Source organism: Paracoccus acridae (genome assembly GCF_014642735.1).
Taxonomy (GTDB): Bacteria; Pseudomonadota; Alphaproteobacteria; order Rhodobacterales; family Rhodobacteraceae; genus Paracoccus; species Paracoccus acridae.
In genome coordinates, this window is sequence record NZ_BMIV01000011.1 from 1 (window position 1) to 56,234 (window position 56,234).

General features: G+C 63.5%; 53 protein-coding genes, 1 pseudogene and 3 riboswitches (1 of these 57 running past the window's edge). Of the genes and pseudogenes, 12 read left to right on the forward strand and 42 right to left on the reverse strand.

Features of this window, described 5'->3' with window-relative positions:
- Positions 1–773: 773 nt before the first annotated feature.
- The 5 genes from IEX25_RS14380 to IEX25_RS14400 are packed head-to-tail and all read right to left on the reverse strand — an operon-like array spanning position 774 to position 6,282.
- On the reverse strand, positions 774–2,378 hold the full coding sequence (locus IEX25_RS14380) for an FGGY-family carbohydrate kinase (RefSeq protein WP_103174421.1): 1,605 nt from the start codon (positions 2,376–2,378) through the stop codon (positions 774–776).
- 12 nt (positions 2,379–2,390) lie between these two features.
- Positions 2,391–3,119, reverse strand: coding sequence for an SDR family oxidoreductase (locus tag IEX25_RS14385; RefSeq protein ID WP_103174422.1), 729 nt, complete (start codon positions 3,117–3,119; stop codon positions 2,391–2,393).
- A 13-nt stretch (positions 3,120–3,132) separates the two neighbouring features.
- The gene (locus IEX25_RS14390; RefSeq protein ID WP_188715843.1) at positions 3,133–4,380 is read right to left on the reverse strand and encodes a sugar ABC transporter permease; all 1,248 of its coding nucleotides are present in this window, start codon (positions 4,378–4,380) and stop codon (positions 3,133–3,135) included.
- A complete protein-coding gene (locus IEX25_RS14395) occupies positions 4,377–5,174 on the reverse strand; it encodes an ATP-binding cassette domain-containing protein (protein WP_188715845.1) in 798 nt (265 codons plus the stop codon). Before IEX25_RS14395 ends, IEX25_RS14390 begins: the two co-directional genes overlap by 4 nt.
- Positions 5,175–5,232: 58 nt before the next feature.
- A complete protein-coding gene (locus IEX25_RS14400) occupies positions 5,233–6,282 on the reverse strand; it encodes an ABC transporter substrate-binding protein (RefSeq protein ID WP_103174425.1) in 1,050 nt (349 codons plus the stop codon).
- Positions 6,283–6,523: 241 nt separating this feature from the next.
- Between IEX25_RS14400 and IEX25_RS14405 the strand changes: the two genes are divergently transcribed.
- Entirely contained in the window at positions 6,524–7,537 is a 1,014-nt protein-coding gene (locus IEX25_RS14405) for a LacI family DNA-binding transcriptional regulator (RefSeq protein ID WP_103174426.1), read from the forward strand.
- A 194-nt stretch (positions 7,538–7,731) separates the two neighbouring features.
- Here IEX25_RS14405 and IEX25_RS20435 read toward each other — a convergent pair whose 3' ends face one another.
- From IEX25_RS20435 to IEX25_RS14455, 10 genes are all read right to left on the reverse strand, one after another.
- A complete protein-coding gene (locus IEX25_RS20435) occupies positions 7,732–7,959 on the reverse strand; it encodes a transposase (protein ID WP_205049090.1) in 228 nt (75 codons plus the stop codon).
- Between the two features lie 59 nt (positions 7,960–8,018).
- A complete protein-coding gene (gene otnC, locus IEX25_RS14415; protein ID WP_103174427.1) occupies positions 8,019–8,666 on the reverse strand; it encodes a 3-oxo-tetronate 4-phosphate decarboxylase in 648 nt (215 codons plus the stop codon).
- Positions 8,663–9,901 carry a 3-oxo-tetronate kinase gene (gene otnK / locus IEX25_RS14420; protein WP_103174428.1) on the reverse strand — a complete coding sequence of 413 codons (1,239 nt, stop codon included), beginning with the start codon at positions 9,899–9,901 and terminating at the stop codon, positions 8,663–8,665. The genes otnC and otnK overlap by 4 nt, the downstream gene beginning before the upstream one ends.
- Position 9,902: 1 nt before the next feature.
- The gene (locus IEX25_RS14425; protein WP_103174429.1) at positions 9,903–11,285 is read right to left on the reverse strand and encodes an NAD(P)H-dependent oxidoreductase; all 1,383 of its coding nucleotides are present in this window, start codon (positions 11,283–11,285) and stop codon (positions 9,903–9,905) included.
- Between the two features lie 9 nt (positions 11,286–11,294).
- The gene (locus tag IEX25_RS14430; RefSeq protein ID WP_103174430.1) at positions 11,295–12,800 is read right to left on the reverse strand and encodes a tripartite tricarboxylate transporter permease; all 1,506 of its coding nucleotides are present in this window, start codon (positions 12,798–12,800) and stop codon (positions 11,295–11,297) included.
- Positions 12,801–12,813: 13 nt separating this feature from the next.
- A complete protein-coding gene (locus tag IEX25_RS14435) occupies positions 12,814–13,311 on the reverse strand; it encodes a tripartite tricarboxylate transporter TctB family protein (RefSeq protein WP_158248057.1) in 498 nt (165 codons plus the stop codon).
- A gap of 68 nt (positions 13,312–13,379) precedes the next feature.
- Complete coding sequence (locus tag IEX25_RS14440; RefSeq protein WP_103174432.1) at positions 13,380–14,372, reverse strand: tripartite tricarboxylate transporter substrate binding protein; 993 nt, start codon at positions 14,370–14,372, stop codon at positions 13,380–13,382.
- 54 nt (positions 14,373–14,426) lie between these two features.
- Complete coding sequence (locus IEX25_RS14445) at positions 14,427–15,488, reverse strand: 4-hydroxythreonine-4-phosphate dehydrogenase PdxA (protein WP_103174433.1); 1,062 nt, start codon at positions 15,486–15,488, stop codon at positions 14,427–14,429.
- A 111-nt stretch (positions 15,489–15,599) separates the two neighbouring features.
- Positions 15,600–17,318, reverse strand: a complete 1,719-nt coding sequence (locus IEX25_RS14450) for a dihydroxyacetone kinase family protein (RefSeq protein WP_103174434.1) — start codon at positions 17,316–17,318, stop codon at positions 15,600–15,602.
- Complete coding sequence (locus tag IEX25_RS14455; protein WP_103174435.1) at positions 17,315–18,253, reverse strand: sugar phosphate isomerase/epimerase family protein; 939 nt, start codon at positions 18,251–18,253, stop codon at positions 17,315–17,317. Before IEX25_RS14455 ends, IEX25_RS14450 begins: the two co-directional genes overlap by 4 nt.
- Positions 18,254–18,441: 188 nt before the next feature.
- Here IEX25_RS14455 and IEX25_RS14460 point away from each other — a divergent pair, with 188 nt between their 5' ends.
- Together IEX25_RS14460 and IEX25_RS14465 are read left to right on the forward strand one after the other, a co-directional pair.
- On the forward strand, positions 18,442–19,140 hold the full coding sequence (locus IEX25_RS14460; protein WP_103174436.1) for a GntR family transcriptional regulator: 699 nt from the start codon (positions 18,442–18,444) through the stop codon (positions 19,138–19,140).
- Positions 19,141–19,439: 299 nt separating this feature from the next.
- Positions 19,440–20,222, forward strand: coding sequence for a hydroxypyruvate isomerase family protein (locus IEX25_RS14465; RefSeq protein ID WP_103174437.1), 783 nt, complete (start codon positions 19,440–19,442; stop codon positions 20,220–20,222).
- A gap of 368 nt (positions 20,223–20,590) precedes the next feature.
- Here IEX25_RS14465 and IEX25_RS14470 read toward each other — a convergent pair whose 3' ends face one another.
- Positions 20,591–21,526: a GlxA family transcriptional regulator gene (locus IEX25_RS14470; RefSeq protein ID WP_103174438.1), complete on the reverse strand. Its 936-nt coding sequence runs from the start codon at positions 21,524–21,526 to the stop codon at positions 20,591–20,593.
- A gap of 101 nt (positions 21,527–21,627) precedes the next feature.
- On the opposite strand from IEX25_RS14470, the gene bcoG reads away from it, so the two are divergent.
- Genes bcoG through IEX25_RS14485 form a run of 3 tightly spaced genes read left to right on the forward strand, consistent with a single transcriptional unit; the run spans position 21,628 to position 24,999 of the window.
- Entirely contained in the window at positions 21,628–22,551 is a 924-nt protein-coding gene (gene bcoG, locus IEX25_RS14475; protein WP_103174439.1) for a 3-dehydrocarnitine:acetyl-CoA trimethylamine transferase BcoG, read from the forward strand.
- Positions 22,548–23,981 carry a carnitine 3-dehydrogenase gene (locus tag IEX25_RS14480; RefSeq protein WP_103174440.1) on the forward strand — a complete coding sequence of 478 codons (1,434 nt, stop codon included), beginning with the start codon at positions 22,548–22,550 and terminating at the stop codon, positions 23,979–23,981. Before bcoG ends, IEX25_RS14480 begins: the two co-directional genes overlap by 4 nt.
- A 49-nt stretch (positions 23,982–24,030) precedes the next feature.
- Positions 24,031–24,999 (forward strand): GlxA family transcriptional regulator, encoded by a 969-nt coding sequence (locus IEX25_RS14485; protein WP_103174443.1) that lies wholly within the window; start codon positions 24,031–24,033, stop codon positions 24,997–24,999.
- Here the strand turns inward: IEX25_RS14485 and choX are convergent.
- From choX to IEX25_RS14535, 10 genes and pseudogenes are all read right to left on the reverse strand, one after another.
- Positions 24,988–25,923 (reverse strand): choline ABC transporter substrate-binding protein, encoded by a 936-nt coding sequence (gene choX, locus IEX25_RS14490; protein ID WP_103174441.1) that lies wholly within the window; start codon positions 25,921–25,923, stop codon positions 24,988–24,990. The two genes, IEX25_RS14485 and choX, sit on opposite strands and share 12 nt — an antisense overlap.
- A 377-nt stretch (positions 25,924–26,300) precedes the next feature.
- A pseudogene (locus IEX25_RS14495) lies at positions 26,301–27,679 on the reverse strand (ISNCY family transposase).
- A 267-nt stretch (positions 27,680–27,946) separates the two neighbouring features.
- Positions 27,947–28,897: a threonine-phosphate decarboxylase gene (locus IEX25_RS14500; protein WP_103174279.1), complete on the reverse strand. Its 951-nt coding sequence runs from the start codon at positions 28,895–28,897 to the stop codon at positions 27,947–27,949.
- Entirely contained in the window at positions 28,897–29,856 is a 960-nt protein-coding gene (cbiB, locus tag IEX25_RS14505) for an adenosylcobinamide-phosphate synthase CbiB (protein ID WP_229665265.1), read from the reverse strand. Before cbiB ends, IEX25_RS14500 begins: the two co-directional genes overlap by 1 nt.
- Positions 29,846–30,619 (reverse strand): propanediol utilization protein, encoded by a 774-nt coding sequence (locus IEX25_RS14510; RefSeq protein ID WP_188715848.1) that lies wholly within the window; start codon positions 30,617–30,619, stop codon positions 29,846–29,848. The genes cbiB and IEX25_RS14510 overlap by 11 nt, the downstream gene beginning before the upstream one ends.
- Positions 30,616–31,191 (reverse strand): histidine phosphatase family protein, encoded by a 576-nt coding sequence (locus tag IEX25_RS14515; RefSeq protein ID WP_229665266.1) that lies wholly within the window; start codon positions 31,189–31,191, stop codon positions 30,616–30,618. The genes IEX25_RS14510 and IEX25_RS14515 overlap by 4 nt, the downstream gene beginning before the upstream one ends.
- Positions 31,192–31,226: 35 nt before the next feature.
- Positions 31,227–31,964, reverse strand: coding sequence for an adenosylcobinamide-GDP ribazoletransferase (locus tag IEX25_RS14520; protein WP_103174282.1), 738 nt, complete (start codon positions 31,962–31,964; stop codon positions 31,227–31,229).
- Entirely contained in the window at positions 31,961–32,968 is a 1,008-nt protein-coding gene (gene cobT / locus IEX25_RS14525; RefSeq protein ID WP_103174283.1) for a nicotinate-nucleotide--dimethylbenzimidazole phosphoribosyltransferase, read from the reverse strand. Before cobT ends, IEX25_RS14520 begins: the two co-directional genes overlap by 4 nt.
- A complete protein-coding gene (gene cobU, locus IEX25_RS14530) occupies positions 32,965–33,468 on the reverse strand; it encodes a bifunctional adenosylcobinamide kinase/adenosylcobinamide-phosphate guanylyltransferase (protein ID WP_103174311.1) in 504 nt (167 codons plus the stop codon). Before cobU ends, cobT begins: the two co-directional genes overlap by 4 nt.
- Before the next feature lie 42 nt (positions 33,469–33,510).
- The gene (locus tag IEX25_RS14535) at positions 33,511–33,654 is read right to left on the reverse strand and encodes a hypothetical protein (protein ID WP_229665268.1); all 144 of its coding nucleotides are present in this window, start codon (positions 33,652–33,654) and stop codon (positions 33,511–33,513) included.
- A 119-nt stretch (positions 33,655–33,773) separates the two neighbouring features.
- Positions 33,774–33,972: riboswitch (cobalamin riboswitch) on the reverse strand.
- Between the two features lie 124 nt (positions 33,973–34,096).
- Here IEX25_RS14535 and cobF point away from each other — a divergent pair.
- A complete protein-coding gene (gene cobF, locus IEX25_RS14540) occupies positions 34,097–34,864 on the forward strand; it encodes a precorrin-6A synthase (deacetylating) (protein WP_103174284.1) in 768 nt (255 codons plus the stop codon).
- On the opposite strand, the gene cobA is transcribed toward cobF, so the two are convergent.
- The 5 genes from cobA to cbiE are packed head-to-tail and all read right to left on the reverse strand — an operon-like array spanning position 34,822 to position 39,179.
- On the reverse strand, positions 34,822–35,568 hold the full coding sequence (gene cobA, locus IEX25_RS14545; RefSeq protein WP_103174285.1) for a uroporphyrinogen-III C-methyltransferase: 747 nt from the start codon (positions 35,566–35,568) through the stop codon (positions 34,822–34,824). The genes cobF and cobA overlap by 43 nt on opposite strands.
- Positions 35,565–36,872 carry a cobyrinic acid a,c-diamide synthase CobB gene (locus IEX25_RS14550; protein WP_103174286.1) on the reverse strand — a complete coding sequence of 436 codons (1,308 nt, stop codon included), beginning with the start codon at positions 36,870–36,872 and terminating at the stop codon, positions 35,565–35,567. Before IEX25_RS14550 ends, cobA begins: the two co-directional genes overlap by 4 nt.
- Complete coding sequence (gene cobM / locus IEX25_RS14555) at positions 36,869–37,642, reverse strand: precorrin-4 C(11)-methyltransferase (RefSeq protein ID WP_103174287.1); 774 nt, start codon at positions 37,640–37,642, stop codon at positions 36,869–36,871. Before cobM ends, IEX25_RS14550 begins: the two co-directional genes overlap by 4 nt.
- Complete coding sequence (locus IEX25_RS14560) at positions 37,639–38,001, reverse strand: cobalamin biosynthesis protein (RefSeq protein ID WP_229665270.1); 363 nt, start codon at positions 37,999–38,001, stop codon at positions 37,639–37,641. Before IEX25_RS14560 ends, cobM begins: the two co-directional genes overlap by 4 nt.
- 2 nt (positions 38,002–38,003) lie before the next feature.
- Positions 38,004–39,179 (reverse strand): precorrin-6y C5,15-methyltransferase (decarboxylating) subunit CbiE, encoded by a 1,176-nt coding sequence (cbiE, locus tag IEX25_RS14565; protein WP_103174312.1) that lies wholly within the window; start codon positions 39,177–39,179, stop codon positions 38,004–38,006.
- On the opposite strand from cbiE, the gene IEX25_RS14570 reads away from it, so the two are divergent.
- Positions 39,157–39,921 carry a cobalt-precorrin-6A reductase gene (locus IEX25_RS14570; protein ID WP_103174289.1) on the forward strand — a complete coding sequence of 255 codons (765 nt, stop codon included), beginning with the start codon at positions 39,157–39,159 and terminating at the stop codon, positions 39,919–39,921. The two genes, cbiE and IEX25_RS14570, sit on opposite strands and share 23 nt — an antisense overlap.
- On the opposite strand, the gene cobJ is transcribed toward IEX25_RS14570, so the two are convergent.
- The 7 genes from cobJ to IEX25_RS14605 are packed head-to-tail and all read right to left on the reverse strand — an operon-like array spanning position 39,900 to position 47,646.
- Complete coding sequence (cobJ, locus tag IEX25_RS14575; protein ID WP_103174290.1) at positions 39,900–40,634, reverse strand: precorrin-3B C(17)-methyltransferase; 735 nt, start codon at positions 40,632–40,634, stop codon at positions 39,900–39,902. The two genes, IEX25_RS14570 and cobJ, sit on opposite strands and share 22 nt — an antisense overlap.
- The gene (gene cobI, locus IEX25_RS14580) at positions 40,631–41,347 is read right to left on the reverse strand and encodes a precorrin-2 C(20)-methyltransferase (RefSeq protein ID WP_103174291.1); all 717 of its coding nucleotides are present in this window, start codon (positions 41,345–41,347) and stop codon (positions 40,631–40,633) included. Before cobI ends, cobJ begins: the two co-directional genes overlap by 4 nt.
- A gap of 2 nt (positions 41,348–41,349) precedes the next feature.
- The gene (locus IEX25_RS14585) at positions 41,350–41,979 is read right to left on the reverse strand and encodes a precorrin-8X methylmutase (RefSeq protein ID WP_103174292.1); all 630 of its coding nucleotides are present in this window, start codon (positions 41,977–41,979) and stop codon (positions 41,350–41,352) included.
- The gene (locus IEX25_RS14590; protein ID WP_188715850.1) at positions 41,969–43,072 is read right to left on the reverse strand and encodes a ferredoxin-like domain-containing protein; all 1,104 of its coding nucleotides are present in this window, start codon (positions 43,070–43,072) and stop codon (positions 41,969–41,971) included. Before IEX25_RS14590 ends, IEX25_RS14585 begins: the two co-directional genes overlap by 11 nt.
- On the reverse strand, positions 43,069–46,278 hold the full coding sequence (gene cobN, locus IEX25_RS14595) for a cobaltochelatase subunit CobN (protein WP_188715852.1): 3,210 nt from the start codon (positions 46,276–46,278) through the stop codon (positions 43,069–43,071). The genes IEX25_RS14590 and cobN overlap by 4 nt, the downstream gene beginning before the upstream one ends.
- Complete coding sequence (gene cobW, locus IEX25_RS14600) at positions 46,278–47,294, reverse strand: cobalamin biosynthesis protein CobW (RefSeq protein WP_188715854.1); 1,017 nt, start codon at positions 47,292–47,294, stop codon at positions 46,278–46,280. The genes cobN and cobW overlap by 1 nt, the downstream gene beginning before the upstream one ends.
- A gap of 1 nt (position 47,295) precedes the next feature.
- Positions 47,296–47,646 carry a DUF1636 domain-containing protein gene (locus IEX25_RS14605; protein WP_103174296.1) on the reverse strand — a complete coding sequence of 117 codons (351 nt, stop codon included), beginning with the start codon at positions 47,644–47,646 and terminating at the stop codon, positions 47,296–47,298.
- A gap of 125 nt (positions 47,647–47,771) precedes the next feature.
- Positions 47,772–47,981, reverse strand: a riboswitch (cobalamin riboswitch).
- Between the two features lie 37 nt (positions 47,982–48,018).
- On the opposite strand from IEX25_RS14605, the gene cobO reads away from it, so the two are divergent.
- From cobO to IEX25_RS14620, 3 genes are all read left to right on the forward strand, one after another.
- Positions 48,019–48,642: a cob(I)yrinic acid a,c-diamide adenosyltransferase gene (cobO, locus tag IEX25_RS14610; protein ID WP_188715856.1), complete on the forward strand. Its 624-nt coding sequence runs from the start codon at positions 48,019–48,021 to the stop codon at positions 48,640–48,642.
- 11 nt (positions 48,643–48,653) lie between these two features.
- Positions 48,654–50,087, forward strand: coding sequence for a cobyric acid synthase (locus IEX25_RS14615; protein WP_188715859.1), 1,434 nt, complete (start codon positions 48,654–48,656; stop codon positions 50,085–50,087).
- 105 nt (positions 50,088–50,192) lie between these two features.
- A riboswitch (cobalamin riboswitch) is annotated at positions 50,193–50,410 on the forward strand.
- Positions 50,411–50,440: 30 nt separating this feature from the next.
- Positions 50,441–51,118, forward strand: a complete 678-nt coding sequence (locus IEX25_RS14620; RefSeq protein ID WP_103174298.1) for an energy-coupling factor ABC transporter permease — start codon at positions 50,441–50,443, stop codon at positions 51,116–51,118.
- A 142-nt stretch (positions 51,119–51,260) separates the two neighbouring features.
- On the opposite strand, the gene IEX25_RS14625 is transcribed toward IEX25_RS14620, so the two are convergent.
- Together IEX25_RS14625 and IEX25_RS14630 are read right to left on the reverse strand one after the other, a co-directional pair.
- The gene (locus tag IEX25_RS14625; RefSeq protein ID WP_158248037.1) at positions 51,261–51,413 is read right to left on the reverse strand and encodes a hypothetical protein; all 153 of its coding nucleotides are present in this window, start codon (positions 51,411–51,413) and stop codon (positions 51,261–51,263) included.
- 669 nt (positions 51,414–52,082) lie between these two features.
- Positions 52,083–53,426 carry an esterase-like activity of phytase family protein gene (locus tag IEX25_RS14630; RefSeq protein WP_188715861.1) on the reverse strand — a complete coding sequence of 448 codons (1,344 nt, stop codon included), beginning with the start codon at positions 53,424–53,426 and terminating at the stop codon, positions 52,083–52,085.
- 648 nt (positions 53,427–54,074) lie between these two features.
- Between IEX25_RS14630 and IEX25_RS20330 the strand changes: the two genes are divergently transcribed.
- Entirely contained in the window at positions 54,075–54,206 is a 132-nt protein-coding gene (locus IEX25_RS20330; RefSeq protein WP_268236155.1) for a hypothetical protein, read from the forward strand.
- Between the two features lie 304 nt (positions 54,207–54,510).
- On the opposite strand, the gene IEX25_RS14635 is transcribed toward IEX25_RS20330, so the two are convergent.
- Positions 54,511–55,602, reverse strand: coding sequence for a collagen-binding domain-containing protein (locus IEX25_RS14635; RefSeq protein ID WP_188715863.1), 1,092 nt, complete (start codon positions 55,600–55,602; stop codon positions 54,511–54,513).
- 278 nt (positions 55,603–55,880) lie between these two features.
- Positions 55,881–56,234, reverse strand: partial view of an MJ1477/TM1410 family putative glycoside hydrolase gene (locus IEX25_RS14640; RefSeq protein ID WP_188715864.1) — the final stretch only. It continues 1,152 nt past the right edge of the window; the window shows 354 of its 1,506 coding nt (coding positions 1,153–1,506); the start codon falls outside the window, past its right edge; its stop codon occupies positions 55,881–55,883.

A 56,234-nucleotide genomic window follows, 5' to 3' on the forward strand; every position in this document is an offset into this window, starting at 1 on the left:
CGCCGAACGAAGCAGAGGAGGCCTTCTACGCAAGCTTGAACGCAGCCGAAAAAGCAGCCTAATCATTGAACCACAAACTCTCCGGTAAACCCGGGGCGGTTCAGATCCTCAGGGCGCTCAACACCCTTCAGCAGTTCATCCAGAAGTTCCTTGGAGATCGTCATGCATGCTTCCTTTCGGTGAAGCATGGACCGGATCACTCATACACAGAAGATCGGACACTCTCCTCTCCGGTGGTCATGCTGAACCGCGCGGTGGCCGTGATGAAGCTGCGCGGACCGCAGGGGCTCTCATCCTGACACAGTCACTCGGGCGTCCGCTAGAAGGCTATTTCTATTATCATGGTGTTCGTGGCACCCTTCTGCGGCAGCTTGGGTGCATAGACGAGGCCCGCGAAGCCTTTGGCCGTGCCCTCGCCCTCGTCAACACACCTGCGGAAGCGAAGCATATCCGAGAGCAACTGGAGCATCTGCAACCAGGACCTGCGGAGCCGCCGCCGCAGTGAAGCCGCTATCCTCGTCCTCATCGGAAGAACGGACGGGCGGTATCCCGCCTGTAATCAATTCGGCTTGCAAACTTCCGGGTAGAAAGCGCCATGAGGTCAGACAGATGTCGGGCATACGATGGGTAATGATAACTGTGGCCCAAAACATTGCCACCGCCCAATTAATAAAGAACATCCCAACAATGCAGGCTGCAGGCTGACACACAGTGTCTTTTATTTGTTCGCTGAAGGTTTGAATATTCAGAAAAGCAGTTGCTTCCGCATCAGATCACACCTCGCGACCCTCTCTCAGCGCGGACTGGAGGGCGCAAAAGGTTACGAACCGCATGTCGTGCAGCCGGTTCGCTTCCATGTTAGGCTGATATTCCGCGCCTGGCCGAGACATGGCGGCCATGGCATGCGACATGTCGGGGAAGTGCGCTGCCGCAACTGCACCGATAATGGCTGATCCTAGCAGGACCGGCTCGGCTGCATCGCTGGCAAGCACCGGCCTGCCCGTACCATCCGCCAGGATCTGGCGAACGATGTTCAACTGCCCTGCGCCACCCGAGATGACGATCCGGTCTACATGCGCCCCAACCTTGTCCTGTGTCTCGATGATCTGTCGCAAGCCATAGGCGATCCCGCACAATCCGGCGACATAGAGCGACATCAGGCTATCGAGGTCACGTTCCATTCCCAGCCCCGCGACAATTGCCCGCGCATGGGGATCGGCAAAGGGGGCACGATTGCCAAGAAACTCTGGAACGACATGAAGTCCCTTCGCCAGCGATACCGCATCGGAAAGGCTGGCGACCCTGGCAGCCGCCTGCTCGGCAAGCCATATCGGCAGCGGTTGCCCCGCAGCTTTCGCGGCCGTCTCTGCCTCTGGCGCGGCGGGGTGGAAGGCCAGCAGTTGCTCAATCGCGGCGCCCGCAGCAGATTGCCCGCCTTCGTTCAGCCACATGCCTGGGACCATGGCTTGATAATAGGGGCCCCAGACACCCGACACGAACACGGGATCGCGCGTCGTCGTCATCGTACAGGACGAGGTTCCGAAGACATAGGCGAGGTTGCTTTCCGCAGTTCCGACCATGCCTACGGTCCCGATCCCCCCGGCGTGGGCATCGATCAGTCCGGCCGCCACCGGAATGCCCGCCCGCAGACCAAGATCGGCGGCGGCATCGGCAGTCAGCCCTTGGCCGAGCGGAGTTCCCGGCGCGACGACCTGTTGGCCAATCCGGGCAAATCCATCATCCGCTAGATCATCAAGGCCGATTGCGCGAAAATAGCTGGGGTCCCAGCGGTCTTCATGCGCCAGATAGGTCCATTTGCAGGTCACCGTGCAACTGGAGCGGGCCGGATCGCCGGTCGCTCGCCAGCTGAGGTAATCGGCCAGATCAAAGAACTGCCATGCCTTTGCATAGGTCTGCGGCATGTTCTCGCGCAACCACAAAAGCTTAGGCGTTTCCATTTCGGGCGAGATGACATTCCCGACATAACGCAGCACCGGGTGGCCCTGCGCATTGATCCGTTCCGCCTGCGTGACGGCGCGGTGGTCCATCCAGACGATGATGTTGCGCGCCGGGTCGCCCGACCTGCTGACGGTCAGCGGCTGCCCGTCCCGGCCCAGAACCACCAGCGAACAGGTCGCGTCAAAGCCTATACCGGCGACGGCACCTGCATCCACGCGTGCCGCCCCGACCGCCTCGCGCGTGGCTGCGCAGACGGCGGACCAGATATCGTCACTGGACTGTTCGGCAATATCGGCGCCTTCGCGCCACAAGGTGATGTCGCGCTTGGCGCTGGACAGCATCCGGCCTGTCACATCGAACAGGCCCGCCCGGGCGCTGCCGGTGCCCACATCGATCCCCAGAAAGATTTGATCTGTCATTCTCGGCCTCTCTTACAGATCAACGCTATTGGGCAGGATCACCAGGTCCCGGATCACCACACCCTTAGGTCGAGTCAGCATGAACAGCACCGCCTCGGCCACTTCGGTCGGCTGCATCAGAGATCCGTTTGCCAGGGCCTCCTCCATCTTGGCCTTGGGCCAGTCATCCAGAAGGGCCGTGACCACCGGTCCCGGCAGGACCGCGCCCATTCGCACGCCATGTGGCGCCACCTGCCGACGTGTCGCATGCAGGAACGCCTGCACCGCGAATTTCGAGGCGGTATAGACCGGCTCCCACACGACCGGCACGACGCCCGCCACCGACGAGGTAAAGATGATGTCTCCGGTCTTGCGTTCGATCATGCCGGGCAGGACGGCGCGAACGCTGCGGAAGGCTGCGTTGATGTTGAGATTCAGCATCCGGTCCCAGGCATCGGGATTGCCCTGGGCCGCAGGGCCGCCGATATAGGCGCCGGCATTGGCATGGAAGATATCGACGGGGCCAACCAGTTCCGCGATCCGGTCGGCGATCGTATCCACTTGCGGGCCGTCCAGCAGGTCGATCACCAGCGGATGCGCGTTTGGGCCGATTTCGGCGCACAGCCGTTCCAGCCGGTCGGCGGCGCGGTCGATCAAAACCACGCGGGCACCGGCATTTGCCATTGCGCGCGCGCATTCCAGCCCGATCCCTGAAGCCGCGCCGGTGACCGCGGCAACCCTGCCGTTCAATTGTTCAGCCATGTCTTCTCCTTCCTTATGCGCGCCCGTGGCTTGCGCGCGACTGACGCGCCAGCGAGTCGACAATCACCGCAACCGCCAGCACAGCTCCGGTAATCATGTAGCGGAGCGACGAGCTGAGGTTCAGCAGTGTCAGCCCGTTCGAGATTGCCTGGATGACGATCACGCCCAACAGCGCCGACCAGGCGGACCCGCGCCCGCCGAACAGCGAGGTTCCCCCGATCACTGCGGCGGCGATGGCGTTCAGGTTCACGTCCCCCGTCCCCGCCTGCTGGCTTGACGAAGCCAGCCGCGAGGCGGCCAGCATCCCCCCAAGTGCCGCCAGGGTTGAACACAGCATAAAGGCCGAAATGCGGATACGGTGCACGTCGATGCCGGACCGGCGAGCGGCCTCGCGATTGCCGCCCACGGCAAACATGGCGCGACCCCATTTCGTGCGGGTCAGAGCATAGTTCATCCCCACCACCAGTGCCACGAACAGGCCGAACATCCACGGAATGCCGCGCCCCTGGTTCAGGTAATGGACCGCGACAAGCAAAAGCACGGTGAGAATGCCGGATTTCGCCAGCAGGACCGACATGCCTCCGGGGTTCGACAGATTCACGGCGGCGCGCCTGCGCATCCGGTCGATGCCCAGCCACAGCATCAGCGCGCCGGGCGCAATGGCCAGCAGATAGCTGAACCACGCAGGCATGACATAGATCTGCCCGAAACGGACCATGACCGAGGCATAGGGCAGGTTGATCGAACCGGTCGATCCCAGCAGATATAGCTGAAGACCGAGCATCGCCAGAAGCCCCGCCAGCGTAGAGACAAAGCTGGGCATTCCGAAGCGGTTGAGCAGCGTCGCATAAACCAGCCCCATGAAAGCGCCGGCCGCAAGCGCAACCAGGATCGCCAGCGGGACCGGCAGCCCTATCTTGACCCAGATCACGCCCAGGATGGCCGAGGCAAGTCCGCTCATCGAGCCGACTGACAAGTCGATCTCGCCCAGGATTAGGACGCAGACGATGCCCAGCGAGATGCAGCCAACGGCGGCCGCGTCGAATAGAAGGTTCGCCAGGTTGTTCGGCGCCAGGAAGACCGGGTTCAGCGACCAGAAGACCGTGGCGATCAGCACCAGGCCGACGATGACGGGCAGCATCCCCAGATCGCCCGACCGGACCCGATCGATGAACCCGCGGATCGCACCCAAGAGGTCTTCATCGTGCCGCACGCGGCTGTCTGACCGGTCCAGGGCAGGCTGGCTGTTCGGCTGGGTCATGTTAGGTCTCCCGCAGGTTCCAGTTTGCGCGCCTGGCGGCGCGACACTGCGTTTTCAGTGGCCCCCGTGATGGCGGCGATCAGGTCGGAATTCGAATCGGCGGCCGTGAAGACGCCGTTGTTGCGGCCTAGACGCAGGACGACGATGCGGTCGGCGACCGCGCGTACGTCCTCCATGTTGTGCGAGATCAGGATGACCCCCAAGTCGCGGTCGCGCACCCGTTCGATCAGGTTCAGCACCTCGGCTGTCTGCGCAACGCCCAGTGCGGCAGTCGGCTCGTCCAGCATGATGATGCGCGGATTGGTCAGCAGCGACCGCGCAATGGCAACGGTCTGGCGCTGCCCGCCCGACAAAGAGGCAATGGGTTCGCGGACCGACGGAATGCGGGCCGAAAGCTCGCGCAGCAGCGTCCAGGCCTGAACCTCCATCTGCACCTCGTCCAAGGCCCAGGGCGACAATTCCTGACCCAGGAACAGGTTCGCCACCACATCCAGGTTCTCGCACAGGGCCAGATCCTGAAACACCGTAGCGATGCCCAGTTCGATTGCCTTTCCCGGGCTGTCCATCGACACAGGCTTGCCCATGAACTCGATCATGCCGCTGCTCGGCTGATGGACTCCTGCCAGCACCTTGACCAGCGTGGACTTGCCGGCGCCGTTATCTCCGACCAAGGCCACAACTTCGCCCGGATACACGTCCAGCTCGATATCTTCCAAGGCCTGCACGGCGCCAAACTGCTTAGATACTCCGCGCAACTTCAAAATCGGCTGTGCTGAACTCTGGCTCTCGGCCATCACCTGCCTCCTTCCCCAAAAGACGCGCGGGCGCCCAGGGCGCACGCGCGGTATCGCGTTACTGAAGAATGCCCAGTTCGCGGCAGGCATCTGCGTAATCGGCGGTGCAGACCTCCTCGGGCGTCTGGATGCCCTTGTCGAAGATCTCTGCCTTGATGTTCTCACGCGTGACCACGGCAGGGACGAACAACTCTGACGGCGTGTCATACAGCGTGGTCTTCGCCTCGGGCGTTTCGCCCTTCAGGAAGGCCACCGCAACTTCGGCGGCGGCACGCGCCACGATCTCGGACGGTTTCGAGATGGTGTTGTACTGATCGCCCGCGATGATCAGTTGCAGCGCGGCGATGGTCGCGTCGTTGCCCGTGACCGGCGGCAGCGGATCAACGCCCGCAGCCTTCAGCGCGGCAATGGCGCCGCCGGCGGTGCCGTCATTAGCCGCGACGATGCCCTTGATGTCAGCGCCGAAGCGGTTGATCTGACCGGCTGTGAATTCCTGCGCCTTGGGCGGCGCCCAGTCCGGCGTGTCGTATTCGGCCAAGGTCTTGTATTCTGATGCATCCAGTGCTGCATCAATACCGTCGCGGATCAGGCCGGCGGCCGCGTCGGTGGGCGAGCCGTTGATCTGCAGCACCCCTGCCCCAGCGGGCACGCCTTCGGCCTTCATATGATCGACCAGCGACTGCGCGATGGCCTGACCGATCCCCTTGTTGTCGAACGACACATAGTAATCCGCCGGCATGTCCGGGATGGGCCGGTCATAGGCAATGACCCTCACGTCCTGGGACTGGGCCATCTGCACCAGCCCAGCCGCCGCCGCCGAATCCACCGGGTCCAGCACCACGATCTTCGCGCCCTGTGCGATGACCGAGTTGAACTGCTGCTGCTGCAGCGACACATCCGCATTGGCGTTCTGATAGATTACCGTGCAGTCGGGGCACAGCTCCTCGAGCGCGGCTTTGAAGCCCGGAAAATCGTGCTGCTCATAGCGGGTCGAGGCTTGGTCGGGCATCAGGAAGGCGATAGTCGCAGCCTCCTGAGCCAAGGCCGTGCCAGCCAGCAGCGTCGTGGCAACAAACGATGCCGCCGCGATCGGGAATGTCGATGTCATCCTTGTCTCCTCCTCATGTCGGGGCGGGTCCTGTGCCCAACCGGCGCCACCAGATCAGGGCGTTCGGTCGCCGAGCATAGGTCGCATCCACGAATATGCAGACGCCCTCCTCCTGGATTGCGCCATCGATACAGCATGTATGCTCAATCGATGAAGCAAAATTGTCTTAGGTTGTTTTTCCTGTCAAGGTGCCAAGACAGCCAGTCCTGCTACGCCGAAGCTTTCTTGCGACGAGAATCCCATGGCCGAGATCGATGACAGTCCCCCGCGCCGGCCCACGATCTACGATCTGGCCCAGATCGCTGGCACCAGCCCCAGTGCAGTCAGCGCCGTTCTGAACGGCAGCTGGAAAAAGCGCCGCATCAGCACCCGCCTGGCCGAGCGGATCAGCCGGATCGCCGAAGAACAGGGCTATGCAGTGAACCTACAGGCCAGCATGTTGCGCCGCGAACGTTCCCGCATCATCGGCATGATCATCCCGAAATACGACAACCGCTATTTCGGCGCCATCGCTGAAGGCTTTGAAGCGATGGCCCGCGAGCGCGGCTTGTTCCCCGTCATAACCTGCACGCAACGCGACCCCGCGCTTGAAGTGGAAGCCGCACGCGAGATGATGTCCTATCAGGCAGAATGCCTGATTGCGACAGGGGCCACTGACCCGGACCGGATCGCCAACATCTGCACATCGGCCGGTGTGCGCAGCATCAATCTGGATCTTCCGGGAACCACGGCGCCGTCAGTGGTCTCGGACAACTTTCAAGCCGCGCGGGACCTGACCAGGTTTATCCTGGAGCGCATAAAGCAGGATTTCGGCGTCTTGGCCCCGCTTTATTTCATCGGCGGCCGCGCACAGGATCATAACACGCGAGAACGCCTTCGCGGGTTTATCTGCGCCCACGAAGACATGGGCCTTACGGTGCCTTCCGCCTACTGCTTCATGCATGGCTATTCGGCAAGCAAGACCGAAGCGGCGCTTGCCGAAACCGGGATCGACGAGCGTTGTGGAATGTTCATCAACTCCACGATTGCCTTGGAGGGATTTGTCCGCTGGTTCCACAGCCTGGCGGCCCCTCCTGAGTTCCGCTTCGGGTGCTTCGATTGGGACCCTTTCGCACGCTTCCTGCCGCAAAACATCGGCATGATGCGTCAAGACGTCGATACCATGCTGGCCAAGGTATTTGAATTCGTGGAGCACGCGCCGTCTGGCACGGTGAACATCAAAATCCCCTGCATCTTCGAAGCTGCAAATGGTTGAGGGCGAGTTTTGATGTCGGAGAAGATCCTGTGTTTGATCTCATAGGTTGGTAGCGTGATCCTTTTTGGCGAATCGTAGGACGCCCTCCTGCACGATCAATCTGACTGACTGAAAGCTTCGCTTCACACGGTCCGACGATCTTGGCCGCGACTGTCCGATCTTCTATGTATTCCATGTCCGGTTCATCCGTCAGTTCATCGGATCCACTTAAAGACATGAGCTTTTCGCCGGTCGATGAACCGCCAAAAGATCGTCCTCACATCGCCCAACCGTCCAGGCAGATCCTGCCTTGGGCTGCCTGTCCGTGCAATCCACAGCACTGCTTCGATAAACAATCGATTGTGACAGCCGCTACGCCCAGAAACGGCCCGATTGCCCGAGCAACACGGTTCTATCATCGCCCATTCGGCGTCCGTCAGCATATTGCGATTCAGACTGGGTGTGAATCACATCCACGCTGCCTTGTGGATCTCCACAGGCCCTAGATCCCCCACGCTACATCATGAATGCGGATCAGTCCCGCCACCTGCTCGGGCGTCAGTATATTGTGAGTCGTCCTGCGCAGAAGCATGGCTAGGCGGGCGGTGGCCTCAAGTTCCTCAATGGCGTTGCAAGCGGCTTCCAAGTCAAGGCCCGCCACGACGGGGCCGTGATTCGCCAGCATCACAGCCGACCGCTTGCCTGCCAGTCCGCGCACCGCATCGCCAATGGCAGGATCGCCGGGTCGAAAATAAGGCAGCAGCTTGACCCTGCCCAGTTGCATGACAGCATAAGGGGTGATCGGCGGCAGGAAGTCGTCTGCATCTACATCAGGCAGCGTGGACAGGGCAACGGAATGGCAGGAATGCAGGTGGACCACCGCCGCCGTACGGCCTCTTGTTTCATAAAAGGCCGTGTGCAGCGGCATTTCCTTGGTCGGCTTGTCCCCGCCGACATGCAGCCCGGCTGCGTCAAAACGCGACAGGCGCGCGGGATCGAGCCTGCCGAAGCTTGTCCCGGTGGGGCTGACCAGCAGCCCTCCATCCTCAGTCCGGGCGCTGATATTTCCGGTCGAGCCATGCGTCAGGCCTCGGTCGTATAGTGACCCGGCTAGACTGCAGATGCGTTCTCGCAGGGCCGCGTCGCTCATCCCTCCAGCCTCGCAGCGGCTTTGGCAAAGAAGTCCTCGGCACCAAAGTTGCCCGACTTGAGCGCCATGACGAGATTGTCTCGTACGCGGATGGCAGGCACGCCCGGATCGATCTCGGGTCCGATCTCAAGGGTATCAACCGACAGCCCCTCAACGACAGCGCCGGATGTTTCGCCGCCCGCCGTGATCAGGCGGGTCACACCCCCCGCAACCAGCAGGCGAGCGCATTCGGCAAAGAAGGCATCCAGCCGGGCGGCGACGATCTGGCTTCCGTGATGGTCCTGCACGGCGCGCACGGCGTCGGGATCGGCCGAGGAATAGACCAGCGGCAGGCCCGTCTGCGAAAGCGCCCAGGCTGCCGCATCGCGCGCAGTCATGTCGTCGCGCAGCAGCGCCCGCGGATCGATTTCCAAGGCGGGGCTGCCTTCTGCGATATGGCGCTCCACCTGCCCTCGCGTGGCGCGAGAACAGGAGCCTGACAACACCGCTGCCGGTCCCGCTTGTCCCCGCCACTGCGGCCCATGTGCGGAAGAAAGCCCCTGAGCCCGGAAGTTGCCCGGCAACCCGAGCGCGATCCCCGATCCCCCGGTCAGCAGCACCTCATTGGACACCGCCTGCCCCAGCACCAAAAGGTCCTCGTCACGGATGGCATCCGCAACCACAAAGCGATGATCTTGCGCCCGCAAGGCAGCGCGGACCGCGTCGGGTCCATGCAAGACGGTCGCCGCGGGAACATGGCCCACGCCTTCGTCTACCTGCTGGCCAAGCCAACGGCGCAGGTCGGGATCGGTCATGGGGGTCAGTGGGTGGTTCTCCATCCCGCTTTCAGACAGCAGACAGTCGCCCACGAACAGATGGCCCTGATAGATCGTGCGCCCGGCAGCGGGGAAGGCAGGGCAGAAGATGACCCGGTTGGCGTTCAGCGCATTGGCAAGGGCTGCGGCCACTGGTCCAATATTGCCCTGCGGGGTCGAATCGAAGGTCGAGCAATACTTGAACAGGAACTGCCGACAGCCCTGCGCGCGCAGCCAGTCCAGAGCCTCCAACGACAGACGCACGGCGTCCGCCACGGGCATGGTGCGCGACTTCAACGCGACGATGCCTGCCTCGACATCCGGCGCAGCGGGGCGTGCCGGCGTGCCTGAATACTGCACCACCCGCATCCCGGCCTTGGCCAAAGTGTTGCCCAGATCGGACGAGCCGGTAAAGTCATCCCCGATGCAGCCCAGCAGCATATCAGAACCAGTCCGTGATTGCGTCCTGCGCCGCGCGCAGGCGATAGAGTTCGGATCCCGTATCCAGATCCACGTCGCCGCAAAGGATCATCTGCCCCGCCTTCACACCGCGTTTCAAACGACGCCCTGACAGCAGATAATATGGGATCGGCGTATCATCCGAAAGCGCGTGGGCTGGCGTCATCCGGCCCGAGACGTTCTGGATCGTATGGTGATGCCCTTCCGCCACCAGCAGCGACCCCGCGGGCAGGTCGGCATCGGCGTGGGCGGTCAGATCCATAACCGGACGGGGTTTCTCGGCCCCCGAGGAGACGCCCAGCAGCGCCACCTCGAAGACCGTAGTTGCAGCTTCCATGCCCAGCAGGTGACGCGGCAAGCCGATCATCGCGGTCTTGCCGTTGCGGGCTACCACATGGCCTTTGTCGCGCAGCATCGCCCACGTCTCGTCATCCTCGCAGACGACGGTGACGAAGACGCCACCGGCAAAGCTGGCCTCGCCCGGCAGGCGCAGGCAGTTGAAGACCTCAAGCTGGCCTTGGCCGGTCAGCAATCCCCCGTCTGCGACGGGTGCCATCAGGTCAGCCAGTTCGGCGATGCGGGCGATAGGGGCATGGTAATCGGGGCGATCCGGGGCCATCCCCAAGGCATTGGCGACCACCACCATTTCGCAGAGGTCGGGGACCGCGCGCTGCGGCAGGGGCACTAGGCGAGCGCGGGCCGCGGCGACTTTGGGCCATGGGCGGTCGCCCGCGTCCAGCCAGTCGCCAAAACCCGGCGCATCGACTGTGACCCCGTTGCTGGTGATTTCTTCGGTCGCGGAGTTGAAGACGAAATCATACTCGCTGGACTTGCCGGCCGCGACGATCCGCAGCCCAATGACCTGCGCCCAAGTCGCAAGCCCGATCAGCAGGCTCGGCTGGTCCCCGTCGATGGGCGACACGACGACACCACGTTCGGCTGCCATCCGCGCGAGGATTGGGCCAACCACGCTGTCGGTTTCCTTGGTAACCATGACGACATGCTTGCCGGCCTCGATGGCCAGGCGGGCGTGGCGGGCGCCGGCCTCAGGGTTGCCGGTGGCTTCCAGCACGACGTCGATGGGAAGATCAGCCACAATCGCCAGATCGGCGACGGCAATGGGGCGGCCTGCGTCCCAGGCAGCACATGCGGATGCACGATCATGGCATTCGGCAATATCCGTGACCCCGACCGAAGCCAGCACCGCCGCCGCGGTGGCTGCGTCGCGGTCGACCGCCACGCGGCAGTTCAACCCCTTTACATGCCGGGCCTGCGCCAGGAAGCTGCGACCAAAGCCACCGGTGCCCACGATGACACATTCCACCGTTCGGGTGTCAACACCCGCGAAATAGCGATGATGGTTCATGCTCTTTCCTTATTCGACCGGAACTTGGCGCCGAAAGCGCGATCCGAAAGCGACCAGTTTGGGGAGCACCAGCAGGGCAATGCCCAGCACCATGATGCTGCTGACTAGCGGATTGGCGAAGAAGATGCTCAACGATCCATCGGAAAGCACCATCGACTGGTGGAACGCGTTTTCTGCCTTGTGGCCCAGCACCATCGCCAGAACCAGCGGCGCCAGAGGATAGTCCAGGCGGCTGAACAGATACCCTACCAGCCCGAAGACCAGAACCACCCACAGATCGAAGGTTGCGTTCGACACCGTGTAAGCGCCCACGAAGCAGATCGCGACGATCATCGGCCCGATGATTGTAAAGGGGATGCGCAGCAAAGCTGCAAACATGGGCACCGTGGCCAAGACCAGCACCACGCCGATCAGGTTGGACACATACATGCTGGCGATCAGGCCCCAGACAAAGTCGGGCTGGGTCGCGAACAGCATCGGTCCCGGCGTCAGACCCCAGATCATCAGCCCGCCCATCATCACGGCGGCCGTGGCCGACGAGGGCACGCCAAGCGCTAGCATCGGCAGCATCGCGCAGGATCCGGCACTGTGGTCAGCCGTTTCCGGGGCAACGATGCCTTCCGGGCGGCCGGTTCCAAAGGCCGCGCCCTTGCGGGACGAGGACCGGGCGATGCCATAGCTCATGAACGAGGCAGCGGTCGGGCCGCCTGGCGTGATGCCCATCCAGATGCCGATCAGGCCAGACCGGATATAGGTCGCCCAATACCGCGGCAGTTCGGCGATAGTCTTCAAAACATCGCGCAGGTCGATCTTGGACGCGACGCCGCGGAAGCGCAGTCCTTCCTGCACGGTGGACAGAAGCTCGCCGATGCCGAACAGGCCAATGACGACAACCAGGAAGCTGATACCGCCCAGCAGATCCTCGAAGCCGAAGGTCAGGCGGATCGAACCCGTGACGCTATCCATACCCACGGACGCCAGCAGCAGGCCCGCTGCAAGCGATACCATGGTCTTCATGGGTGCGGCGCTGCCCATGCCGATGAAGGCAGCGAAGGCCAGGAAGTAGACCGCGAAATATTCCGGCGCGCCGAATTTCAGGGCAAATTGCGATGCCCAGCCAGCCAGCAACGTGATGACGATCACGCCAAGCAGCGCACCAAAGCCCGCCGACATGAAAGCAAGGGTCAGCGCGCGGGTCGACTGCCCCGACCGCGCCATGGGATAGCCGTCGAATGTCGTGGCGACCGAAGACGGTTCGCCGGGGATGTTGAACAGGATCGACGTCGTCGATCCGCCGAACAGCGCACCCCAATACATCGACGACAGCAGAATGATCGCCGAGGTCGGGTCAAGCGCGAAGGTCAGCGGGATCAGCAGCGACACGCCGTTGGGTGCGCCAAGCCCGGGCAGGACGCCCACGATCAGGCCCATCAGGACGCCGCCCACCATCAGCATCAGGTGCATCGGCGTGATGGCGATGCCGAAGCCGTGCATGAGAAGATCGAAGTTTGCCATGATCCGCCCTCGTTCAATAGATGCCGAGAAGCGGCTCGATCGGGCCCTTCAGCAGCGGAATTTTGAAGATCGCCTCGAAGATCAGGTACAGCGATAGCGCAAAGCCCGCGCCAACCCCCAAGGCGACCGGCAAACGGTATCCGCCTTGGCGCCAGGCGCTCCAAGTGATGTAGAGGATCGACCCGACATAGATGCCCATCGTCAAGGTGACGATCACGAAAGCCAGAAGGGCGGCGATGAAGATGCCCAGTCGTCGTGCCCGGTCACGATCCAGAAAGGGTTCTTCGGCTTCAATGCCCGCTGCCTCTCGGTGCTTGAGGAAGGCCGCGATCAGGTTCCACAGGCTGGCGCCCAGCAGGATCAGCCCAACATAGAACGGGAAATATCCCGCTTCGGGACCGCTTTCGGTCCAGCCCCGACCCAGTTCCAGTGCACCGAAGACCCCAGCCAAGCCCAGAAGCCCCGTGGCGATCGCTGTTCCCAGCTCAGCGTGAAAGACCTTGACGGTCATGTGTCCCCCTCCCCTCTCGATGGATGTGGCCCGGCGCCGGACCATGCCGGGCGCCGGGCTTCAGGCGCTTACTGGGCGGTCCAGCCTTCGGCTTCGAAGACCTTCACGGCATTGGCCTCGCTTGTCTCGATGAACTTGGCCAGTTCCTCGCCCGTCAGGAAGGATGCCGACTGAGAGGTCTTGGTAAGATAGTCCTTCCAGTCTTGGCTTTCCGAAACCTTCTGAAGCGCGGCCTCGTAATAGGCCAACACTTCGGGATCGGTCCCCGCGGGCAGCCAGACGGTCCGCGGCATCTGATAGCTTTCGATCTCTAGACCCTGCTCGGTGCAGGTGGGGATGTCGTGCCAGCCCATGTCGCCGCTGATGGGTTCAGATTCAGCCATCCGCTGGGGCGCAAAGACGCAGAGCGGGCGGATCGCCCCTGCCTGCCATTGGCCGGCGTTCTCGTTGGGGTTGTTGACGTTCGCCGCGACATGGCCGCCGGCCAGTTGCACGCCGACTTCCCCGCCACCATTGAAGGGGACGTATTTGAAGTCCGCGCCGGTGGTTTGTTCAATAAGGGCAACAAGGGTCTCGTCGGTGTCCTTGGACTGGCTGCCGCCGAACGGGATGGTGCCTGGGGCCTCCTTGGCAGCGTTCACCAAGTCCATCACGTTCTCATAGGGGCTGTCAGCCTTGACCCAGACCAGAAATTCGTCGAGTGCCAGGGCCGCGACCGGCTGCAGGTCTTCGGTCGTATAGGCCAGCTTCGCGACATGGGGCAGCAGGTAGACGTTGTTCGTCCCGAAGATCAGCTTGTGCGGGTCGCCCTTGTTCTGGCGGGCATAGAGAAACGCCTCGGCCCCCGATCCGCCGCCTTTGTTCAGAACGACGATTGGACGTTCGACGATCTCGTCGCGCGTCAACACGGCCTGAATGGTGCGGGCGAAATTGTCGGTGCCGCCACCCGCGCCGGACGCGACGACGAACTCGACGGGACGGCTGGGGGCGAACTCGGCAAGGGCCGGCGCAGCCAGCGTCAGGGCAGTCGCGGCCAGCAGGCCGATCTTGGTCTTGGTCATTCTTTCCTCCTCCGGTGTGATCCGACCCCTGCACACGGGGCCGGGTAATCGCTGTTATTCGGCGACAAGCGCCGCCGCACCCTCTACCCCTGCAGTAGCCCAATCGGCGGATAGCGCGCGCGCTTCGCGGGCGGGATTGAGTTTCGCCAACCGGGCACCCAGCAGAGCGGCTTGCATCGTCGCGCCCAGATCGGCCCGGCCCTTGCCTGCGATGTCAAAAGCGGTGCCATGCGCCGGGGTTACGATCGGGAAGCCATAGCCTGCGATCAGCGTGACGCCCCGGTCGAAGCCCATCAGCTTCATCGCGATCTGGCCCTGGTCATGATACATGGTCAGCACAGCGTCGAACTCGCCCCGCACGGCGCGCACGAACACGGTGTCGGACGGGATCGGACCCTTGGCATCAATGCCCTCGGCTATGCCGGCCTCGACTGCGGGGGCGATGATGTCATCATCCTCGGTGCCGAAGTTGCGACCGTCACCTGCATGGGGGTTCAGCGCGGCCACGCCGATGCGGGGGTTCGGCTTGCCGGCGCCTGTCATCACCTCGTGCGTCAGGCGCAGACTGCCCAGAATGCGCTCGACGCTCATCCGGCTCGCCACCTCGCTCAGCGGGATATGAGACGTCACACGGGCGTTCCAGACCTCTTCAAGGACATTGAATTCGCGGCCTGACCTGTCTGTGTCCAGCACCCGGTCGATAAATCCGATCTCGTCGACATAGGCGGGGCGGGCCAAGCGCATGGAATGCTTGTTGAAAGGCGTGAACATCACCGCATCCGCAAGCCCCGCCTGCGCCAAGCGCAGAACGGCCGCAAAGTTCTGCAAGGACGCCGCGCCTGCTTCGGCACTGGATTGCCCCAGCGTCACACCCTTGGCAGCGACATTGCGCAGGTCCACCATGACATGCCCTGACGCCAGTCCTGCGCCGACCTCATCGGCCGCGATCAAGGGCACGTCCAGCGACACGCCTGCATGCTTCGCGCCCATTTGCAGCACGCTCGCATCTCCGACCACGACAATGTCATTGTCGGCCATTGCCGGATCGGAGAGCAGCTTTGCCGCAAGTTCCGGACCGACGCCCCCCGCATCGCCGATTGCCAATGCTATCCGCATATTGCGATTCTCCATCCTCTATTTAATATTCTGTATGCAGAATTTTGAATGGAATCCACCTTTAATTGGCATGATTCCTCTGATGTCACTGGGTGCGGTCGAAGGATTGCCTCAGACCGCATTTTCCGGAAGGTTTGCTCCGACGACCCGGGCACACATCGCCAGCGAAACCGCGCCTGCATCTGGATGGCCCAAGCTGCGTTCTGCCAATGGCCGCGCACGACCAAGGCGGGGGGTCAACTGTGCGGTTGCATCGGCGGCTGCGGTCGATCGCACTGCGGCTGCAGACCAAGCCACCCCAAGGGCATCGCCGGCCGAGGTCCGTTCGACCAACACCTCGACGAAGGGAGCCAAGGCATCGACCAGCGTCTTGTCGCCAACCTTGGCGCCGCCCAGTTGGACGATTGCCTCAAGGGCCGCCTGGGCACCCTGTGCCACCGTTTCCGCGGATGGTTTGCGTTCATCCCCCAGAGCCTGTCCCCAGGCCCGGAGCGCCACGCCCCACAGCGCGCCCGAGGTTCCCCCCGCCCGATCTGCCCAGCCATCGCCCGCCAGCGACAGAACCGTCCCAGCGCCGGCTCCGGCAGTCACAGCCTTTTCAGCGGCTTCTGCTGCAGCGGCCGACCCGCGCGCCATGCCCTGCCCGTGATCGCCGTCGCCTGCCTGGGCGTCAATGCGACCCAGTTCCTCCTCGGCATCGGCGAGGGCCCTGGCGACATGACCAATCAGTTGCGCGACGCAACGCCCGGCTTCCTGGGACTCAGGTGTGCCCGCGACGATCTCGGCCACGGCATCGGCCTGTTCTTCCATCATTTCGATGAGTGGCGGGGGCGCAACGCTCCCCTTGCGGAACGCAGGGGCATCGGCGGGTGCACGCCAGTACTCTTCCAAATCGTCGTCCAAGAAGGTGATCGTCAAGGAACAACCCGCCATATCAAGGCTGGTAACGAATTCCCCAACCTCGGGCTCGATGACCCTCAGCCCAGCTTCCTCCAGAAGGTCGGTCAGATGATGCCAGAGAACGAACAGTTCCTCGTATTTGGTGCGGCCAAGGCCGTTCAGGATCACTGCGACCCGACCGTCATGGTCAGCAGGACGTTCGGCCAGCAGCGGTTCCAGCAGCGTCCGCGCTAGATCGGCAGCCGGCATGATGGCCTGGGTGCTTATCCCTGGCTCACCATGAATACCAAGGCCCATACCGACATGTCCCGCGTCGACGGTGAACAGGGGCGAGCGCTGCCCCGGCAAGGTGCAGCCATCGAAAGCCACTCCGAACGAAACCGTTGCGCGATTGGCTCTCTCGGCCACCGTCATAACGGCATCGAGGTCCAATCCCGCTTCCGCAGCGGCCCCGGCAATCTTGAAGACCGGCAGGTCGCCCGCCACGCCGCGCCGCTTCGCACGTTCATCAGCACGGGCGCTTGCCACGTCGTCCGTCACTGCCAGGATGCGGGCGTCGATCCCTTCGGCACGCAGACGCTCCGCGGCGGATCCGAAGTTCAGCACGTCCCCGGCATAGTTGCCAAATCCCAGGATGACCCCCCCGCCCCGGTGCGCGGCCTTTGCAACGCCATGAATCCATGCGGTCGAAGGAGAGGCGAACACATCTCCCGCCACGGCCGCATCCGCAAACCCGGTGCCCACATAGCCTAGGAAGGCTGGGTAATGGCCAGATCCGCCGCCTACCAGCAGGACCACCTTGCCCCGCGCACCCGGTGCGGCCCGCACGGCGCCATGGGGGACCATGGTGACCCGGTCGGCATTGGCCGCGCAAAAGCCTTTCAGGGCGGTTTCGGCGAATTGCTCGGGCCGGTCAAAAACCTTCGTCATGTGCGGACGGTCCTCACCCTCAGAATCTCTCGGATATAGTCGCGGTTGCGGGCACAAACCCCCAGCCCGTCCCCGCCGTAGTGCTCGACCAGGAAGGGGCTGTCAAAACCCGCCTTGATGGCCTTGGCGATGGCCTGGCGCCAGTTGATCGTGCCGCCCAGCAAGGGCGCGGGGTGGGACATGATCACCCCGGACGGATCCTCGATCCGGTAATAGTTCTTGACGTGCCAGTATCCGGCAAAGGGAAGGCAGAGGTCGATCATCTCGGACCAAGCCTCAACCGGGCGGTGCAGCCGGATCAGGTTACCGATATCGATGTTGAGCTTGACCGACGGATGATCCACTTCGGTCACGAAGCGGACAGCATCCCGTGCGGTGCCCAGGTAAGTGTCCTCGTACATTTCCAACGAGACCTGGATGCCCATTTCTGCCGCGTGTCGGCCAAGTTCGCGGATCCGATCAACGGCCAGCTGATAGGTCGCGTCGTCGCCGGGGTTCTTGACCCCTTGTTCCGTCCAGAACCACAGGGCCTTCTCCTGCGCAGGGGTGAACGGCCCGAAGAATCCGAAGCTGACATAGCCTGCCCCTAGTTCTGCGGCGGTATCGATGACCCGGTGGCTGTATGCCAGATAGTCGTCCCCATGCAGGGGATCGATCACACTGCGGCGCGAGGTCGAGATCGCCGGCACTGAAAGTTCTAGTTCCCTGCAGATAGCCACGAATTCGGCCCGGCGGGCAGGTTCAAGATCTGCGACCCGCAGCCAGCTATCGGTCGGGTCCACGCTCTCGAAGCCCGCATCGGCCACATCTGTCAGGTTGTCCGCCCACAGCTGCGGGTCCGCGTCCTGCACGAGGCGGCCATCAGGCAATTTGCCGGGAAACGGGATCATGGCCGCAGCAATGGGCCATGTCTCGGCTGTCCAGGATCGGGTCATGCAGCGCCTCCTTTTCATGGGGGAGGGACGCTGGTGTCGGCATCATGCCGTTAACCCCGCCGAATCGCTCCCTCTTGCAAGCTCTAACACGACAAACTCTGCTTACTCAACATACTGCATACAGAATTTAGGGCACATGATTGACTTGAGTGATAACCCTGCATACTCATAGTAAAGCCCGAGGGGGGATGGTCGTGGCCTTGGTTAGCACTCAAACACCGGATCAGAATGGGTCCACAAACCGGATCGAGCGGACGTCCCTCCATGACGCCATCGTCACGCGTCTGCGCGACATGATCATTGAAGGGCATCTACCTCCCGGGACGCGGATCAACGAAGGTCAGATCGGGACAACATTGGGCGTGTCTCGCACCCCGCTTCGTGAGGCGATCAAGTATCTTGCCAGCGAGGGATTGGTGGATCTGGTTCCCAGCCGGGGCGCGGTTGTAAAGACCTTTGGCGCCAAGGAAGTGCGCGACATGATCGACCTGATCCGAACACTGGAACAATTCGCCGCCGCCCGTGCCTGCGAGGTTGCGACGGCGAATGACATCGGCGCAATCCGCGACCTGCACGACCAAATGATAGACTGCTATCGGACGGGCGACCGGCTGCAATACTATAAACTGAACCAGGCGATCCATTCGGGCATCGTGGCACTAGCTGACAATGCCACCCTGTACGATGTCCATTCCATGCTTCAGACGCGCCTGAAGCGCATCCGCTTCATCGGCCACGAGGGCCCCGAGAAATGGGCAAACGCGGTGGCCGAGCATGAGGAGATAATTGCGGCCCTGGAAGCCCGTGATCTTGACCGGCTGTCAGCCGTCCTTGGTCGTCACTTGACCATGGCTTGGGAACGCGTCAAGGACAGCCTGCCGGCATGACACGCCAACAGGTTGCGGTTTTTCTTGCGTTGAAAATTGGCTCGGCGGTGAAGCTGCACTTGTGACGGCACATGTAAAACCGCCTGATCTGACAACTGACCACATAGAAAGTCAGTTTAGAAGTTGCGATTCTGTAGGAAGGCTCGGCGTGTTGATGACGTGACTGCCCCTCTGATTACTGGCGCAAGACATTGCCACAGATACCGGCTGCCAGTCTAAACGTGCGAGTTGCATTCGAGAAAACTGGACAAGGCGCAGCTCCGCGATACCGGCGTTACCTTCAATCTTAAGTGGAGCAAATGAAGTTTTCTGCTAATCTAGGCTTTCTGTGGAACAACCTGCCATTGCCTGACGCCATCCACGCAGCAAGCATGGCGAACTTTGCCGCCGTTGAATGCCATTGGCCTTACGCAGTGCCTGCTAATCAAATCCGTGATGCGCTCCAGGAAACGGGGCTGTCCATGCTGGGTCTGAACACGAGACGGGGCGATACTAAGATCGGCGAGAATGGCCTCTCTGCTCTGCCCGGCCGCGAAGCAGAAGCCTGCGCCGCTATCGATGAAGCTTTAGACTATGCCCGTGCCAGCGGCACTCTTTCGGTTCATGTGATGGCGGGCAACAGCAGCGGTCCGCGTGCGCGTGAGACATTCCTTGCCAATCTGGATCATGCCTGCGCCGAGGCGGCAAAGGATGGCATCGCCATCCTGATCGAGCCGCTGAACCCATATAATGCGCCAGGGTATTTCCTGAACAGCACAAGCCAAGCAGCCGATATCATCCGGACCTTGGGCGCGCCAAACCTGCAAATGATGTTCGACTGCTATCACATCCAGATCATCGAGGGGGATGTTGTTCGCCGCCTTACGAGTCTGCTAAATCTGGTTGGCCACATCCAGATCGCTGCTGTGCCCGACCGAGGAACGCCAGATCATGGCGAACTGAACTATGATTATGTTCTCCGAGCAATCCACAAGCTTGGCTGGAACCGACCTATCGGCGCGGAGTATCTGCCTGATGGCCTAACGGAGGAAAGTCTCGGATGGATGGAGCGTTTCGCCGACATCAGCGAAGAGACGAGATGAGAGACAAATCGATCATCGTCTTAAGATGTGAATGTCCGCCAAAGCACCCTGCCGTCCTGTCCGTATCGAATAATTTGGAGCAGGCCGCCTGGTTTTGGTTTGGAGGGCCCTGCAGGTAATATCTTTCGAGCAGGATGCGGTTCTTGAGGGTCTGGTGCCAGCGTTCGATCTTGTCCTACGTCTGGGGGATAATGGGGAGCGCTGCGCAAATGATTTTCTTAAATCAGTTGCTCCTCTCAGAAACGCTCGCCCAGTGCTATAGATCAGCAAGACAAAGTTGGCAAAGGTTGACCTCTTGCCAAAGTATAAGGTCAGCATGGGCAATACATTGACGGGACGCGCACCAGTTTTTGCAAATCCCGTAGATATCATGTTTTTTTCCGGCGCCCGCGTCCGAACGGTCGGAGCGGCCCGCCAAAGGCACTTTTATATGCCCTCCCCAAGGCGGACGCGTTCGCATAGCCGCAGCGAAGTGCGATGGTCTGGACCTCGAGATCCGTGCTGCGAGCAAGATCGCGGGCCCGGGTCAGGCGCAGCATCTGGAAGTAACGACCGGGCGACATTCCTGCCTCGGTGCGGAATAGCCGCTCCATGCTGCTGAGCGAGAGGCCGGACTGCGCAGCCATCTGCGCAATTGGCACCGGCGTCTCGATCATATCGACCATCAGGTCGGTTACCTGATGCAGACGGGCTGAAGCCTTAGCGATGGGCAAGATCGTCCGTGTCCTTAGGCCGGCTACGGAACGATCCCCCTCATGGAGAAACATGGACGATGCCAGGAAGGCGCTGCCCTTGCCGAAGCGCTCTTCGATCAAGTCTAGGATCAGGCTCAAGGCTCCGGAGGCGTCGCCGCAGGACCAGAACCTTCCCTTCCTGACAAAGGGTCTGGGGTCCACATGAACATCGGGAAAGGCTTCGGCAAATTCAGGAACCACAGACCAATGAATCGTGGCGCAGTGGCCTGAAAGCAGCCCCGCAGCAGCAAGGAGCCATGTCCCTGTGTCGGCACCGACAATGACTCTGCTTTGCCGGGAAAGCGCTGATATGCGATGCATACCGCTGGCGTTGCAATGTTCGCGAAAGCCATAGCCTGAGACCACGATCAGCAAATCAAAGGTTCCACCGGCTGCAACGTCTGGCGCTACTAGAAGCCCGCTCGATGACCGCACCGGGCTTCCATCCGCCGTCAGCACAAGCCAGCACAGATTTTCCTGCCCCTGGTCGCGAACCGCCCGCAGGGGTTCAAGCAGGCAGGACAGGACCATGTTCGAGAATCCCTCGAACAGCAAGAAAGCGGCGCGCATGAAAAATTTGGACGGGTTTGGACTTCTTAATGAAGGAATAGGACCATCGCCTGATGAAAGGAAGTCCTAGCCTGTGACCTGCTGAATGGAGGAAGGTTGCGATGCCGCTGGCCATGAACAAGGACGTTTTTATTACCTGCGCAGTCACTGGATCGGGGGCAACACAGGACCGGTCGCCACATGTCCCGCGCAGTCCGAAGCAGATCGCCGACAACGCCATTGAGGCAGCAAAGGCGGGGGCGGCCGTGGTCCACTGCCATGTCCGCGATCCGGAAACAGGCAAGCCGTCGCGCCGGTTGGATCTGTATCGCGAGGTTACGGATCGTATTCGTGATGCCGATGTGGATGTTGTGCTGAACCTGACCGCCGGCATGGGCGGCGACATCGTCTTCGGCCATACGGAGGCGCCCTTTCCGGTCAACACGGCAGGCACTGACATGGCCGGTGCAACCGAACGCATGGCCCATATTGCCGAATGTCTGCCGGAGATCTGCACGCTGGATTGCGGAACGATGAACTTTGCCGAAGCCGACTATGTCATGACCAACACCCCCGGAATGCTGCGGGCCATGGGCGGCATGATGACGGTCTTGGGCGTGAAGCCGGAAATCGAGGCTTTCGACACCGGCCACCTGTGGTTTGCCAAGGAGCTGGTCCGCGAAGGCACCCTAGCGAGGCCCGCCCTTGTGCAACTCTGCATGGGGGTGCCGTGGGGGGCGCCCAATGACCTCAATACCTTCATGGCAATGGTGAATGCGGTGCCCGACGACTGGTGCTGGTCGGCGTTCAGCCTGGGCCGTGATCAGATGCCCTATGTCGCCGCGGCCGTGCTGGCGGGCGGTAATGTGCGCGTCGGTTTGGAGGATAACCTGTGGCTGGGCAAGGGGCAGCTTGCCACAAACGCACAACTTGTCGAACGGGCCGCCACAATAATTGAAAACATGGGTGGGCGCGTCATAGGGCCTCAGGAAGCGCGCAAAAAGCTGGGTCTCATGAAACGCGCGCCAAAGGGAGCAGCGGAATGAGCAAGGCAGCCATCATCGGCAGCGGGGTCATCGGCGGTGGCTGGGCCGCACGCTTTCTGCTCAACGGCTGGGACGTCGCGGTCTTCGACCCCGATCCCCAGGCCGAACGCAAGATCGGCGAGGTGCTGGCCAATGCCCGCCGCGCCCTGCCCGCACTGTATGACCGCGCCTTGCCGGCCGAAGGCAAGCTAACCTTTCATACTGATTTGGCCGAGGCTGTGGCAGGCGCCGAGTGGATCCAGGAAAGCGTTCCTGAAACCCTAGCTTTGAAGCATCGCATCCTCCCCGAAATTCAGCAGGCGGCCGAGCCAGAGGCAGTGATTGGCTCCTCCACTTCGGGCTTCAAGCCGTCGGAGCTGAACGCGCCTGGAACCCGGGCCATCGTGGCCCATCCGTTCAACCCGGTCTATCTGTTGCCTCTGGTCGAACTGGTGGGCGACTCGGCAACGTGCGCCCAGGCCGCTGACATCCTGCGCGGCATTGGCATGTATCCCTTGACTGTCCGCAAGGAAATCGACGCCCATATCGCGGACCGGTTGCTGGAGGCCGTTTGGCGCGAGGCGCTTTGGCTGGTCAAGGACGGCATCGCCACGACCGGGGAGATCGATGAATCGATCCGAATGGGCTTCGGCATCCGCTGGGCTCAGATGGGTCTGTTCGAGACCTATCGGATTGCCGGGGGCGAGGCTGGCATGGCGCATTTCATGGCACAGTTCGGCCCTGCGCTGTCCTGGCCCTGGACGAAGCTGATGGACGTGCCTGAATTCAACGACGACCTGGTTGACCTGATCGCATCGCAGTCCGACGCCCAGTCGGGACATTTGTCGATCCGGGACCTGGAACGGCTGCGCGACGACAATGTGGTTGGCATGATCCGGGCGCTGCGGCGCACGGGCAGCGGCGCCGGCGGAGTGATCCGCGCGCATGAGGAAATCTTGGCCGACATGGGCGAACGCGATGGATTGCCTGTGACCGCAACGCGCCAAGTCCCCGTCAGCTGGACCGACTACAACGGACATATGAACGAATCCCACTATCTTGAAGCCGCGTCGCTGGCGACGGACCGGTTCATGGAGATGATCGGCGTGGACGCCACCTATATCACCTCGGGTCGCAGCTATTTTACGGTCGAGAACCATATCCGCTATCTCGATGAAATCCATGCGGGCGACCGACTGACCATCACCACGCAGGTGTTGGCAGGGAAAGGCAAGCGTCTGCATCTGTTCCACCGTCTGTGGCGTGGCGACGACACCCTTGCCGCCACGGTCGAGACGATGCTGATCCATACTGACCTGTCTACCCGCCGCAGCAGCGAACCTGACGGGGCAGTGTTGGAAAGCTTGTCTGGCTGGGTGGCGTCCCATGCGGGGCTAAAGGCCGAGGGGGCTGGTCGGTCTGTCGGTCAGCCCGCCACTGACCCGGCATAGTGAATGAGCCGAACGGAGGCGGGCCAGTAATGTCATGGAATGTGAGGACATGCTCTTCCAGCAATCTAGCCAGCCCCTGACAGTCACGATCCTGGTCCTGCCCGATGCTTCGTTGATGAGCATAGCGGCCACGCTTGATCCGATGCGGGCAGCGAACCGGATTTCGGGTCAGCGGCCCTATCGCTGGAAAGTCGTGTCGATGGACGGCTGTTCCGTTACGACCAGCTGTGGCCTGACGCTGCAGGTGGACGGCTGCTTCGCGCCCCAGGACCGTTGCGACGTCCTGATCGTCGTGGCCGCCTTCAACGTCACCGGACATGCCTCGGCCACGGTGCTGACCGCGGTCCGACAGGCGGCGCGTCGGGCGCATATGGTCGGGGGCGTCGAGGCAGGCAGTTGGGTGTTGGCGATGGCTGGCCTTCTGGATGAGCGCAAAGCCACGACCCATTGGGAAGATCTGGAGGACTTCGCCACGCGCTTCCCACAGGTTCGTGTGATCCCCGACCGGTGGGTGGTGGACGGCACGGTCTTCACGACTGGCGGCGCGGCACCGGCCCTGGACTTCATGCTGGCGCTCGTCCGGGCCCGCCAAGGCTTTGGTGCTGCCCTGAACGTTGCAAGCCTTTATGTCTATGACGAGGTGCGGCTGCCCTCGGACGCCCAGCCGCTGGTGTCGTTGGGGCGCGACAGCCGGATCGATCCACGGCTGGCTCAGTCGATCCGGATCATGGAGCAGCATATCGACACGCCGCTGACAATCCACGACATCGCGGAACGCATTGGCTGCTCGATCCGCACGGTCGAGGTTCTGTTTCGCCGGCTAGTCCAGTGTTCTCCGGCGGCATATTACTTGTCGCTGCGTTTGCAGGCGGCTCGTCGGCTGGTCACCGATACCCGGCTGCCCATGGCCGATATCGCAGTGCGGACAGGCTTTTCTTCGATCGCCTCGCTGTCGCGATCCTTCCGGCGGCAGTTCGGGCAGGCGCCGTCTGCCGCCAGAAAAGGTTCACAGACCTAGCTTGTTCATGGCGGTCGCCTGCCCGGGTTCGCCCTCCACCGTGGTCACGCCATCAAGCCAGGCCTCCAGCACAGTCGGGTTTTCCCTCAGCCACCGGTGGGCCGCTTCGCGTCCCTCCATCCCCTCGTCCAGGATATAGGACATCATCACATCCTCTGCCTCGACAGTGAAAGAGAGGTTTGCCAGAAATTTGCCCAGGTTCGGGCATTCCGCAGACAAACCCCTGCGCGTGTTCGTCAGCACGGTCGCGGCACCGTCTTCGGGGCCGAACATGTCGTTGCCTTCGGTTAGGTATTCGATGTCATAGCGGACATTCATCGGATGGGGACGCCAGCCGAAGAACAAGATGTCGTCCTCTGCCCGAATGGCGCGCTCGACCTGGGCCAGCATGCCTTGCTCGCTCGACTCGACCAGTTCGAAGTCGCCCAACTCGAAGCCGTTGTCCTGGATCGTCTCCAGGATGGTCGTGTTCGCACTGCTGCCGGACTCAATCCCATAAATCTTGCCGCCAAGCTGATCCTTGAACTTGGAAATGTCGGCATAGGTCTTCAATCCAGCCTCATACGTGGTGGCCGGAACTGCGAACCCGATCAAGGCGCCTTCAAGGTTGGCGCGCACAACTTCGATATCACCGGCCTCGACCAGCGGCTTCTGGATCGGTTCTTGCAAGGGCATCCAGTTGCCCAAGAAGATGTCCGTATCACCTTGCTTCAATGACTCGAAGGTCACGGCAACCGACAGGACTTGAACCTCCGGTTCGTATCCTAATGCCTCAAGCACCAACCCTGCAGCCGAGGTGGTGGCAGTAATGTCGGTCCAGCCGACGTCGGAAAAGCTGGGGCTTCGGCACTGCTCGGGTTCTGCCGCTTGAACCTGCGGCAGGAATGCGAAGGTTGCGAGAAGTGTCGCGGCAATCTTCTTCATAGTACTCCCCTTCGTTGCTCATGATAAATTTGCGATCCAGTTATCCACGAAGATAGGGACTAGAACAGGATATGATTGTCGATTTGCGCAGGCTTCTTTACGTTATGCGCAGCGATGTTGAAGGTTCCATTTCTTTACAACATTGGAAAACCTGGCACCAAGGTCGGGAATCTATCCGCCGCTTCCACTGCGACACGAACATGTTGTCACCAAGTTAAAATGTCGCCTCGTGAGCCATTTAGAAATGTCGCATGGGCTTGGAGCGATAATCCGGCCCCGGCCCGCTCTCCAGCACAAGGGCCGTAGGGACGGGGCCGGCGACAGCGCGCCGTCTGCAGGTTTCGGCTATCGTGGCTGAGGGCTATGTGGGCCCGTCGTCATTGTGCAGGTGGTTGCAGGATTTGCGCAGCCTGAGCTTCTGCCGCGCGTCGTTCGGCGCGTTTGTCGAGCCAGCTCTTTCGACCACGACCGCGCTTGCCTGTCGGCGTGTAGTGATCTCGTTGTTTGCCCACGAGTCCGACCTGCGGCGGCTTGGTCTGTTGCTGGATCATGATGTAGGACAGCACCTCGGCCAGGCGCTTGTTCTCGGTGATGCTGGCGTGGGTCACCCGCTGCTGGCTGGGGTCAAACACCCGGTAGGGCAGCAACAAGCCCTTCCAGCGGATCTCGAGCGGCCGGTCTGCAAGGGCATAGGTCTCGACATACTGGCCGATGGCGCTGCGGGCGTGCTCACTGTCATTCAGAATGAACTTCCTGCGCTCGTAATGGATCACCAGGTTGCCGCTGAGCCGGCGCTGATCGCGGATGCAGAGGCTCTCGCGGAGCCGCGATGCCGGCACATTCAGCGGCCGGTGCCGGTCATCCGAGTGGGCAGGAAGACAGGCGAAGCGTTCGTTGTGACGCACCATGAAACCCGGCAGAAAGGCATTGCCCGCCATGTCGCTGATGCCGGCAAGGCGCAGTTCCTTGACCAGAGGACCCTGCAGGGTGCGATTGGCCCGCTCCACGCGGCCCTTGGCCTGCGAAGAGTTGGCACAGAGGATCTCGATGGTCAGTTCCGCCAGAGCGCGGCCGAACTGCGTCATGGCATGCCCGTTGCGGACCTCGGGACGGTTGATGCGAAAGAGGCTGTACTTGTCGGAGTAAAAGGCAACCGGGCGGCCGTAATCCCTCAGATAGTCTTCCACGACCATGAAATAGGCTTCGGTGGTCTCCGACGGGACAAAGCGCATCTGCATCAGCTTGCCGGTGGCATCATCGATGAACACCAGCAGCGTGCAGGCCGGTCCGCGATCTTCAAACCAGCGATGATCCGAGCCGTCGATCCGGATCAACTCGCCAAGAGCTTGCCGGCGCAGCCGGGGCTGGTGGATGCCCCACCGCTGCGCACGACTGTGCCAAAGCCTAGCCGCCATCATCCATTGCCGCAGGCTCTTGGATGAGACGCGGATGCCATGCCGCTCGGCCAAACTCTCGGCCGCCAGAGTCGGGCTGAAGTCGGGATAATCGCTGCGGATCAGGGACAGGATGTAGTCGCGCTTGAGAGCGCTGCTGCGGTTGTTCGAGGGTCGGCCGCGCAGCCTGTGGCGTACCAACATGGCGCCTTGTCCCGCACCTTGCCGAGCAGGCGTTGCACCTGCCGCTGACTGAGGCCAAGCAGACTGGCAGCTGTCGCTGACCGCAAGCTGCCGTCCAGAACCTGCGCCACAACCTCGATCCGCTGAAGCTCGCGTTCGCTGATCAGGAGAAGTCCCATGCCGATGCCCTTGTGTCACATCCTGCGCGCAAGGCTCCGGCAGCAGGGCAAGGGCGACAAATCAACTTTGCCAGTTCGCGACAATTCCAAATGGTCTCTACATGACCCACCAGCCATATCGGGTGTTATGGAGTATTCTTTCAGTCCCCAAAGACTCCGGGGTCGTCAAGATATCCATACAGGGCATCACACCAGCCCGATTACTATCCCATCTTGCAGCAGAACGACATCCTGGCCAACCACTACGGCAAGTGCGCGTCATCGGCATCAGGTGCCCAGAGCTGCGGCCACCCGCTGCCATTCGCCTTCGTTTCCCGGCAGCCCCAGGCGGAGCCATCTTTCGGAATATGAAAAGCGGCGCGTCCAGATGTAGTGGCAGGCGAGGGCGTCCTGCGCCTGTTGCGCATTGGGGGTGTCATAAAGGCGGAACAGAAGGGTGCCGCCGGCTTGGATCCAACCGGCGCTTGCAGCCAGGCGATCGAGCCTTTCGGCTTCACCGGAAAGACGCCTGACAGTCCTGTCACGCCAGTCCCGGTCACCAAGCGCCATGCGTCCGATTTCGAGCGCAGGACCTGAGACCGGCCAAGGGCCAGCGAGCGCGGACATTCGCCGGATCACATCTGCGCCCCCGTAAACAAAGCCAAGCCGCAGCCCGGCAAGCCCCCAGAACTTGCCGAACGACCGCAGAACCAGCAGACGGTCGGAAGCTTTGGCCACAAGGCTTTCCGCCGGGTCCGGATCCACGAAGCTTTCATCGACGACCAGCCTTCCGACCGACAGGGTGAGGAGGCTCTCCTTGCGGCAGATCCGTCCGTCCGGGTTGTTGGGATTTACGACGACGGCAAGATCGGCGCCGGACAGGTCTTCCAGCCGAGCCACCTCCTCGACATGCCAGCCCGCCTGCCGCAGGCAGGCCGCGTGCTCGTTATAGGTCGGGGCGAGCACGCGGGCGAGGCCGGGCCTTTCCAGCAAGGGGATCATCTGGACCGCCGCCTGCGCGCCTGCCATCGCCAGCCCCGGGGCGGCGGTGCCGAAGGCCGTGGCGGCGGCCTCCATGAGGGCGGCCATCGCGCTTGCCGTGGGCAGGTTGGTCCATGCCCCAGGGGAAACTCGGGACACCGGGTAGGGCTGGCGGTTGATACCGGTGGAAAGGTCGACCCAGTCCCCCTGCCCCCATCTTGCCTGTGCTTCGTCAAGGTTTCCGCCATGGTCGCGCATCAGGATGCTCCGGTGATGATGGGAAGCAGCGACCAGAGCATCAGTCCAGCTGCCAGCAGAAGCATGGCCCGCCTGTAGAGCCCGAGCCCCAGCGTCACCGAGGCAGGCGAAGGATCCGGCGCCCCCTCGTTGAGCCAAGGCTCAGGGGCGACATGGCCGTCGTAGATCCGGGGGCCGGACAGCCGAACGCCCAGTGCTCCGGCCATAGCACCCTCGGGCCAGCCGGCATTCGGCGAACGGTGCCGGCTTGCGTCACGCATCATGACCCGGCCTGCGCGGAGGGGATTGCCACAGGCCAAGGCGAACAGCGCTCCGGTAGCCCGTGCAGGGATCAGGTTGACCAGGTCGTCCAGTCGGGCCGAAGCCCAGCCGAACTGCAGATAGCGCGGACTGCGATGGCCGATCATCGAATCCAGCGTGTTGATCATCTTGTAAACTGCTATGCCCGGCAGCCCGGCCATCGCGCCCCAGAAGACCGGTGCGACGATGCCGTCCGAGCTGTTCTCGGCCAGGCTTTCAAGCGCGGCACGGGCGACGCCAGCCTCGTCCAGAGCATCGGGATTGCGTCCGACGATCATCGACACGGCGTGCCGTGCGGCAGGCAGTTCCCCCGCAACCAGCGGCATTGTAACCGCCGCGACGTGCTCCTGCAGGGAGCGCATCGCGACCAGGGGCCAGGCAAGACAGCCGCCCACCAGAATGTTCAGGACATTGCCGGAAAGCAGGGCTTGCGCGACGGCAGAGGGCAGAAGGGCTGCGCCGATGCAGAGGATCAGGGCCAGCACCCCCATCGGTTTCTGGGGCAGAGCGGACTGGTTCAGCCTTGCGTCAAGCGAGACGATCAGCCGCCCCGCCCATGTCACCGGATGGCCGATCCGCGCATAAAGCCAGTCCGGCCAGCCGATCAGCCGGTCAAGGGCAAGCGCCACCAGCATCATCGCGGGGAACTCAGCGATCATCACTGCCGAACTTCAGAATGCCGACAACCCCGGCAGCCTCGAGCGCAGAGGCCGCGTCAGGCGGAACCTCGCCCTTCGGGAAGATCAGGCCGCGGGCTGAGCCGGTATGCGCCATAAGAAAACCCGCCGCCCCAAGGTGGCGGGCCAGTCCTTCCGTTGGATCGCCCGCCGGTCCCCGCATCCTCAGGCAGCGCCGGGCGCTTTCAGAGGCTAGCTCGGCAAAGGTGTGCAGCCTGTTGGCTCGCTCCCAGTCCGCGACGATATCCGAGACATCCGGAAAATCCATGTCGGCGGGATCGGTGGAACGGGGCAGACCGAAATAGCCACCGACGATCTCGTGGGCAGGTAGTGCAGGCAGTTGCTGCAGGATGCGGCCCTCGCGGGAGGCCCAGAGCAGTCGTTCGGGATGGGTGAAGGCAAGCGGATCCGAAGCCCCTTCTTCAGCCACGCAGGCCGCCATGAGGCGCCCTGCCGGCCCCTGCCAGCCATGAAGCAGGGCCGCCGCGACCAGCCGGGCGGTCGAGATGCCTGTGCCGGCCCCTGGAGGGGATAGTGTCGAGACGACCACCTCTCCCTGTCCGGCAAGCCCTAAGGCCCGCAGGAATCCGGAAAGTGGATTGGCCTCCTGCCCGCCCCTGTAGCGGAGTTCCGCCCGCAGTCCGGTCCTCGAGCAGGGAACCGTGATCAGGCCGAGCGCGCCGTTCGGCCCCAGCCTGCCCTGCACATATTCCCCGAAATGGCCGCGGATGCTGACGGTCCTCATGGCTGCCAATTGACCTCGGCAACGGACCAGTGGCCGTGCGGTCCGACGTAGAACCGGGTCAGCGACAGGGGCGCCACATGGAACGAAAGGGCGCCGGCAACTGACCCAACGGCAAGGGCAAGCGCCGCCCGAACGGTGCCTGCATGGGCAATGACGATCTGTGTGCCCCCTGCGCGGGCAAGATCCAGAAGGGCGGGGGTTGTCCGGGCGCAAAGGTCCCGAAAGCTCTCGCCCTGTGGGGGGCGGTGATCGGCCAGAGCCTCGGGGGCCAGGGTGCCAAGGTCGGGGATTGCTGTATGGTCCAAGCCTTCCCATTCCCCGAAGTCCTGCTCCCACAACCTTTCGTTCGTCCTCACGGCCAGTCCCGGCATCAACGCCTCGGCGGTCATCAGACAGCGCCGGGCCGGCGAGCTGGTCAGCATTGCGCCTTCCGGAATACGGGCCGCCAATGCCGAAAAGCCCGCTTGGTTCGACAGATCCGCCGGCAGGTCAAGGCGGCCGACAAGGCGCCCGGCCCCTGCCACCGGAGCATGGCGGATCAGGAACATCTCGGCATGGCGAAGTTCAGACACTGCCCACGGCTCTCCCGTCAGTTTCATTGTCCTGTTCACGCATGGGCGCCGAGCGTGAGCAGCATCGCCGCCTCGGCGACCTGCTGGCCTGCCCCCAGCACATCGCCGGTCTGTCCGCGGAGCTTCCTCCAGGCGATCACAGCCAACGTCGCTACCGCAAAGGCCGCAACGCCAAGCGCGGTCCAGCCCTGCGGCAGAAGCAGCATTGGCAATCCCCCCAGCAGGGCTGCCAGGATAACGCTTGCAGTCCCAACGCCCTTGCCCTGCGCTCCAAGCCCGTCCGGGCGTGCGGCCGGCAGCCATGCCATAAGCGCGGCCGGCGCCACGCGGCTGGCCATCGCAACGGCGATCAGAGCACCGATGGCCTCAAGCTCGGCAAGCGTCGCCAGTCCCAGCCAACGCAGCCCGAGCGACAGGATCAGCCCGACCGCCCCATAGCTGCCTATCCGGCTGTCCCGCATGATCTCAAGCCGCCGCTCGCGCGTGGTGCCGCCCCAGAAGCCGTCGCAGAGATCGGCGAACCCGTCCTCGTGCAGCGCCCCGGTCGTGATAACCTGGGCGGCAAGCGCAAGCCCGCCCGCGACCGGTGGGGACAGCCCAAGCGCCAGAGCCGCCACCATCACCCCGGCTGCAATAAGACCGACCGGCAGGCCGGCCAGGGGAAATGCCCAGGCCGCCGCGTCCAGCCTAGGGACGGGGTCGCGCAGGCGTCCGAACGGCACGCGCGTCAGCAGGATGACCGCTAGCTGCATCTCGGCAAGGCGCTGCCTCATGCACCGCTGATCCCGGCGTCGGCGAACGTGGCCATACCATTGTGGCAGGCCAGCGCCGAGCGCACGACGCCAAGGGCCAACACCGCCCCCGTCCCCTCGCCAAGCCGCATGTCGAAATCGAGGATGGCCGTCCTGCCCATGGCCGACAGCAGCTTCCTGTGTCCCGGCTCGACCGAGACATGGCCGACCAGGCAATGATCGAGAAGCCGCCGGTCCGCCGCGAACAGGGGCGCAACGGCGGCGGTGCAGATAAAACCATCCAGGATCACCGGAATACGGGCTGCGCGTGCGGCAAGAACCGCCCCGCAGATCGCCGCCTGCTCGCGGCCGCCGAGGGTCGAAAGGGTTTCAAGCGGGGCAAGGCCCGGATGGCGCGCAAGCCCGCGCGCGATCGCATCGATCTTGCGCCGAACGCCGTCGTCGTCCGAGCCGGTACCCCGGCCAACCCAGTCTGCGACCTCGCCCCCGAACAGCGCAGCACAGAGCGCCGCGGAAATAGTCGAGTTGCCGATGCCCATCTCGCCCAAGGTCAGGATGTCGGCTTGCGGATCGACGGCGGCCGCGCCACGGTTCAAGGCATCCAGCGTCTCGGCGTCGGTCATGGCCGGGCCGGCGGTGAAGTCGGCGGTCGGACGCTCGAGGTCCAGCGCGATCACCGACAGATCGGCGCCATTCACCCGGCAAAACTGGTTGATCGCCGCACCGCCTGCCTCGAAGTTCGCCACCATCTGCGCGGTGACCTCCTGCGGGAAGGGGTTGACCCCTTGAGCGCAGATCCCGTGGTTTCCGGCGAAGACAAGCGCCTGCGCCTTGGCGATCCTTGGCCGGTCATTTCCCTGCCAGGCAGCCATGAACAGCGCGATCTCCTCAAGCCGGCCCAGCGAGCCGGGCGGCTTGGTCAGGCTGTCTTGGCGGCGCGCGGCGGCGGCGCGGGTGGGTTCGTCGGCGACGGGCAGGGTGTCGGCGAGACCGACGATCTGGGCCAGGGTTTCCAGCTGCATCATTTCACTTTCATGGGAAGGCCGCACACGGCCAGGATGACCTCGTCTGCGACCTGCGCGACCTGCTGGTTCAGCGTCCCCGCAGCGTCCCGGAAGATCCGGGAAAGCCGGTTCTCAGGCACAATCCCCGCGCCGACCTCGTTGGTGACCAGCACTACGGGCGCAACCTGCGCGCCAAGCGTCTCGACCAGCCGGGCAGCCTCGGGGCGCCAGTCGCGCCCAGCCAGGATCAGGTTCGACAGCCACAAGGTCAGGCAGTCGACCAAACGGGGAGCCCCCTCCGTCAACGACAGCGCAGCGCAAAGATCCAGGGGTTCCGCATGAGTGCGCCAGGCCGCGCCTCGCCGCGCCTTATGGGTGGCGATCCGATCTTCCATTTCTGAATCGAAGGGCTGCGCGGTGGCGATATAGATCGCAGCCTCGCCAAGCGAGAGTGTCCGGCTCTCCGCGATCGCGCTCTTGCCTGACCGGGCACCACCTGTGACAAGGATGATCGATCCCATGAACATTCTATCCCGTGGTATTTCTGGCTTGGCCGCCGCCAATCACACCGTCATTTGCAAGATGGCGCGCAATCGGCTTGAGCTCGAGATGATGATTTCGTCCAAGATGACCGGATCCTGGGCATTGGTGGACATGGCTGGCACCACCGCAGCGATGGCCAGAATGGATAGCGACGAGAACCGCATGGTTCCCTCCCCGATTGGCCCGATGGGCCGCATGACAATCTGCCTGTGGGGATGCACCCGCAGACGGTTTCATTGTCACCGCTGCGGAATTGCCGCTCCTCGGACGCACCCCGCGCCGCGGATGGGTGATCGTCGAGGCAGGTCTCCTGACTTGCGGATCATCGCTCCGGCCAGCCTTCCCATGCCCGAAGACACAGTGGCAAATTGACCGTCGCTCACCGCTTACAGTTGCGGGGGCAGTCCGGGATTTGCCTGCAAGAGGCGCACCCGGTTCCCATATTAAGCCGCTCTCGCGGCACCACGACGCGTCCGTTCTGCGCCGAGCACGCTCCGGCTGTCAAGGCTGCTCTGCAGCCCTCCCAAGGCGTGCTGCGCGACCCTGCTCTTGCAAGCGGGAGACATTTCCCACTAGGCCGTGCCGGAAGCCCTGAGGAGCCTTGCCATGGAACTGACACTCGTCGGCATCGGGACCGGCAAGCCGGACCATCTGACCCTGCAGGCGGTCGAGGCGATCCGGGCGGCTGACCTCCTGCTGATCCCCGAGAAGGGCGAAGGCAAGCAGGAGCTCGCGGACCTGCGCCGCACGATCGTCGCCGGTTGCGTCGAGGATGACGGCGTCAGGGTTCTGTCCTTTGCCATGCCCGAGCGAGATCCCGCAGTGCCCGACTACAAGACCCGGGTCAAACTCTGGCATGATGCCATCGCGCAAGCCTGGCTTGATGCGCTGGCCCCTTATCCTGAAGCGCGGAAGATCGTGCTGCTCGTCTGGGGTGACCCGGCCTTGTTCGACAGCACGCTGCGCGTTGCCGAGCGGATCAGGAAGGCCTGTCCGCTAGAGCTGAAGGTCGTGCCAGGCCTGACGTCGCTGCAGGTGCTTGCCGCATCCCATGCCATCCCGCTCAACCGCCTGGCCGAGCCGTTCCTAGTGACCACCGGCAGGCACCTGCGCGAGCATGGCTGGCCCGAGGGCATCGATACGCTTGTGGTCATGCTCGACGGCGAATGTTCGTTCACCACGCTCGATCCGGCTGGGGTCTCAATCTGGTGGGGCGCCTATCTGGGCATGGAAGGTGAAATCCTCGACCAGGGGGCGCTGTCAGAAGCCGGCCCGCGCATCGTCGAGGCCCGTGCCGAGACACGGGAACGGCGGGGCTGGATCATGGACATCTACCTGCTGCGCCGCGAGACTTCCTCCGCAAGCGCGCCGTAGAGGATCAGCGTTGGGGCTATCGAACGCGTCTTCGCGCGGCAAAGATCGACCAGCTTGCCGATCGTCGCCCGGTGCAGCGCCTCCGCAGGGGTGGACACGCCGGCCGCCAAGATCGCCGGAGTTTCTGCCGGAAGTCCATGCGCAATCAGATGGGCAGCAAAGGCCGGAAAGGTGGCGCGCGCCATGTAGACGGCCGTTACCGCATGCGGGTCGGCCAGTGCGGCCCAGTTCAGATCGCCAGGCAGACCACCGGTAACATCATGCCCGGTCACGAACTGCACCCGTCGCGCGGTCAGGCGCCGGGTCAGCGGGATGCCCGCAGCTGCAGCGGCCGCAGCCGGAGCCGTCACGCCAGGAATGACCTCGTAGCCAATCGTAGCGGTGTCAAGAGCCGCGACCTCTTCCTCCAGACGCCCGAACATGCCCGCATCGCCGGATTTCAGCCGCACCACGCGGGCGCCCGCCGCCGCGTGAACCACCAGCAGGCGGTTGATGTCATCCTGCCGGGCTGAAGCCCGGCCTGCGCGCTTGCCGACCGGGATCAACTCGGCGTTCCTCGCGGCGAGTTCGAGGATCGGCCCCGAGGAAAGGTCATCGTAAAGCACGACCTCAGCCGCCTGCAGGCGCTTCATGGCCTTGACGGTCAGAAGCTCGGGATCGCCTGGGCCCGAGGACACGAAGCTGACAAAGCCCGCCGCTCTCATGACGCCTCCGAGATCAGGTGAAAGAAGGTGCCGGTGACGTTTCCCCGACGAGAGCCTGTTTCCGGGACAGCATTGCCTTCCGCATCGAAGACCTCGGCCAAGGGCGCATCGGGCTGCGCGAGGATGGTGGAATAGTGGAATTCATGGCCAAGCAGCCTCTGGCCGCGGCCCTGGCCTGGCAGGGGGGAAAGGAGCCTCGCCTGTCGGTATCCCAAGTGCATTCGGCGGCTCGCATAGCTCGTTTCCAGACCCAGCAGCCCCGCCATCCGGTGGATCTGTCCCCCTTCATCCGTCAGGGCTTCCCCCAGGACCATGTATCCGCCGCATTCCCCGTGAACCGGCCCGCTCTCCGCAAACCGTCTCAAGCCGGCAAGAAAGACCTGCGCCCCGGCCAGGCGGCTCGCGTGAAGCTCCGGATAGCCCCCCGGCAGCCAGCAGCAATCGGCATCCGGTGGGGGCTCGTTGGCCAACGGAGAAAATGGCAGGATCTCGGCCCCCGCGTCCTGCCAGGCAGCGACAAGATGGGGATAGGCAAACGAAAACGCCTCGTCGCGCGCAAGGGCGATCCGCTGGGCTGGGGGGCGGATGCGTCTTGGCGGCTGCAGGGGTTTGCCGCCTGCCACCAGTGTGCGAAGAGCCACAAGATCGACATGCGCGCGCAGGAAGCCGGCATAGCCGGCGATCGCCGCATCAAGGTCCGGATGCTCGACCGCCTGGACAAGCCCGAGGTGACGTTCGGGCAGCGTCAGATCGCCACGTCGAGGCAACGCCCCGAATACCGGTATGCCGGCGTTGTCCAGGGCCAAACGGCACAGCCGTTCGTGCCGAGGCGAGGCGACCCGGTTGAGGATGACACCTGCGACCTGCACGTCCTGGCGGAAATGCCGCAGTCCCAGCGACAGCGCCGCGACGGTTTGGGCATGGCCGGACACGTCCATGACCACCACCACCGGCCAGCCTGTCACCGCGGCGATATCCGCCGTTGATCCATTGCCCGTGGCCCCTGCCCGGGCCACCCCGTCAAACAGCCCCATCGAACCCTCGGCGACCGCCATCTCGCCCGGCAGCCCCAGCTGGTCGGCCAGCAACCCTGGGTCCATCGCCCAACTGTCGAGATTGCGGGAATCCTCGCCGCAGGCGGCGCGATGGAAGGCGGGGTCGATATAGTCGGGACCGCACTTGTAGGGGCGAACCTTCACCCCGTCCTCGGCAAGACAGCGCAGCAAGCCCAGCATCACTGTGGTCTTGCCCGCGCCCGAGCGGGGGGCCGAGACGATCAGCCCGGGGATCGTGGCCCGGCTCATCCCTTAACCGCATCGGCACGGCCCGCACGGAAACGGCGGTCATAATCGGCGGCGTAGAGCCGGCTCTCGTGGAAGCCTTCAGCCGCCAAAGCGCGACCCACGAGGATCAGGGCAGTCCGCTCCATCGTCTCGCCCACGTCGGCGGCGATGGAGCGGAGCGTTCCCCGCACAATCCGCTGGTCCGGCCAGCTCGCCCGCCAGACAACGGCGGCAGGACAGTCGACGCCATAATACGCACCGAGTTCAGCGGCGACCTCCTCCAGCCGGTGGATGGAAAGATGGATGGCCAGTGTCGCACCCGTGGCTCCGAAGGTGGCCAGCGTCTCGGTCGGGGGCATAGGCGAGGCGCGGCCAGAGATCCGGGTCAGCACCACGCTCTGGGCAATGCCCGGCAGGGTCAGTTCCGCCCCCAGGGCGGCGGCGCCTGCCGCGAAGGAAGGGACGCCCGGCGTGATGTCATAGGGGATGCCAAGCTCCCGCAGTCGGCGCAACTGCTCGCCCATGGCAGACCAGACCGACAGGTCGCCCGAGTGCAGGCGCGCCACGTCCAAGGCCTGGGCGTGGGCGGCGGCAATCTCGGCCATGATGCCGTCGAGGCTCATGGACGCGGTGTTGATGATCCGCGCCCCCTGGGGGCAGTGCCGCAGCATCTCCTCGGGGATCAGGGAACCGGCGTAAAGACAGACGGGCGAGGCCGCGATCAGGTCCCGCCCCCGCAGGGTAAGAAGGTCAGGCGCGCCGGGGCCTGCGCCGATGAAGTGAACGGTCATGGAACGGGCCTTTCGGACTGGGCAAGGGCGGCAGTGACGCATCCGTCGGCCGAAATCACACGCGGCTCGACAAGGCGCGCACCGGGGCCGGCAGCGATAATGGCGCAAGCCTCGGCAAGGCTGCCGGTCCCGAAGCGAGCCAGGATGCGAGGACTGCGGGTAGGAGTGCTGACGCCCAGCAGCATCTCCTCGGGGATCAGGACGAGCCTGAAGCCGGCCGCCTGCAGGCCTGCCACGAGAGGATGGGCTTGCCGAAAGGCAGGCACGGCAAGCGTCAGCGGGGGCATGACCTGCAACTGCCGGAACAGGTCCTGCACGCCTTCAGGGGTGGCTGCTGCACGCAGACCAAGTCCGACCACTCTCAACGTGTGACGCTCCATTGCACCACCGGATAGCTGGCCTTCCAACCGCGCCTGCTGCCCAGTGGCGCCGCTTGCGACAGCTCGATCCGAAGAAGCGTGCCCCTCAGCCGCGCTTGCGCACCGGCAAGCAGGCTTTCGGTTTCCAGCGTGACGCCATGGGCGACGATGCGGGTATTGGCGGGAAGGATTGCCCACAAGGCGTCGAGCAGCGGAGCGTCCAGACCGCCGCCGATGAAGACGGCATCGGGCGCGGGAAGGCTCGGCAGAAGCGCCAGCGCTCGACCCTCACGTATCTCGAAATGCGGCACCCCGAGGGAGCGGGCGTTGGCACGCGCCCTTGCCGCGCGGATCGGGTCGCGCTCAACCCCGATGGCGCGGTTGCGGGGATGGGACAGAAGCCACTCGATCCCCACCGAGCCGCTGCCTGTGCCAAGATCCCACAGCAGTTCGCCGGGATGGGGCGCAAGCGCGGAAAGAGCCAGGGCGCGCACCGGGCGCTTTGTTATCTGGCCATCATGATCGAAAAGATCATCCTCCAGACCCGAGGAATGCGGTAATCCCTTCCCACCCCGGACCTCGACGGCACAGGCGACAAGGTTCTCGCATTGCGGCAGCGCCTCCTGGGCGAGATATCGGCGGACACGCTCTCTGGGGCCACCCAGATGTTCCAGCACGTGCAGCGTGGAGGCGCCAAAGCCGAGCGAGGTCAGGTAACCCGCCAAGGATGCGGGCGCTGATCCATCCCTCAGGGTGACGATCAGCCTTGCACCGTCGGATAAGTGTCGGCGCAGCTTCTCGACCGGTGCGGCGTGGAGGCCGAGGCACAGAACCTCCTCCAGGCGCCAGCCGAGGCTCGCGGCGGCCAGGGACTGCACAGAGAGGGCGGGATAGGCGCGCCATTCCCCGGGTTGCAGTTCCTGCGCAAGGCTGCCGCCCGCGCCGTGCCAGAAGGGATCACCGGAAACCAGCGCGACCACCCGCTTGCCGCGCAACGTCAGCAGGGGCACCAGCGAAAACGGGACGGGCCAAGGGGATTTGGAGGGATGGTCCACCATCGCCAGGTGGCGCGGACTGCCGAAGACGACTTCGGCCCGTTCCAGCGCATCACGGCTTGCCTCGGACAGATCCTTCAGGCCATTTTCCCCAATGCCGATGATCGATAGCCACTCAGCCATTCCGCCCACCCTCATCCTGGGCGGCACCACCGAGGCGAGCCACCTTGCGCAGGCCGTGGCCGATGCGGGCCTGCCCGCGATTCTGTCTTATGCCGGACGGGTGGCAAGCCCCCGTTCGCAGCCGGTGCCCATCCGCAGCGGCGGCTTCGGCGGGACCGACGGGCTTGCCGCCTTCCTGAGGGTGAACGGCATCGGTCAGGTGGTGGATGCGACCCATCCCTTTGCCGCCCGGATCAGCCGCAACGCCGCGCTCGCCTGTGCCGCCGCCGGGATGCCGCTCTGCGCGCTTGAGCGGGCGCCCTGGATGGCCCAGGCGGGCGACGACTGGACCCGTGTCCCGGACATCGAAGGAGCCGTGGCCCAGTTGGACGGTCCCGCCAAACGGGTGTTCCTGGCGATCGGGCGACAGCATCTCGCCAGCTTTGCCCATCTCGGGCAGCATCGTTTCTTGACCCGGACGGTCGATGCGCCCGCCGCAGACTTTCCCCTGCCGGACGCCGAAGTGATCGTCGCGCGCGGCCCCTTCAGGGTTGAGAACGACATGGAGCTGATGCGCGCGCATGGCACCGAACTGCTGGTCGCCAAGAACGCGGGCGGGGCTGGAGCCGAGGCGAAAATCCTTGCTGCCCGGGCACTCGCCGTCCCGGTCATCATGATTGACCGGCCGGAACTGCCCGACCGCCCCCTGCGCCGGACCGTGGCCGAGATCATGGACTGGCTTCATGCCCGCCTCGGCGTATAGACGAAACGCCCGATGCGGCGCGTGGCTGACGAGCCGAGGATGACCAACGTGCGCATGTCCGCCATCTCGGGGCGCGCCTCTTGAAGAGGCACCACATGAATCTCTTGCTGGGGGGTCGTGACCGCACGGGCGAAGATCATCAGGCGGTCAGGTTCGACCTGGTCATTCAGCAGATCCAGCAGAGATGCGAACTGATGCGGGCGCGAGGCCGAACGCGGATTGTAGAAGGCCATCACGAAGTCGGCCTCCAACGCCAGGTGCACCCGCCTGAGCACCAGATCAAAGGGCTTTAGGTTGTCCGACAGGTTGATGGCGCAGAAGTCATGACCCAAGGGCGCGCCGGCTGCGGCAGCGGCAGCCAGCATGGCTGTGATGCCTGGCAGGACGCGGATGTCCAGGTCCCGCCAAGGGGCGGGGCCGCTCTCGACGGCCTCGAAGACCGCCGAGGCCATGGCAAAGACACCGGGATCGCCCGATGATACGATCACGGCGTGGTTTCCTTGTGCCGCAAGCTCCAGCGCGTGCCGGGCGCGGTCAAGCTCGACCCGGTTGTCGGAAGGATGCAGGCGCAGGCCGTCGCGCGGGGAAATGCGGGACACATAGGGAATATAGCCGATGACGTCGGTTGCCCGATCCAGCGCCTCCAAAACCTCGGGCGTGACCATCCCCTCGGCGCCGGGACCAAGACCGGCGATAACAAGAGAGCCCGTCACGGCCTGCGTCCTTGTCCATGAACCAGCACGATCGAAAAGTAGGGCACCGGCCCTTCGACTTCCGACAACATGCGAACCCGCTCCTCGGCCATGGTGCCGTGCTCGACCAGCCATGCCTGATCCGCCCTGCCCGCAGCCTGCAGAGCTGCGCGCAGGCGTGGCAGGTTGCGGCCGATCTTCATGACAACCAAGGCATCGGTGTCGCGGATACGCCGCGCCAGTTCGCCTTCAGGCAAGGTCGCGGGCAGAACCGTAAGGATGTCATCTCCCCAGGTGATCGGAAGGCCCGTGGCGGTCCAGCAACCGGCCATGCCGGGAATGCCCGGCACCACCTCCACACGCTCGCGCGGCAGGCGGGCATAAAGATGCATGAACGAACCGTAGAAGAAGGGATCTCCCTCGCACAGCACGACCACGTCCTCATCCTCGGACTGTCGCAGAAGCTCAGCCGTCCAATGCTCGTAAAAACCTGCAAGCGCGGCGTTGTAGCGCGGGTCCGAAACGGGGATCTCGGTGGTTACGGGATACTCCATCGCGATCTCGACCGCCTGTGACGGAAGGAGCCCCTCGACAAGCCTGCGCGCCACGCCCATGGCGCCCGCCTTGCGGAAGAATGCCACGCGCCGCGCACGTGTCAGATAGCGATGGGCCTTGACGCTCATCAGCTCGGGGTCGCCGGGACCGAGGCCGATGCATATGATCTTGCCGGTCATGCCTACTCCCGCGCCGAGGCGAGCGCGTTGACCGCAGCCACCGTCATGGCCGAGCCGCCCGGACGCCCCTCGACGACGCACCACGGCACGGGGTTGTCCTGGATCAGCGCGGCCTTGGACTCCGCCGCGCCAACGAAACCCACAGGGCAGCCGATGATGGCGGCCGGACGGGGAAAGTCCGGCTCGGCCAGCCGGTTGAGAAGGTGGAACAAGGCAGTCGGCGCATTGCCGATGGCCACGACCGCGCCCTGCAGATGCGGTCGCCACAGCTCGATGGCCGCCGCCGAGCGTGTATTGCCCAACTCAAGCGCAAGGGCAGGCACGCGCGGATCCTGCAGGGTGCAGATGACCTGATTGTCCGCAGGCAGACGCGCCCGGGTCACCCCTTCTGACACCATGCGCACATCGCAGAGAATGGGCGCGCCCTCCTGCAACGCCTGACGCGCCGCCCGGGCGAAACCGGGGGAAAAGCGGATCAGGGACGCCAGCTCCACCATGCCCGCAGCATGGATCATGCGGACTGCGACAACCTCCTCCTCCGGCGAAAAGCGGGCCAGGTCCGCCTCGGCGCGGATGGTGGCGAAAGATGCGCGGTAGATGGCCGCGCCATCAGTTTCATAGCTATGAGCCAAGATGGCCTCTCATCATATCTGGAATGTCTATTCCGGTCAGTCCGCACAGAGCGGGCTTTCCCCCTGCGGGACCATTGAGGACCAGGTCGAAGCGCCCCTCGCGCCCTGTCAGGGTGACATGCGCCGGCGCGGGATGGGCGCAGCCCTTTCCACAGCCCGACACATGCAGATGCCGCCCTTCTGGCACAATGGCGGCGAGGTCTCGCGCCAGGGCGCGGGTCTCGACGCTGCTCGAGGCGCAGCCCGGCGCGCCGATACAGGCACTGACGCGCAGCAGCGGATGGCTGGGATCGGTCAGCCACAGCTCGCTGCGCGCATGACCTTCGGGCAGAACCGCCCGCCAAGGCGTCAGTCGCAGGGCGCTGCCCGTGAGTTCGGCCAGGATCTGCGAGGTCACTGCCCCGAAGGGCGCGAACAGAAGCGGAGCAGCACGCAGGATCTCGTCCAGGGGTGCCTGCGGGTCGGGTGCCGCATCCGCGTGGAGGGCGGGAACAATGCCTGCGGCCACTGCCTTCGCCATCCGGGCCTGCCCGCAGGAGGCAAACCAGTTCAGCAATTCGAGGATGCGTGCCATGGCCGCCTGCGGCTCGACGCGTTCGCCCCGGGCCATTCCATCGGCACGCAGCAGCAGATCTTTCCCGGCGCGTTCGATCCGGATATCCGCCGAGGCATCCTGCAGTGCCGGGCATTCCCCCGTGTCGATAGCAAAGCCAAACTTGGGCGGCAGATCGGGGGCGTTCAGCAACGCCTCCTCAAGTCTGCGGACAAGCTCCAGGGTTCCATCTCCCTCACGCCAGAAAGGCGTCGTCATGATGTTGCGCCTCGCTTCAACCCGAGGATCGGGATCCAGCAGGTCAAGCGCCTGCAGCCGGCGATGCACCTCGGGCAGGCTGCCTTCGCGGACGCCTCTCAACTGCAACGTCGCTCTCGATCCGAGATCAAGTTGCCCATTGCCGAAAGACTCGGAAATCCTGACCAGTCCGGTCCCTTGGTCCGGATCGAGGCGCGAACAATGCGGACGGACCCGCAGCAGCAGGCCATCGCCTGCCGGCATCGGGCGAAGCGCGCCGGGGCACCAGCCTTTGCGGGTCATGTGGGAAGCCTCGCGACAGAGTTGCGGCGCAGGTCGTGCCCGATCCCGAACTCGGCAAAGATTGCCTGCATCGCCGCCAGGGCACCCGGATTTTCCTCCGCGAGGAAATCCCGTACCTCGGCCGAGCCGAGGGTTGCTTCATGGTAAAGTGCGAAAAGATGCTCGGGAACGGCATGCGCCATCCGGGCAAAGGCCGCCATGTGCTCCAGCGTGGCCGCGATCTCGGCCGCGCCTCGGAAGCCGTGGCGCATCATTCCCGCCAGCCACCGGGGATTGGTGGCACGGGCCCGGACAACGCGGGCGATTTCCTCGGGAAGAAGCCGCGCGCGGGGCGTGTCGGGGCGCGTTGCGTCCAGATGGTAAAGCGCGGTCGGCCCCAGTCCCAGGGCAGCGCGGGCTGCGGCGAACCCGGCTTCATGCGCCGCGTAGTCCATCGCCAAAAGAAGATCAGTCTCGGGGAGGTCCTGCGACAGCACGAAGCCATCAGCCGCCCTGAGCCGCGCCTCGAGCACCGCGCGGTCGGGCGTGCCGTCGTGACCAAAGGCTGAAGTCTCCAGCCATGCCCTTCCTGCCGCCTCGGCGGTCATGTCGTCGGTGATGCCGGTGCCGAAGCGGCCCGGTGCAGGAGCGAAGACATGCGAGCCAGGGGCTGCTGCGACATAGGGGTTCATGTCCTCGGCCTCGTCCCGTGCGGCAAGTGCCGCGCAGCCTTGCTGGAACAGCACGACGAGGTCCGGGAACGTGTCGCGGAAAAGGCCCGATACCCGCAGCGTCACCTCGATCCGCGGTCGGTCCATCAATGCCAGCGGCGTGACCTCGAAGCCTGTGACGCGCTCGGAGGCCGCATCCCAGATCGGCATGAGTCCGGCAAGGTGCAGCGCCATGGCGAAATCCTCGCCTGCCGTCCGCATCGTGGCCGAGCCCCACAGGTTCACGACCAGACCCTGGGGATAGTCGCCGTGATCCTGCAGATGACGGCGCACGAGTTCCTCGGCCAGCCGGACGCCCTGGGGCCATGCCGCGCGCGAGGGCACCGCACGCGGATCAACCCCATAGAGATTGCGCCCCGTCGGAAGCACGTCAAGCCGTCCCCGATAGGGCGAGCCAGAAGGACCGGCCGCTATACGCTGCCCTGCAAGCGCCGCGTGGATCGCCGCGCGTTCCGACGCAAGGGACATCGGATCGCCCTGCGCCCTGCCCTTCTCGTCGGGGGTGCCTTCCCCCCAGACATGCAGGCCGTCGCCAAACTGGCTTTCCTTGAGATCGCAAACGAAGCGGTCGATGGCGGTGATCGCCTCGGCGGCTGAGGCACCGGTCTTGATCCCAAGTTCAGCCTCGAGATCATGCTCGCGCGCCTCGGCCCGGATTAGCGTGATCAACCTCAGACGGCGGGCCGGGTCCAACCCATCGGCGGTTGAATATTCGTCCAGCAGGCTTTCCAGCCTCAGCAGCCTTTCGGGCATCCCGGAGCTGACGAGTGGCGGCGGAAGATGGCCCAGCGTCAGCGCGCCCAGCCTGCGCCGGGCCTGCGCGGCCTCCCCAGGATCATTGACGATGAAGGGGTAAAGCACGGGCACGCCGCTGGTCAGCGCCTCGGGCCAGCAGTCCCGCGACAGGGCCGCAGCCTTGCCCGGCAGCCATTCCAGCGTGCCATGCGCGCCAACATGGATGATCGCATCGATTTTGGCACCATGCTTGAGCCAGAGGTAGTAGGACAGGTAATCGTGACCTGGCACATGTGACAGGTCGTGGTAATCGGCCTCTCGTGTGGCGGCCTTGCCCCGCTCAGGCTGCAAGGCCAGAAGCAGGTTGCCGGCCCAAAAGGCTTGGAACTCCGGTTCTGCAGCCATCTTGCCGTGCGCTTCTTCAAGGTTCCTGCGCAGGCATTCGGAAAGAGAGGACAGCGCATCTTCATAGGCCGTCAAGGACCAGCGAAGCCGCGTGGCCTTCAGGTCACGAAGGATGGTTTCGGACGTTATTTCAAGGCCAAGCTGCCGCGCAATGGCCGCCGCCGACGCCAGGGCGTCAAGCCCGACCGCATGGGCCATCCGCCATTCCTTGCCGGGATAGGTAGACAGGATAAGCGCCACGCGGCGTTCGGACGATGCCAGTTCCTGCAGACGCCGCCAGTTCATCACCCTGGTAACGACCGCATCAATCCGTTCCGCATCCGGGCTGTGACGCTGAAGCCCGAATTGTAGCGCCGGGTCGGTGTCCGTCATGTCCTTGAAGGAGATGACGCCCGCATTGATGCGTCCGTCCAGTTCAGGCAGCGCGACATGCATTGCAAGATCGGCGGCGGAAAGGCCGCGTTCCGACCCCTCCCATGCGGCACGATCAGAGGTCGCGTGAATGACCTGGAAGACAGGCACGCCCGGGGCATCGAGGGGCGACGCATCCCCTGCCCGCCCCGCAAAGGCGGTGGCGTTGACGATGGCTGCGGGTGCGAGCCGGGGCAGCATGGCCCGCAGCCAATCGGCCGCAGCTGCGTCCTTGAGGCTGGGAAGGAAAAGTCCCACGGCCTGCACATCCCGAGCCTCGAAGGCGCGGATCAGTGCGTTGATCGAGGCAGTGTCGGAGGCAGCCGCCCAAGCGCGATAGAAGGGAATGAGGACCAGAGGGCGATCATCCCGTTGAAACTCTTTGATGGGCCCTGGTTCGGGGTGCCAGAAGCCATGGTTCGGCAGCATCGTAGCGCCATGCGGCGGCGCCGTCTCCAGCCCCGCGGCCGAGGTGAGCAGGGCCAATGCATCATGAGCGGCAAGTTCGCCCCCGGCCTCGCACAGCTTCGTCAGGTGCCGCAGGGTGGAAACGGGCAGCGTCGAAGCCTCGTCGAGCACAGGGTCCGGCTGGCCGTCTGCCGGCAGGAAGGCCAGCGCGATCCCCTTCTCGCGCGCCATGCGGGAAAGCTCGTCCACGCCGTAGGGCCAATAGCTTCTGCCACCGATCAGGCGCACCAGAATGCCTTTGGCCGCCGGCAGGGTGCGCTCGGCATAGGTGTCGACGGACAGCGGATGGCGGAGGCGCGAGAGATTGGCCAGACGCAGGGTGGGCAGCTGGTCCCTGCCACGCCGCCAGCCTGCCGCGAAAGCTCCGAGGTCGCTGTCCGAAAAGGACAGCACCACCAGATCCGCAGGCGATTGCCCCAGATCCTCCGGCTGGGCGGTCTCATCCAACCCGTGGCTTTCGCGGAAGAGGACGTGCATCAGGCTAGCGCAGACCGGATGGCAACGGGGTCGACGTCTCCTTTTTGCGCAATCACGACAAGGCGTCCGTGTCGGGGCTGATCCCCCCACGGACGGTCGAACTGGTGGCGCACACGCGCACCTACGGCCTGAACCAGAAGCCGCAGCGGCTTACCCTCGACTGCGACATGGCCCTTGACCCGAAGGACCTTCTGCACTTCGGCCAGTGTCGCGATCTTGCTGGCCAATGCCTTGGGATCCGTCTGTTCGGGCAGGTCGATCACCACCGTGTCAAAGTCGTCATGGTCATGCTCCTCCTCGCCCTCGTGGTGCGAAGGACGTGCGGCCAGATCGTTCTCGGCCGCCGCGTTGATCCCCAGAACCACTCGGGGATCAATCACGCCCTCCGTCAGGGCCACCATGGGCAGCGGACGCGGTGCCTCGGCCGTGATGATCTCGCGGGCAGCAGCAAGACCCGCCTCGCCAGCCAGGTCAGCCTTGGAAAGCAGCACGATATCCGCACAGGCGATCTGGTCTTCGAACACCTCGGACAACGGTGTCTCGTGATCAAGCTCGCTTGCGTCGCCGGGATGCGCCGGATCGGGGGCAAAGCGGCCTGCCGCTACGGCCTCGGCATCGGCCACGGCAACCACGCCGTCGATGGTGATGCGCGAGCGCAGGTCCGGCCAGTCGAAGGCCTTGAGCAGAGGCTTGGGCAGGGCCAGCCCCGAAGTCTCGATCACGATATGGTCGGGTTTGGGGTCGAGCGCCAGAAGCCGCTCGATGGACGGGATGAACTCATCGGCGACGGTGCAGCAGATGCAGCCGTTGGTCAGCTCGACGATGTTCGCCTCGGGGCAGTTGGCATCGGCGCAGGCGCGGATCAGGTCGCCATCCACACCGACATCTCCGAACTCGTTGACCAGCACCGCCAACCGGCGCCCCTCGGGGTTCTGCAGCAGATGGCGGATCAGCGTCGTCTTGCCAGCCCCCAGAAATCCGGTGACGATGGTGACGGGGGTTTTTTCAAGTGACATTTCAGACCTCGATCGGGGGAATGCGGGCAATGGTGTTCTTGCGGATCACTTCGGGACGGGAGCGCCAGGGCACGATGCCATCTGGCGTCGCGGCATAGGCGCGGGCCATCTCGGCCACGTCGTCCGGATGCAGGTCAGGATCCAGTCCCCCCTGCACATAGGTCCAGCGGCCAGGTCCACGGAACACGACAACGCAGGAGCGCTCGCAGGCCGAAAAACATTCCTGTCGGTCATGAGGCACGCCGCGCGCGGAAAGCGCATCGGACAGCCGCGCCCCGTCACGCGGGCCCTGCGGATCGGTGCCGTCGCGCCTGCAGGTGATGCAGACCGTCAGCGCATTCATCTTGGCCATCTGCCCTCCCGGCAAGCCAATGGACGCGGGAGCAAGGATTTGCGCGCAGGACATGCGAAAGCCTGATGGCCGCCGTCATGGCTTGCACACGGTTCACCCCGACCGCAACACAATGCGAATGCGAAATCTCGCACCGCACGCTGGCAGGTCTCCCGGCTTGCGGATGACGGGGATTTTCCCCGACGGTCACCCGACCTTCCCAGGCTGTTCGGCCCAGTGGCATCCGGGTGACCTCTCCGGTCACGGTCGCGGGGGCGGCTGCGCTTTGCTGGAAACCAGCTATCGCATTCCCTCTTAGCTCGCGCTGTGCGAGAACCAACGATGCACGAGGGAAGCCACGAGACCGCCTCGCTTGTCAAGAGAAAGGGAGCCATGCCGACAGGAACAGTCCCCAATGAGGCCGCGCGCCATGCCGAGAAGAAGGCCCGGATCAAGGCGGCCCGCGACCGGATGATGGCAGAGAAGACCGGCGAGAAGGGCCTGATCCTGGTGCTGACAGGCCCGGGAAAAGGCAAATCGTCCTCGGCCTTCGGCATGGTGATGCGGGCGATCTCGCATGGGATGCCGGTGGCGGTCGTTCAGTTCATCAAGGGCGCGATGGCGACGGGTGAGCGGGATTTCCTGCTGACCCATTTCCCCATCCTTTGCGAGTTCCATACCATGGGTGAAGGCTTTACCTGGGAAACCCAGGACCTGGAGCGTGATCGTGCCGCCGCCGCCCGTGCCTGGGCCAAGGCGAAAGACCTGATCCGGGACGAACGCAACCGGATGGTTCTTCTGGACGAGATCAACATCGCCTTGCGCTATGACTATCTCGACATCGCCGAGGTCGTGGACTTCCTCCGGTCCGAGAAGCCCGAGATGACCCATGTTCTGCTCACGGGCCGCAATGCCAAGCCTGACCTGATCGAGATCGCCGATCTGGTGACGGAAATGACAGTTGTGAAGCATCCCTTCCGACAGGGAATCAAGGCTCAGGCGGGGATCGAGTTTTGACACATGCGCTGATGCTCCAGGGAACCGGATCGAACGTCGGAAAATCCCTGCTTGTTGCCGGCCTCTGCCGGGCGGCCGTGCGGCGCGGTCTGTCCGTGCGCCCCTTCAAGCCGCAGAACATGTCGAACAACGCTGCCGTGACAGTGGATGGCGGCGAGATTGGCCGCGCGCAAGCTCTTCAGGCGCTTGCCTGCGGTGTCGAGTCCCACACCGACATGAACCCGGTCCTGCTGAAACCCGAGACGGACATCGGCGCGCAGGTCATCGTGCAGGGAAAGCGGCGCGCCACCCTGAAGGCCCGCGACTACGCGCGACTGAAGCCGAAGCTGATGACGCCGGTTCTGGAAAGCTTCGAGCGGCTGAAGGCCGAGGCTGATCTGGTTATCGTCGAAGGCGCGGGCAGCCCGGCCGAGATCAACCTGCGCCAGGGAGACATCGCCAACATGGGGTTTGCCGCGGCCGCAAATATTCCCGTGGTGCTCATCGGCGACATCGATCGCGGGGGTGTCATTGCGCAACTGGTCGGATCCAGGATCGTCCTCGACCCCGAGGATGCCGCACGCATCAAGGGTTTCATCGTCAATCGATTTCGCGGCGACCCCTCGCTCTTTGACGACGGCTATCGGATGATCGCCGAGCAGACCGGCTGGCCGGGTTTCGGTGTGCTTCCATGGTTCGCCAGGGCCACGCTGCTTCCTGCCGAGGACGCGCTCGACCTGCAGCCTTTTGGGGAAGGTGCGATCAAGATTGCCTGGCTCGCCCTGTCCCGCATTGCGAATTTCGACGATCTCGATCCCTTGAAAACGCATCCCGGCGTCAGGCTCGAAATGGTTCGGCCGGGACAAGCCATTCCAGGCGATGCTGCGGCGGTTATTATTCCGGGCACGAAGTCTACCCGGGCCGACCTTGCCTTCCTGCGCGCACAGGGGTGGGACATCGACCTCAAGGCCCATCACCGCCGCGGCGGTCGCATACTGGGGATATGTGGCGGGTTCCAGATGTTGGGCAACAGCATTGTGGATCCACATGGCATCGAAGGAGAGGCCGGTGAAACCGAGGGTCTTGGCTACCTGGATGTCCAGACGGTGCTGGCAGCCGACAAGCGCCTGACCCGCGTAACCGCCGTCCATGCTCTTTCCGGCCTGCAGGTCGCGGGTTACGAGATCCACCTGGGCAGAACCGAAGGGATCGGTTGCCTGCGCCCCTTTGCCCATATCCACGATTGCCCGGACGGTGCGCGTTCGCGGGATGGACGGGTAGAGGGAACCTATTTGCACGGGCTGTTCACATCGGACCCGTTCCGCAATGCCTGGCTTCAAGGCCTGGGCGCAAGAACAAGCCCCTTTTCCTATGCCGCAGAAATCGACACGGTGCTTGACGAGCTTGCCCTCCATATCGAGGCCCATCTTGAAGTGGAGGAGTTGTTGAGGCTGGCGCAGGTGTAAGGCTTGGAACTGGCCTTCGCTTGCTCCCTCAACGAACCTGTATCCGAAAGAGGTGTGCAGCGTCGGTCACGAGGCGCAGATCCTGCTTGACGCATGACAACCAAGGCGCCCACAAGGGGCCATGGCGTTCGGTCGGCACAACCCGACTGGACTTAATCGGGAATGGGGAACGGGCATTCCGCAAGGATGCTCCAAGCCTCAACCGCCCCCGCGACTGTGTGCGGAGAGCGGCCTTCCAAGAAGCCACTGGTCCGATGGACTGGGAAGGGGGAAGGCTGCTGTGACCCGCAAGTCAGGAGACCGGCCATGCAGGAAATGTCAAACGCTGTCGGTGGGACGGCAAGGAGAGACGGATGCATATCGAACCAGGCCTCGTTGATGGGGCCAAGATTTTTCTGAGCTATGTCACTGCGGCGGGCGCTGGCGCCTATGCGCTCCAGCGTGGCTGGATCACGTTGCGCGAGCAGGGTGTGGCTTCCTTCGCCGGGCGTGCTATTGCGAGCACGGCCTTGGTATTTTCCTTCTTCGAGATACTGCCACACTTTCCGGTCGGCGTGTCGGAGGTCCATCTCATTCTCGGGTCGACACTGTTCCTGATCTTCGGTGTGGCGCCTGCTGCGTTCGGCCTCGCTTTGGGGCTGCTCTTGCAGGGGCTGCTGTTCGCACCCTTCGACCTGCCCCAATACGGCATGAACTTGACCACCCTGCTGGTGCCGCTTTTTGCACTTGAGGCTCTCGCCCGCCGCATCATTCCATCCGGCATGGCCTATGTGGATCTGAGCTATGGCCAGGTGCTGTCGCTGTCTCTGGCCTATCAGGGCGGCATCGTGGCCTGGGTGGCATTCTGGGCCCTTTACGGTCAAGGCCTGACTTCAGCCAACCTGGCAGCCATCAGCACATTTGGTGGCGCCTACCTTCTTGTGGTCCTGATCGAGCCGTTGGTTGATCTTCTGGTCCTCGGCAGCGCCAAGGCAATCCGGGGTCTCAAGGGGTCGAAATGGGTCACCCCACGCCTGCACTCGGCTGCCTGATCTCTGTCCAGGTTAGGGTTTTTCCTATCCAGAAACACAGCCCCTCAGGCAAGACCTCGTTCCTAAGCCCTGCCGTACGGCAGGGCTTTTTGCTGAAACCTCTGAGTGCAGGTCCAAAACAGGTTTGCGGCCTGGCGGGTTTTTAGAAGGCGTGAAGCGTGCCTGATGCTATCAACACGACATGCAGGTGAATGTCATACTTCTTGGCCAGCTCAGCCGTGGTCAACTCCTCGCGAATGGCTTCCAGAGGCAAAGTCGCTTTCAATTTGGCCGAATAACGCTTCCGTTTCGTCATGCGAATCGGTCCTTCGTCAATCGCCAAAGCTTAACGACTGGTCCGAATTCCTGCGACCACCTCTCTCTATGACGGTCAACACGCGCGATCGATCAGCTTGCGCACGGATGCCCTAGTGATCTGGCGCACCCCTGATGTCGTCATAAGGGCAACAGGTCTTTAAGAGTTCGCCTCCAAAGAATGGCCAAGGAATTTAGACTTTCCTCAACCGACTTGACCAGCCAAGTCGTACAAGTGCCGCAGCAGATTCTAACGGGTATTATGGAATACGAGCTTGCGAAAGTTCTTCTATCTTGAGTTCAGCCATGAGCACCTGATAGCGAGCGGATGTAACTGTTTCCTGTCAGTTTCTTGAATTGCTGGGCAGAGGCGAGGACGAACCGGTCCGGCTTGGTGCGTTGTTCTCAAGGACCGACGACTGGGGCGTCTACACCTTGACGAACAGACAACTGATCACAGGCTAGAACCCTGCATCTTCCGCAGCAACCGCTGAGCGGCTACTGGCGGCCCTTCGGCCCGACGCAGCGCGCTGAAGCAGAAACGGGCAGGGGTAATCCTCTCGCTTCAGCAGGGTGCGGTCATAGAAGTCAGGTCAGGTGAGCATCTTCAGCTTCTAGGTAGGGGTTGACCCCCGCCGGGAAGGCGGGGGCATGGTGCCCCTACCAAGGCTCAGCGCGCCGACAGCAGTTCAGGTACGGACAGCAGGATGAATTCGTTGTCCGCCGCCTTGCCGATCTCGCGTCCGCCCGAGAAGGGCAGGTTGTTGTCATTGGCGACCAGGATATGCGTGTCGTCGACACGGGCCACGTCCTCGATGGTGAAGAAAGGGAAGCTGAAGTTGCCCTCAACAGGCTTCAGCCCTTCCAGGGCTTTGCCTTCGGGATCGGCAATGTCCAGCAGGTTGACATGGCCAATGCGGCGGATGAAGCCATCGGCATCACGACTGGCGGTATCGACCAGCACCACGTTCTTGACACGCGCGGGCTGTGGATAGCAGGCGGACTGATCTGACGCACCCTCAGCGCAGGCGCGGGAGCCATCTCCCTCGCCATTGTCCCGCTCGATCACCAGGGCACGGTTGTTGTCGATGAAGTTGAAATCGCCGATGGCGGTTGCGCCTTCGGACAGGCGGAAGCGGAAGCTGTCGCCCGTCCAGTCCTGCGTCGCCGTGTCAAAGGTGATCACGCGCAGGAAATCGCCCTCGGACTGGCCATCCCCGCCCAGCAACGGCTTTTCCAGCATCGCCCACAGAAGGCCGGTGCCGGATTGCAGCGCCATGCCTTCGTAGCCGCCGGAACGCTGAACGCGGAAGTCCGTGCCCGGCTGGTCCGGCACGACAACGCCCGGGGTGTCGGGGCCTGCCAATGCCTCGCCATCCAGCATGGTCTGGTGGACCGATAGCACCCGTCCGTCGCGGGCAACGCGCAGGATGAAGGGGCCGAATTCGTCCCCGATCCACAATTCCCCGTCCAGATACTGGATGCTTTCGGGATCGAAATCGGCCCCGGTCAGATAGCGGCTGTCCGTCCCTTCGTTGGCGATGCGGAAGGGCACCTTGTGATCGGGATCGCGTAGGAACACGGTTTCCCGCCGTTCGACTCGGCCGCTGGTGAAATCGGGCCACATCCGGTGGAAGAACAGCATCGCGTCCGGGCTGTTGATCTTGCTGCCAAAGCCGTTGTCCGTCAGCGCAAACCAGCTGCCATCCTCGTCCCGGTTCATGGCAAGTCCCGACATGCCCTGCACCGGCTGGCCGATAAAAGGCAGCGATATGCCCGTCTTGTGCCCGCCATATGCCTTGCCCACGTCGCCCTCGACCGTCATCGGGTCTTCGTTCCGCTGGTTGCCGGTGAACTTGCCCGAAACCCAAAGATCGTGCGGCGCGTCTTTTGGCGGCGTCACCATCGTAAAGGCGGGCAGGATGGCATGGCCCGCCAAAGTTGCGGGAAACACCTCCTCGGTCAGGGCGGGGGTGGCGGCAGAGCAGGCCAGCAGGGCAAGGATAAGGCGCATGGTCGAAGTCCTTCGTTTTTTCACGAAGCCGACCAGTTAAGGCGCGAAGATGACAAGCATGCAGCAGGGATGTGGCAAGCGGATGACGCCGCTCCTGAAACGGCCACCCTGCACCCGTGCCATCCGACCCGGCCATCGGCAAGGCCTTGCGCCGGTAATAGCGCCGCACGGCGGGTGTCGGTACGGCCGATTCAGACGTGGTGGCACACGCTGCGTGGATTGTTGCCCCTACATTGCAGACGCTTACGGCAAGTCGGCTCGCAGCACTGCCGCAGAGCTTGCCATGGCTCTCGAAGTATTGAGGGCGCTCGAGAAAGCAGACCAGGACAACTCAAACCGGCCCCTCAATCGCCGCCAATCTGATCTACGTCATCTGCCTCGCCCGACTTGCTGGTCTCTCACGGTCAGACGATTGCTAAGGCGTCTGACGCGTGACGTCCACGAGCATGCTGTGGATCGCTACTCCAAATGCAAGGAGACGGGCGCGGCCTTGATGGCCCATATCAACCGGACAGTAGGCTTGTAACGCGCCTGCCGGTTCGACCGGTCAGGTCAGCGTGATGCCCCTTGCCCCTACGAACAACCTTGCCTGGGTCCCCCTTGCTGGACCTCGCCCCTGACCATCCGACCGCAACCACGTTCGCCAAGATGAAGACAGGCAAGAAGGCCGAGCGGCTTGACGCCTTGTTCAAGGGCGACGGGGATCTGCGCAGCGCCCTTGCCTTCAACGAGGAACAGGCCGCGAAGATCGCAGCATGGCTTCCCGAAGGCATGAAATGACCGACGGGTGGGGCGCAAGCGCCCCACCCGTCGGCGGACCAGCGGCGCTGGCGGGCCACCATCGGTGATAATTTCGATCTCTGACATAAGCACGTGCTCCGGCATATGCCTAGATCTCCCTGGTTATGCCCAAGTGTCCGGCCGAAATGGGGACAGTCCATCCACCTGACTGCCGAAAGCTTGGTTAGCCGTCAATTGAGCTTCGAAGAAACCAGCGACGGCGGCGGGCGCCTGATCAGCATACTCTATCGGAAAAATCTTTGCCAAAGGCTCGTTGGGATCCTAGAGAGTCTTCGGCGGATAGTTACACTGGGCGCTTGCGCCTTTGTGCCCAATACCCCAAGAGTCCAAAGCCTGACAGCAGCAGCGGCATTCCCGCAGGAAGCGGCACCGGAGCAGGCTGCTGGACCTCATCGCCAGGCAGGGGACCGTCACCAAGACCTGTGAAGTGCAGTTCGCTCAACCCGTGGAAGCGGTCAGAAAAGACGCTGCCTTCGATGTTGCCTGCAGTGGTCGTCACGCGGCTGCCATCGGCAAGGATGGCGCCCGCAGAGAACTGGGCGTCAAAGATCACATCCTCGAAGCCGATGAAGTTCCACAGCACCTTGCTGGCCGTACTGCCGCCTTGCTGAGCCTTGAAGGTCGAGCCCAGCCGGAACGTCTTGTCAGCCTCGGTTGCACGGACGTTGACCACCACCCAGTCCACGTCGCTGCCAAGGTTGAAGACAAAGTCGCGATCGGCACGGATGTCGGCCTCAGTCAGAGACAGAACACCGATACCATTCAAGAGACCCGAGATGTTGTAGGTGTTGGTGAGGTCGTGAACCGAACCCTGCCGGACAATGCCGGTTGTCGAGGCCGCCATCGACGCTAGATCGCCTGCATAATTCGAGAGCGCCTGGACATGGCCGGACGGGGCCGAACCCTCAGCATAGGCCGACTTCGATCCACCACCATTCATATTCAGCTTGTCCAAGCCCTGTCCGACTGCAGCGTTTCCACCGCCGTTCACATGGACCTGAGCATCCACTCGTCCCTTGACAACGAACTCGTCAAAGTCGGACGCATCGCCCTTGCCATTCATATAAACGACGCTGCCAAGCTCGACCTTGTAGTCGCCTCCGACAAGGACCCGGCCATCGACGTGGAACCCGGCACTGCCGGTGACATCTCCTTTTGTGATGAGGTTGAACTGCTTGAGCAGATCGGTGGCGCTCAGCGTTGCAGCCTCGCCGCTCGAAACCGCGCCAAGAAGGGAACTAGCGGATGCTAGGACATAAAGAGGGAAACGCACGAAACACCTAACAAAAAACTCACTTTTACCATTACCCACGGGCATGGAATGAGACAACTTGACTAAACAGGCAGGGCTGGTTCCAGGCGCCTTGCTGATCACCTGTTGATGGTGCCGGAAGCCCGCACCCCAGCCTGCCGAAACTCTGCGGTCATTGCTCTCGCAGAACCTTCCGGCTGGTCGCGACAATTCTAAATGGCCTCTACATGCAGCTTCGCAACCCACGGGTGTTATGGAATGGCATCATAACGCCGCTGGCGGCATTCGTGCGGCATTGAACGCAACGGCCCACGGGACCGGATGGCCGCCCTTGGCCTGCCTGCACATCCGCTTTGCGGTCCCGGAGCAGAGCAATTATGACGCAGGTCGGGGACCGTCCACTACAGGATGAAGTCGTCGGCCGTTAGGGCATGATACCCGGTCAATTCGATCTCGAATTCAGGGGCGAAATCGTTGTCCGTGCTGCCCTGAATGATGGTGCTGCCATTCCGCTGGACATGGCGCAGCCCGCCATTGTCATTGGCCGGGGTGAAGCCGGCGGTCCCCAGAAAGACAAAGGCATTGTTGCCGCCCGTCACGCTGCTGGCGTCGATGGCCGAAAGGTCGATCCGCTCGCCCGGGCGCTTCCCCTGGAAGTCGGTGATCACGTCCCGCGTCCCCGCCCCTGGTCCCGTTTCGGCGGCAAAGGCGAAGACGAACCTGTCCGCGTCCGCACCGCCCGACAGCGTGTCCCT

Coding starts and splice junctions, on each gene's coding strand:
- IEX25_RS14380 (WP_103174421.1), bottom strand. CDS start 2,378: ATGACAGATCAAATCTTTCTGGGGATCGATGTGGGCACCGGCAGCGCC.
- IEX25_RS14385 (WP_103174422.1), bottom strand. CDS start 3,119: ATGGCTGAACAATTGAACGGCAGGGTTGCCGCGGTCACCGGCGCGGCT.
- IEX25_RS14390 (WP_188715843.1), bottom strand. CDS start 4,380: ATGACCCAGCCGAACAGCCAGCCTGCCCTGGACCGGTCAGACAGCCGC.
- IEX25_RS14395 (WP_188715845.1), bottom strand. CDS start 5,174: ATGGCCGAGAGCCAGAGTTCAGCACAGCCGATTTTGAAGTTGCGCGGA.
- IEX25_RS14400 (WP_103174425.1), bottom strand. CDS start 6,282: ATGACATCGACATTCCCGATCGCGGCGGCATCGTTTGTTGCCACGACG.
- IEX25_RS14405 (WP_103174426.1), top strand. CDS start 6,524: ATGGCCGAGATCGATGACAGTCCCCCGCGCCGGCCCACGATCTACGAT.
- IEX25_RS20435 (WP_205049090.1), bottom strand. CDS start 7,959: ATGCTGACGGACGCCGAATGGGCGATGATAGAACCGTGTTGCTCGGGC.
- otnC (WP_103174427.1), bottom strand. CDS start 8,666: ATGAGCGACGCGGCCCTGCGAGAACGCATCTGCAGTCTAGCCGGGTCA.
- otnK (WP_103174428.1), bottom strand. CDS start 9,901: ATGCTGCTGGGCTGCATCGGGGATGACTTTACCGGCTCGTCCGATCTG.
- IEX25_RS14425 (WP_103174429.1), bottom strand. CDS start 11,285: ATGAACCATCATCGCTATTTCGCGGGTGTTGACACCCGAACGGTGGAA.
- IEX25_RS14430 (WP_103174430.1), bottom strand. CDS start 12,800: ATGGCAAACTTCGATCTTCTCATGCACGGCTTCGGCATCGCCATCACG.
- IEX25_RS14435 (WP_158248057.1), bottom strand. CDS start 13,311: ATGACCGTCAAGGTCTTTCACGCTGAGCTGGGAACAGCGATCGCCACG.
- IEX25_RS14440 (WP_103174432.1), bottom strand. CDS start 14,372: ATGACCAAGACCAAGATCGGCCTGCTGGCCGCGACTGCCCTGACGCTG.
- IEX25_RS14445 (WP_103174433.1), bottom strand. CDS start 15,488: ATGCGGATAGCATTGGCAATCGGCGATGCGGGGGGCGTCGGTCCGGAA.
- IEX25_RS14450 (WP_103174434.1), bottom strand. CDS start 17,318: ATGACGAAGGTTTTTGACCGGCCCGAGCAATTCGCCGAAACCGCCCTG.
- IEX25_RS14455 (WP_103174435.1), bottom strand. CDS start 18,253: ATGACCCGATCCTGGACAGCCGAGACATGGCCCATTGCTGCGGCCATG.
- IEX25_RS14460 (WP_103174436.1), top strand. CDS start 18,442: ATGGTCGTGGCCTTGGTTAGCACTCAAACACCGGATCAGAATGGGTCC.
- IEX25_RS14465 (WP_103174437.1), top strand. CDS start 19,440: ATGAAGTTTTCTGCTAATCTAGGCTTTCTGTGGAACAACCTGCCATTG.
- IEX25_RS14470 (WP_103174438.1), bottom strand. CDS start 21,526: ATGCGCGCCGCTTTCTTGCTGTTCGAGGGATTCTCGAACATGGTCCTG.
- bcoG (WP_103174439.1), top strand. CDS start 21,628: ATGCCGCTGGCCATGAACAAGGACGTTTTTATTACCTGCGCAGTCACT.
- IEX25_RS14480 (WP_103174440.1), top strand. CDS start 22,548: ATGAGCAAGGCAGCCATCATCGGCAGCGGGGTCATCGGCGGTGGCTGG.
- IEX25_RS14485 (WP_103174443.1), top strand. CDS start 24,031: ATGCTCTTCCAGCAATCTAGCCAGCCCCTGACAGTCACGATCCTGGTC.
- choX (WP_103174441.1), bottom strand. CDS start 25,923: ATGAAGAAGATTGCCGCGACACTTCTCGCAACCTTCGCATTCCTGCCG.
- IEX25_RS14500 (WP_103174279.1), bottom strand. CDS start 28,897: ATGCGCGACCATGGCGGAAACCTTGACGAAGCACAGGCAAGATGGGGG.
- cbiB (WP_229665265.1), bottom strand. CDS start 29,856: ATGATCGCTGAGTTCCCCGCGATGATGCTGGTGGCGCTTGCCCTTGAC.
- IEX25_RS14510 (WP_188715848.1), bottom strand. CDS start 30,619: ATGAGGACCGTCAGCATCCGCGGCCATTTCGGGGAATATGTGCAGGGC.
- IEX25_RS14520 (WP_103174282.1), bottom strand. CDS start 31,964: ATGAGGCAGCGCCTTGCCGAGATGCAGCTAGCGGTCATCCTGCTGACG.
- cobT (WP_103174283.1), bottom strand. CDS start 32,968: ATGATGCAGCTGGAAACCCTGGCCCAGATCGTCGGTCTCGCCGACACC.
- cobU (WP_103174311.1), bottom strand. CDS start 33,468: ATGGGATCGATCATCCTTGTCACAGGTGGTGCCCGGTCAGGCAAGAGC.
- IEX25_RS14535 (WP_229665268.1), bottom strand. CDS start 33,654: ATGCGGTTCTCGTCGCTATCCATTCTGGCCATCGCTGCGGTGGTGCCA.
- cobF (WP_103174284.1), top strand. CDS start 34,097: ATGGAACTGACACTCGTCGGCATCGGGACCGGCAAGCCGGACCATCTG.
- cobA (WP_103174285.1), bottom strand. CDS start 35,568: ATGAGAGCGGCGGGCTTTGTCAGCTTCGTGTCCTCGGGCCCAGGCGAT.
- IEX25_RS14550 (WP_103174286.1), bottom strand. CDS start 36,872: ATGAGCCGGGCCACGATCCCCGGGCTGATCGTCTCGGCCCCCCGCTCG.
- cobM (WP_103174287.1), bottom strand. CDS start 37,642: ATGACCGTTCACTTCATCGGCGCAGGCCCCGGCGCGCCTGACCTTCTT.
- IEX25_RS14570 (WP_103174289.1), top strand. CDS start 39,157: ATGATCGATAGCCACTCAGCCATTCCGCCCACCCTCATCCTGGGCGGC.
- cbiE (WP_103174312.1), bottom strand. CDS start 39,179: ATGGCTGAGTGGCTATCGATCATCGGCATTGGGGAAAATGGCCTGAAG.
- cobI (WP_103174291.1), bottom strand. CDS start 41,347: ATGACCGGCAAGATCATATGCATCGGCCTCGGTCCCGGCGACCCCGAG.
- IEX25_RS14590 (WP_188715850.1), bottom strand. CDS start 43,072: ATGACCCGCAAAGGCTGGTGCCCCGGCGCGCTTCGCCCGATGCCGGCA.
- cobN (WP_188715852.1), bottom strand. CDS start 46,278: ATGCACGTCCTCTTCCGCGAAAGCCACGGGTTGGATGAGACCGCCCAG.
- cobW (WP_188715854.1), bottom strand. CDS start 47,294: ATGTCACTTGAAAAAACCCCCGTCACCATCGTCACCGGATTTCTGGGG.
- IEX25_RS14605 (WP_103174296.1), bottom strand. CDS start 47,646: ATGGCCAAGATGAATGCGCTGACGGTCTGCATCACCTGCAGGCGCGAC.
- cobO (WP_188715856.1), top strand. CDS start 48,019: ATGCCGACAGGAACAGTCCCCAATGAGGCCGCGCGCCATGCCGAGAAG.
- IEX25_RS14615 (WP_188715859.1), top strand. CDS start 48,654: ATGCTCCAGGGAACCGGATCGAACGTCGGAAAATCCCTGCTTGTTGCC.
- IEX25_RS14620 (WP_103174298.1), top strand. CDS start 50,441: ATGCATATCGAACCAGGCCTCGTTGATGGGGCCAAGATTTTTCTGAGC.
- IEX25_RS14625 (WP_158248037.1), bottom strand. CDS start 51,413: ATGACGAAACGGAAGCGTTATTCGGCCAAATTGAAAGCGACTTTGCCT.
- IEX25_RS14630 (WP_188715861.1), bottom strand. CDS start 53,426: ATGCGCCTTATCCTTGCCCTGCTGGCCTGCTCTGCCGCCACCCCCGCC.
- IEX25_RS20330 (WP_268236155.1), top strand. CDS start 54,075: ATGAAGACAGGCAAGAAGGCCGAGCGGCTTGACGCCTTGTTCAAGGGC.